A 57,428-nucleotide genomic window follows, 5' to 3' on the forward strand; every position below is an offset into this window, starting at 1 on the left:
TAAGATGAGTTACAGCGTTTTTGTGCTTTTTACGGGCATTGGACCTACTCAAGCACCGCCATTCATCCCCCACCTAAGAGGTGGGAGTCTTCTGGCGGGAAAAGATAAAAAAGACCTCTTTCCGAAAGAGAAAGAGGTTTGATAGCTAGTTCTTTATCTCTCGGAAGAATCCGCAGGAATTGGCACCGTCGTTATCGGTTGCCGGGCTTCATAGGGCCAGTCCCTCCACCACTCTGGATAAATGTCGTTCTAAAGTTGTCTTAATTCTTAGTTTATCATGGATAAGCTATTTGTCAAGGTCTATCTTAAGGACATTGACAAAACTATACTAAAAGCGTAGTATTTAGACAACAATCTAAAGAGGGGGTATCATCTATGATTCAATGGAAAAAGAAATTTTTACCGCTTGCCTTATTAGCCGTATTGGCTGTCGGCCTTGCCGGTTGCGGCGGTCAGGGGGATAATGGCCAGAGTGCCGGTAGCAGCGACAAGGAAATCAAGATCGGAGCCACAGCGGGTCCTCATGCTGAAGTCGTCGAAGCCGTGGCTAAGGAAGCAGAAAAACAGGGGATTCACATCAAAGTCGTCGAATTTTCCGACTACATTACGCCGGACAAGGCCCTGGCTGATGGAGATATTGACTTGGTCAGCTACCAGCATAAGCCATTCCTGGATAATTTCAATAAGCAGAATGGTACGGATTTAGTACCTATTGGCAACACGATCCTCATGCGCATGGGGATTTACAGCGATAAATATAAGAGTGTCGACGCTTTGCCCGACGGAGCTGTCATTGCTATCCCAAATGACCCGACTAACGGCGGCCGCGGCTTGGCGCTCCTTCAGCGCGCAGGGCTGCTGAAACTTAAAGAGGGCGTAGGATTCAAGGCTACGCCGGCTGATGTCGTCGATAATCCCAAGCATTTCCAGTTCAAGGAAATCGAAGCAGCCCAGCTGCCGCGCAGCCTCGGTGATGTCGATGCCGCTGTCATCACCATGAATTACGTCATGAGCGCCGGCCTCAATGTCAAAGAACAGGGCATCTTCCTGGAACCGAAAGACGAACCGCTGGCTGTCATGGTTCTGGCCGTCAAAGCTAAGGACAAGGACAATCCGACATACAAGAAGATTGCTGAAATCTTCCATTCCGATGCCGTCAAGAAATTCATTGCCGACAAGTACAACGGTACGATTGAACCAGCTGAATAAGCGGTGTAAGGCTTGACAATGAGCGCCTGACAAGTATATAATAAAGCAAAATCTAAATGGATTTGTCGATGAACGAAACGAGTATATCCGATGTGGCAGTTCCAGCGAGCCGATGGCAGTGGGAGTTCGGCACGGACCGGCGGATAGAATGGATTCGGGAGATGCGGCCTGAACGGTGACCAGTAGGGTACGACGGTGTATTTCCACCGCTATCAAAGAAACGTGTATCGCTTATGCCGTACATGTAGAGCTGGACTCACTGAGTCAATCTGGGTGGCACCGCGGAAGAAACCAAACCTTTCGTCCCTGTATAGGGACGGAAGGTTTTTTTGTTGTCTTCAGACAGAAGGGGAGAGAAAGATGCTGGAAATGAAAGATGTCAGTTTCAACTATGGCAATGGCGTGCCCGTGTTGGAACATATCAATGTAGAAATCGGTGAGGGTGAATTCATCGGTCTCGGCGGACGCAACGGCTGTGGTAAGACGACGGTGACGCGCCTGCTCATGGGATTGGAAAAGCCCGTATCTGGGGAAATCCTCTATGACGGAAAAGTCATCAACGACGACGATGCGTCTGTACGCAGCCATTTCATAGGCTACGTCTTCCAGCGGCCGGAAAGGCAGATGTTCCGGCCGACAGTCCGCGAAGAAGTGGCCTACGGGCCGCAGCAGCTGGGCATGAGCCGCGATGAAATCCGCCAGGCCGTCGACGAAGCCTTAGCTGCGACGGAACTGACGGAACTTTCGGAAGCTTATCCGCCTAACTTGAACCGCGGGGAAAAGCAGCGCGTCGCCATCGCTTCGGCCATCGCCATGCATACGAAATACATCGTCCTCGACGAACCGACGAGCGGCCAGGATAGTGAAGACAAGGACCAGCTCATGGCCTTGCTGACGGACCTCAATAAAAAGGGGATGACTATCCTCATCATCAGCCATGATATGGATATCTTTGCCGAATACTGTCAGCGCGTCCTGGTCATCGGCAATCATACGAAAGCCTTTGATGGGACGCCGCAGGAATTGTTCACGCAGCGCGACGATTTATATGACCTGGGATTGAGCCGGCCCGACGCCGTCACTTTGTCCATGGCAGTCCCGGATTTTCCTTACTGTAAGTCGATGAAAGAATTTACAGCAGCCATGCTGGAACGGATGGGAGGTACCCGCAAATGATGAAGAACCTGGTTCCTGTTACGAAATTGATCGGCACCTTTGCCTTTTCTTTCTGGGCCCTGGTCATGCATACGACCTTGCCCTTAGTGATTTTAGTCATTATCGAACTCATTCTCTTAGGCTTATGCGGCAGCTTGGCGCGCAATATCAAGGCCGTCTTCAGCCTGGCCGTCTTTGCCGTTTTCCTGGCTGTCGTCCAGCTCCTGGGCGGCGGATCGTTAGAATCGGCTTATGTGACGGGCCTGCGCATGCTGGCCATGACGATTGTCTTCATCATCTTGTTGACGACGACGCGCCTGCAGGATTTGACGGCGGCCCTGGTAAAGCAGATCAAGATTCCTTATGAATATGCCTTCATGTTCACGGCGGCTTTGCGCTTCGTGCCGGATTTCATCGCTGAAAGCAAGGCCGTCCAGGAAGCTCAGGCCTGCCGGGGGTTGTCGACGAAGGGCAATGTCTTTAAGAAAGTCATCAATTATATGAGCGTCGTCCAGCCGCTGATGCTCAAATCGTTAGGCCGGTCGGAAACGATGGCCCTCAGCCTGGAACTGCGCGGCTTCGGCAGCAATGAACACAGCTTCATGAGCAATGTCCGTCCGAAAGGCCGGGATTATGTGGGCATCGTCATCATGCTGGCTTTGAGCTGCTTTGTCGTCTACTTGCGCTTGCAAGGTTTGGTTTAGGAGGGGAACACGATGAAAACTGTGGCAGATATTTCCAAATTAGAATTCCATCATCGCCAAGGCGGCCAGTTCCGCTGGATTACCATTACGACGCTCATGTTGGCCATCGGTACGATTTTACACCTCGTCTCGCCGAGCGTCGGTGGCGTTACACCGAACTGGACCATCGCCACTTATTGCGTTGCCATTTGTCTGACCAAGCCGAGCTACAAGCAGGCGCTGGGCATCGGCTTAGTCGCCGCTTTAGTCAACGTCCTGACCTCGAAGTCGGGCTTCCCTTACGGCAACCTCATCAGTGAACCCCTCGGCGCCCTGACTTGTACGTTCATCGTCAAGAACCTGGCCTTCATCAAGTTCAAAGGCCATTCGTGCCTGCCCGTCCTGACCGGTTTTGCAGCGACCTGCATGAGCGGCGGCGCTTTCGTCACGATACTGAAGTTCGTCATGAATTTGCCGACGGTCGTCTATGTTACGGCCATGCTGCCCCTGGTCGTCGTCATCGGTGCCTTGAATGCCGTTGTCACACCGCTCATGTATTTCCCGGCCCTGCGCCTCTTCGTTTCCCGGGGCATCCTCGATTCCCTGGAAGAACAGGAAGTCACGTCGGACCACAGCATGTATGATTTGAAGCCGACCCAGGATGGCCTCATTTCCATGGAACATTTGTCGTACATCTATAATAAGCAGAAGACACCCGTCCTGGATGATGTCACCATGACCGTAAATAAAGGTGACTTCCTGGTCATTACCGGTGAAAGCGGCAGCGGCAAGAGCTCCCTGTGCATGGCCATGACCGGTGCCATCCCGCATTATTTCGGCGGCGTCATGAAAGGGATGGTCTATGTCGACGGCCAGGCGACGACACAGACGACCATTTCCCAGTTGGCGACCCGCGTCGGCGCCATGCTCGATGACTACGACAGCCAGCTTGTTGCCATGACCGTCGAAGAAGAAATCGCCTTCAGCCTGGAAAACCAAGGCGTTGCACCGGATAAAATAGGCCAGGCCATTACGGAAGCCCTGGAAAAGGTCAACATGACGCCGTACCGCCACCGCCAGGTCACCAAACTGTCCGGCGGTCAGCGCCAGCGTCTGGTCATCGCCGACGTCCTGGCGACTAATCCGGATATCCTCGTCTTCGACGAACCGACGTCGGCCCTGGACCCGGAAGGAACCCATGAATTCTATGAATTGATTCACGATTTGAACGTCAAATACGGCCATACCATCGTCGTCATCGAACATACGCTGGAAGCGGCCCTGCCCTATGCCAACCGGCTGGTCCTCATCGACCACGGCCACATCCTCAGCGATGCCGATGTGGAAACGACGCTGCGCTATATGTATGACCATAATATTTGTACCAGTGCCATCCCGAAAATCTTCGCCTGCCAGATGGACCTGGAAAAAGCCGGCTGCCATTTCGATGCCCCGTGGCTGTCGACGGACGTTGCCGTAGCGGCTGTCCAGAAAGCCGTCCAGCCGTGAAACTCCTATGCTTGGGCGATAGTCTGACGTATGGTTTTGCCGTCCAGCCTGACCAAAGCTGGACGGCCCTGGTCTCGGCTAAAAGTCTGATTCATATCGACAACGAAGGTCAATGCGGCGATACGACGACGGGCATGGTCTATCGCCTCCATCAGTTCGACCTCAGCCGGTATGACGCCTTCTTCGTCATGGGCGGATCCAACGACATTCTCCTCGACGGGGACTTGGAGAATATCTGCCGGAATATACGGAATATCGTCACGACGTTCAAGGCCCAGGGAAAACCAGTATATCTGGGCATCCCGCCGCTGACTACGATGGAGAGTGCCATGTACGGTTGGCAGAACGCCAGAGACGTAGAAAAACACAATGACCAACTGCGTCAGTATCGGCAATGGCTCCTTTCGTATGGCAAAGAAACGGGCTGTCATATCATCGACTTCTATGAAGCCCTGTTCAATGCCAAACGGCGGACTGGCCGTAACCTCTACGCCGACGGCGTCCATCCCAATGCCGAAGGCTACGCCGTCTTGGCCCGGGAAGTACTGAAAGTGATGGGGGGTTAGTGGCTCGTGATTCGTGGTTCGTAGCTCGTAGGGGCCGCCCAAAGGGCGGCCCGCCTGATTCACTAAAAAAGCACTGTCTTTATGACAGTGCTTTTTATGAACTATAGGGGCGCGCATGTGGCGCTCCTACAATGTGGGCTACGAACCACCAGCCACTAGCCACTAGCCACTAGCCACTGATTTACGGGATTCCCACAACGGGCCGCCCTTTGGGACGGCCCCTACAGTGACATCACAGATGTCGTTAATGCCCGGCTGTAGGCTGGACAGTGGCCTTTGCATCGAGGAGAACGTCTTTTTTGGTGGCGCCATTGACTTTATATTTCAAGGTCAGGACCAGGACGCCGGCGCAGAACATGAAGGCGGCCATGAGATAGTAGCCCATGTCGAAGCTGCCCGTTTCAGCCTGGACCCAGGCCATCATGTTCGGTCCGAACATGCCGCCCAGGTTGCCGCAGGAGTTGATGAGGGCGATGGAGCCGGCAGCGGCCGGGCCGGAAAGGAAGGTCGTCGGGATGGTCCACCATACGCCCATGGAAGCATGGATGCCGATAGCCGACAAGCAGATGAGGAACAGGGCGACGCCCATGTTGTGAGCGAACGGCGACAAGCCGAGGCCGATAGCACCGACGGTGAGGGCGCCGAAGACGTGCCATACTTTATCGCCTGTAACTGTAGCCGTATGGCCGATGACCAGCTGGACGACGAGGGCTGCCATCATGGGGATAGCGATAGCTCCGCCGATGAGCGACGTGGACCAGCCGGAGAGGTTCTTGAGGACGGTCGGCATCCAGAAGTAGAAGCCCCAGAAACCGACGACCCAGAGGAAGTAGATGAGGCAGAGCTTTAAGACTTTAGCATCTGTAAAAGCCTGGAAGACCGTGTATTTCTTGACGCTTTGCATCTTGGCCTGTTCTTCCTGGTACATAGTGGTCAAGTATTCTTTTTCAGCATCCGTCAGCCAGCTGGCCTGGTCGGGACGGTCTTTAACGGCAAAGAAGAAATAGAAAGCGAAACAGAGGGCCGGGATGGATTCCAGGATGAACAATTCCTGCCAACCTAAGAGGCCGAAGAAGGAATGTTCCAGGAGAACGCCGGCAATCGGTGCGCCGATGATGGTCGAAAGGAGCAGGGACGTCAACATGAGTGACGTAGCCCGGGCCCGTTCAGAGGCTGTGAACCAGCGGGGGAACAGGAGGGAGTAGATGACCGGGTAGAGGCTGGCTTCCGATGCGCCTAATAGGAAGCGGCACAGGTAGAACTGCCATTCCGTCGTGACGAAGGCCATGCACAGACTGACGGCGCCCCAAGTGAACATGATGCGGGAAATCCATTTCGAGGCCGAGAACTTAGCGGCGAACAGGGAACCCGGGATTTCCAGGAGCAAGTAGCCGGCGAAAAAGATGCCAGCGCCGAAACCGTAGACTTCCGGCGACAACCAGGACAGGGTCTGGGTCATGGTCAGTTTGGCGTAGGAAATATTGACGCGGTCGATGCAGGCTATAATCGAGACGAGAAAGACCGGTAAAATGATGCGAAGATCTCTCCGTCGTTTCAGACTGTCGAAATTGATGTTTTCCATGATGAATTCCTCCTATTATGAGTCATATAGTCATAAGATAAACATGAAATAAAAAAAACTCCCGTCCACAAGGGACGGAAGTTTATATCCGCGGTACCACCCAATATTCCTCACCAAAAAAGCAAGGCACTTTTCAACGTACTATCATACGCGTTTCCTGTAACGTGGATCAGACGGTGCAGTTTACTCATTTCAACTGCAATTCTCAGAGATGATTTTCCATTTTCCTTCCACCACCGGCTTTCACCATACCCGGCTCGCTGTGCGCTTCCGCAAAAATGTACTCTTTCTCGTCATCGAATGTCAAAATATAAAATCGATGTTTAACTTACGGTCCTTATCATAGACCCTGTGCATCAATTTGTCAATAGTCTATTCTAAAATTTCCTATCTGAAAGCCTCTCCTCATAGGAGAGGTGGCCCGAAAGGGCCGGAGAGGTTTGACCTCTCAGTCAGCTGCGCTGACAGCTCCAGCAAGGCTCTCCGTTTTGGCAACCGTCCTGTCTTTCTCTCCGGTCAGTCCCTGACGGGCCAAAAAGGGCCTATCAAGGGAGCCACTAACCACTAACAACTTAAAAAGCGCTGTCGCACGAAAGTTTCTGCCATCATGCGAGGCCCCCCCCTTTTGCTTAAATGTTTGAGGCGATGGCTTTTAAATTTTGTCCCATCTACATCAAACTTTCAACTTCAAACTTCAAACTCAAAAAGGGCTTGTCGTCGTGCGACAAGCCCTTTTTATCATGGTGGAGATGAGGAGAGTCGAACTCCTGTCCGTAAATGCCGCCCCATGAACTTCTCCGAGCGCAGACCTTGTTAGGATCTTAAACCGTTTTCGTACAAGGACAAACTAGACGATTCCAGCCTGTGAGTTTCCCGACACGACTACCAGGCAGAGCCATGTGGTATCCCGCTAAGTGACGTCTGCGAGCTGCCCGCAGGATTAGCAGCAGGAGACGTTAGCCGCACTTAGGCAGCTAAAGCAAAATTGTTTTCTTTTGCGTTTAATTTAAAAGGTTCACCGATTTACGGGCAGATGAAACCCCGGCTCGCTATTCATGATACAACCATCCACGTCGAAACCTTTACATCCCCATGGATAGAATCTCCCTTTACAGGGATTCAAAATAAGTATAGCACATATTTTACCGTTTGCCAATGAAGTTTATGGTATAATATGCGTAGGGGCCGCCCAAAGGGCGGCCCGCAGTTCGCAGGCCGCAGACCGCAGTTCGCCGGTCGTGGTGATTTATGGTTTACAAGCAACCTCTCCGGCCCTTCAGGCCACCTCTCCTAGCAGGAGAGGCTTAACTATACGAAAGGATGTCTTCATTTTGTTATTATATATCATTAAATGGCTTTATGCCTGGATCCTGCCGATGGGTGGCATTGTCCTGGCTTTGATTCTCTTATTGTATTATATGTTTCGCAGACACAGTCCCGGCCGCTGGGCGCTGGCTGTCGTTACGGCTGTCTTTTATCTTTTGTCCATCGAGCCCGTATCGAACGGCCTCATCCATCCCTTGGAAACGGCTTATGACCAGCCGCAGGGGACGGCTGTCGCTGGCGATGTCATCGTCCTCCTCGGCGGCGGATCCCGGGCCGGCGTCCCCGATTTCGACGGTACCGGCCAGGTCGGCAGCGCCGCAGCCAACCGTTTCCTCATGGCCCTGCGCCTGCAAAAGGCTAAGGATCTGCCCATCCTCTTATCGGGCGGGACCATCCTCGAAGGCGACGCCAATGAATCGGAAATCGAAAAGCGGATGCTCCTCTCCCTGGGCGTGCCGGAAAATAAGATCTTCATGGACGACAAGAGCCGCAACACGGCAGAAAATGCCGCTTTTTCCAAGCAAATCTGCGAGCACCAGGGCTGGACGAAGCCCATCCTGGTCACCAGTGCCTTCCACATGCCCCGGTCTGTCCGCTTCTTTACGCGTGAAGGCCTCGATGTGACGCCGTATCCCTGTGATTACCATACGAGCGCTGTGACGAACTGGTCCGGGTACTCCGTCGTACCCCAGTCTTTTTACTTATTTAACTCCTGTCTGGCCATCAAAGAATACGTCGGCATCGCCGCCGCTTCTTTGCGGATACAATAAATTGGGACATAAAACGTCCATGGTATTGCAAAATCGTACCCGATGTGGCATACTTACAGTGTAAGTAGTAAGGCCCTCAGGTTCTTAGAATTATGTAAAAAGGTTATTTTGTTTTCAAAAGGAGTGTATCGACAATGATTAAAGTTGGTATTAATGGTTTCGGTCGTATTGGTCGTTTTGTTTTCCGCGCTGCACAGACTCGTGATGACATCGAAATCGTAGGCATCAACGACCTTTGCCCGGTTGACTACATGGCATACATGCTCAAATACGACACCATGCACGGCCAGTTCGACGGCACGATCGAAGCTGACGTCGAAAACAGCCAGCTCATCGTTAACGGCAAAAAAATCCGCGTAACGGCTGAAATGGATCCGGCCAACCTCAAATGGGACGAAGTCGGTGCTGAATATGTCGTTGAATCGACAGGCCGTTTCCTCACCATGGACCTCGCTGAAAAACACCTCGCAGCTGGTGCAAAATACGTTGTACTCTCCGCTCCTTCCAAACAGGGTGCTGACGGCCGTCAGGCAGACATGTTCGTTTGCGGCGTTAACACCGATACATACAAAGGCCAGCAGATCGTTTCCAACGCATCTTGCACGACGAACTGCCTCGCTCCGATCGCTAAAGTCCTCAACGATGCTTTCGGCATCAAAGAAGGCCTCATGACGACGGTTCACTCCACAACGGCTACGCAGAAAACCGTTGACGGCCCGTCCATGAAAGATTGGCGCGGCGGCCGTGCAGCTGCTGGCAACATCATTCCGTCCTCGACGGGTGCTGCAAAAGCTGTCGGCAAAGTCATTCCGGAATTGAACGGCAAATTGACCGGCATGTCCATGCGTGTACCGACCCTCGACGTTTCCGTCGTCGACCTCACGGTCAACCTCGCTAAACCGGCTACATACGATGAAATCTGCGCAGCTATGAAGAAAGCTTCTGAAGGCGAACTCAAAGGCATCCTCGGCTACACTGACGAAGCTGTCGTTTCCTCCGACTTCCTCGGCTGCCCGCTCACGTCCATCTTCGACGCTAAAGCTGGTATCGCTTTGACGGACACCTTCGTAAAAGTCGTTTCCTGGTACGACAACGAAATCGGCTACTCCAACAAAGTCCTCAACCTCATTGCTGTCATGAACGATTACAACAGCAAACACTAATTTGTAGCGACGCATTTCCCAACGGGTAAACAGCCTCCCGTTACAAATCAGATTGAACCCTAAAGGGGCCGTCGCATGGCGGCCCCTTTTTATTACTCATCGATTACAAAAGGAGTCAAAAACTGTAATGACGAAAAAGAAACCTGTAATGCTGGTCATCATGGATGGTTTTGGCTGCAGCCATATCGAAAAAGATAACGCCGTAGCCCAGGCAGACCTCAAGGTCTTGCCGAAACTTTGGAAAGAATATCCTCATTCGTATCTCGGCGCATCGGGCGAAGACGTCGGTCTGCCTGACGGCCAGATTGGCAACTCTGAAGTGGGCCATCTTAATATCGGTGCGGGACGTATTGTGTACCAGGCGCTGACAAAAATCACCAAGGACATCAAAGACGGCGCTTTCTTCCAGAAACCGGCTCTCGTCGGTGCTATGGAAAACGTCAAGGAAAAGGATTCGGCCCTCCATCTGCTGGGCCTCGTCTCTCCTGGCGGCGTCCACAGCAGCGAACAGCATCTCTATGGTCTTTTGGAAATGGCCAAGCGCAATGGCTTGAAAAAAGTCTACATCCACGCCTTCCTCGACGGCCGCGACGTACTGCCCCGCAGCGCTGGCGAATACCTCAAGGAACTGGAAGATAAGTGCGTTGAACTCGGCGTCGGCGAAATCGCTACCATCAGCGGCCGTTATTATGCCATGGACCGCGATAAACGCTGGGAACGCGTTGAAAAGGCTTATGATGCCGTCGCCCTCGGTGAAGGACCGCAGGAACCGGATGCTCAGACCTGCCTGGAACATTCCTATGCGGCTGACATTTCCGACGAATTCGTCATTCCCACTGTCATCCATAAACATCCCGTCCAGGATGGCGACAGTGTCATCTTCTTCAACTTCCGCCCTGACCGGGCCCGCCAGTTGACGACGGCTTTCGTCGTTCCCGATTTCGACGGCTTCCCGCGTCCGAAGAAGCTGGATACGTACTTTGCGACCATGACCCGTTATGAAGATGACCTTCCGGTACACGTCGTCTACGATAAGGAACGGATTCCGGATACCTTAGGCGAAGTCCTGGCTAAGGCCGGCAAGACGCAGCTGCGCATTGCCGAAACGGAAAAATACGCTCACGTCACGTATTTCTTCAATGGCGGCGAAGAAGAACCGAATCCCGGTGAAGACCGCATCCTCGTACCGTCGCCGAAAGTTGCGACGTATGACTTGCAGCCGGAAATGAACGCGCCCATTGTCACGGAAAAAGTCATCGAACAGATCAAGGCCGATAAATATGATATGATCATGCTCAATTTCGCCAACGCCGATATGGTCGGCCATACAGGCGTCTTTGAAGCGGCTGTCAAAGCTGTCGAAACGGTCGACACCTGCGTCGGCAAAATCGTTGAAGCCTTGAAACCCGTCCAGGGCCAGCTCCTGATCATCGCCGACCATGGCAATGCGGAACAGATGGCCGATCCCGATACGGGCTGCCCTTACACGGCTCATACGACGAACCATGTACCGTGCATCCTGGTCAGTGAAGAACATAAAGGGGATCACCTGCACGACGGCATCCTGGCCGACGTCGCCCCGACCATGCTGACTTTGGCCGGTATGGACATTCCTGCCGATATGACCGGCAAATGCCTGCTGGACCAGTGATTATACTCTGTTGTTCTATCGCATCGTGAAGGGAGAGAGTAAGATGGAACAAGATACATTGAGTATCTTTCAAAAAATAGCTCCCGATGTCATGGGGACAATCAAAGAACGCTATCTGCTGCTGCGGCATATCGCCGACGCCGAGCCCGTCGGCCGGCGGACCCTGGCAGGTCTTTCGGGCCTGTCGGAACGCGTCGTCCGGTCTCACGTCGACGTCTTGCGGCGCAGTGGCATCGTGCGCTTTACGACGCTGGGCATTGCCATGGAACCGGAAGGCAAACGGCTCATGCCGGATCTCCTGGAGTGTTTCCTGCGCCTGAATAATTTGGACGACATGCAGCGCCAGATCCGCCAGAAGCTGGGCCTGAAAAATGTCTATATCGTCCCCGGTGACAGCGATAACGATAAGACCGCCAAGGAAGAACTGGGCCGCCGGGGTGCGCTGCTCCTGAACGACCTTTTCGGCAGCGTAGATACGGTCGCTATCAGCGGCGGGTCGACGATGGCTGAAGTGGCCCGCATGCTTCCGGAATGTCTGGCCAACGTGACTATCTTGCCGGCCCGCGGAAGCATGGGCAACCATGTCGAAGTCCAGGCCAACTACATCGCCGCCAACATTGCGGCCAAGACCCACAGTTCGTACCGCATGATCCATATCCCGGAAGGCCTCAGTGATTCGGCGCTGCAGATGATGCTCCAAGCCGACCGCCAGACCCAGGAAAATGTGGCCATGACGGCCCGGGCCCAGGTCGTCATCTTCGGCATCGGCCGGGCGGACCGCATGGCCCGCAAGCGGGGCATGACGACGCTCCAGCGCGATGCCCTGCACAGCCTCGGCGCCTGTGGCGAATCGCTGGGCTGCTATTGCGGCCTCGATGGCAAGATTTTATATGGTACGAATAATGTAGGGATTTCATTGCGAGAAATCAAATTTCATCCGCACGTCATCGCCGTAGCCGGTGGCGCCAGCAAGGCCGAAGCCATTGTAGGCGTCATGCGGGCCTGCCATACGGGTACGCTGGTCACGGACGAAGGCGCGGCTGAAAAAATCATACAAATGCTTTAATTGGAGGAGGAACCTTTCATGAAAAAAACGATTACTGATGTAAATGTCGAAAACAAACGCGTTTTTGTCCGCGCTGACTTCAACGTCCCCCTTGATGAAAACTGCAACATTACAGACGATACGCGTATCCAGAAGACGCTGCCGACCATTAAATACTTGCTCGACCATAAAGCAGCCGTCATCCTGGCCAGCCATCTCGGCCGCCCGAAGGGACAGGTCGTCGAAAAGTATTCGTTGAAACCCGTTGCCAAACGCTTGTCGGAACTCCTCGGCCTTGATGTCAAATTCGCTCCGGATTGCGTCGGTGCAGAAACGAAAGCCATGGCTGACGCCCTCAAACCGGGTGAAGTCCTGCTCCTGGAAAATCTCCGTTTCCATAAAGAAGAAGAAAAAAACGGCGAAGATTTCGCCCGCCAGCTCGCTTCTCTGGCTGAAGTCGGCATCAACGACGCTTTCGGCTGCTGCCACCGCGCTCATGCTTCGGTCGCAGGCATTACGAAATTCCTGCCCATGGCAGCCGGCTTCCTGCTGGAAAAAGAAATCCGCTTCATCGGCGGGGCTGTCGACAACCCGGCTCATCCTTTCGCAGCCATCATCGGCGGGGCTAAAGTTTCCGACAAGATCGAAGTCATTTCCAACCTCCTGCCTAAAGTCGACCTCATGATCATCGGCGGCGGCATGGCCAATACCTTCCTGGCTGCCCAGGGCTATGGCATCGGCAAATCCCTGGTCGAAGCCGACAAAATCGATTTGGCCAAACAGCTCATCAACCAGGCTAAAGAACAGGGAACGAAACTGCTCCTGCCGGTTGATGTCACGGTCGCTGCTGAATTTAAGAACGACGCCGACCACAAAGTCGTTTCCGTCGATGCTGTCCCGGCTGACTGGATGATCCTCGACGTCGGCACGAAGACGCAGGAACTCTTCGCTAAAGAACTGGCCCCGATGAAACTCATCGTCTGGAACGGGCCGATGGGCGTATTTGAAATGGAAAACTATGCTAAAGGCACAGAAGCTGTCGCTAAAGCTGTCGCTGATTCCGAAGCTGTTTCCATCGTCGGCGGCGGTGACTCCGTTTCGGCTGTCAACAAGACCGGCCTGGCCGACAAGATCAGCCACATCTCCACGGGCGGCGGTGCTTCCCTGGAATATCTCGAAGGCAAACAGCTCCCGGGTGTCGTATCCCTGAGCGATAAATAATCATTCACCTTTAAAGGAGGAAACTCATTATGCGTAAAACCATCATTGCCGGCAACTGGAAAATGAACCACCTCGGTGCCGACGCTAAAGAAACCATCCAGGGCCTCGTCGCCAAAGTTCCGCAGGACGTAAAACCGGAAGTCATCATCGCTCCGGTCTTCCCGTACCTTTCCATGGCCGTTGAAATGACCAAAGGCACGCCGATCCATGTCGCTGCCCAGAACATGCATTGGGAAGAAAAAGGCGCTTTCACCGGTGAAGTTTCGCCGGCCATGCTCGTCGACATCGGCGTCACCCATGTCATCCTCGGTCATTCCGAACGCCGTACGTATTTCAATGAAACCGATGAAACGGTCAACAAGAAGACCAAAGCAGCTCTGGCTCATAACCTGACGCCCATCGTTTGCTGCGGCGAAACGCTGGAACAGCGCGAACAGGGCATCATGCAGTCCTGGATCGAAGGCCAGATCGAAAAAGCCCTGGAAGGCCTGAAGGCAGAAGACGTCAAGAAAGTCGTCATCGCCTATGAACCGATTTGGGCTATCGGCACGGGCAAGACGGCCAGTGCTGCTCAGGCTGAAGAAGTCTGCGCCATCATCCGCAAGAAACTGGCTGCCCTCTATGATGCTGCTACGGCTGAAGACGTTTCCATCCTCTACGGCGGCAGCGTCAAAGGCGGCAACGTCGCTGAACTCACAGGCTCTGCCGACATCGACGGCGGTCTCGTAGGCGGTGCCAGCCTCAAAGCCGACGACTTCCTCGCCATCATCAATAACGCTGTTGTAAAATAGCTAGTGGCTAGTGGCTAGTGGCTAGTGGCTAGTGGCTAGTGGCTAGTGGCTAGTGGCTAGTGGCTAGTGGCTAGTGGCTAGTGGCTAGTGGTCGCCCCTACAGAAAAGGCGCTGTCTTCATGCGACAGCGCCTTTTGCTATATCTCCCTACATTTGTTACAATAAAGTCAATGAGAGGGAGGAGGAATTCGATGAAATATATTTTATATGTCCTTTCTTTTTTCTGCCTGCTCATCGGTGGCGGTGCTTGGTTCTTTTATAACCATCCTGTCGGTGTCATCGGCGTTATCCTGTCGCTATATATCTTGTATCGCCTGGAACGGCAGCCGCATAAGCTTTCTTTGAAGTGGCCCGGCAGCAAAGGCAAGGGGGCCAGCCGCGACCAGGCCGCTTTTGAAAAGGCTCTCAGCGATTTCAACCGCATGGAAGCGGAACGCAGGGGATTGACCGACTCGGATTTGTGCCGGACTGTCGCCAATATGCAGCATATTGCCCGTAATTTCCTCTATTATCTGCAACAGTATCCCGAACGGATCGGCCTGGCAGAACACTTCATCGATTATTACCAGGACCGGGCCGTCTTCATGGTCCGCAAATATAAGAAGCTCTCGGCGACGGGACTCAGGACGGATAAGGTCGTCCAGACACAGCAGAAACTCAAGACCTTGCTCAGCCAACTCGACCAGGCCTATGAAGAACAGTTCACCCAGGTCTTGGAAGCCGAGCTGGTGACTATCGATGGAGAAACGACAGTCATGGCTCAGAACCTGTCTGCCCAGGGCCTGTACAACCCGGAAGCCGCTGTACGGAGAAAGAAGCCATCGTCCCTGAAAGGTTCCCTGGCCCAGTGGAAACAGAAAGCTGCCGACCGCTTCGATGCCTATACAGACGGAACCTTTTCGTCGATTACGCCGGAACTGCGCCATAAAATCAACGAAGAACGGCTGATTACAGCGGTCCTGGCCTTCTTCCTGGGTTCCTTCGGCATCCATTACTTCTATTTGAAACGCCCCGTCCGCGGTGTCATCTACGCCCTGTTCTGCTGGACCCTCATCCCAGGATTCCTGGGCCTGCGCGAAGGTATCCGCTACTTCAGCATGACGACCGACGAATTTTACTACGCCGATTATTTGCATAAATATGGAGCTTAGAACAGATTACTTATGCTCATTAATTGTGCGCCTTCCCTTTGGGCGCGTTCTATGACGGGCTGGGTGTATCCGCCTTTACTGAAGAAAATCAGGTGTTTTTTTGTTACTTTTGGGAAGGCGGCTGTAGCCTGGACTAAATCATCATACTCTTCCATGGGCATAGGACGGTTCCGGTATTTACATTCGCAGAAGATTCCTTCTGTCTCTGTCTTATCGAGTGCGAGAATGTCGATATCATCCTGCTGTTTCAATAGGGGATTGGTGCCCCACCACTTGCCGATGACAGCGGGGATGAAGGGAAGAGTATGGGCCTTGGCCCGGCGCCAGAGGTATTCGGTGCAGATTTCTTCAAAGACAGGTCCCATATAGTCGGAAATGCCGTCCATGATTTCTTGGGCAGCTTTTTCTTCGCCTAAGAGGAAGTAATAATTTTTTTGTGAGAACGTATAGCGGTACCAAAAACGGTAGTAATGATCTGCAATCACGTAAATGCCTTTTTTACTCGTTTTAGGCTGGCCACAGGGGATGATTTTTTTTACCAGGCGGATGTTCTGTAATACTTGCAGATATTTCGTGCATTTGCTCCGGTCTTCGTGAATGCGGTCGGAGATGGTGGAAATCCTATTGGCTCCATTGGCGATAGCCTCGAGTATACTATTATAAATACCTGGTTCACGCAGTTCCATGCGCAAAAGGAGCTGCGGTTCGTCGTGAAGATAGGCATTTTCAGATAAAATGTGTTCGGCGATATTTCCGGTAATGTCTTGATATGGATTAAATGCCTTTAAATAGCGAGGGATTCCGCCGAGGATGCCATAGGCCAATAATTTTTCTTCTTGTGAATAATTCGGGAAAAACTCAGCACTTTCCAGATAATCAAAAGGCTTTACTTCTAGATGTGCAGTAATCCGCCCATATAAAGGGCTTTTGTATCCCATGACTTCGTTAATCATAAAGCTGACACTGGAGCCGCAGAGGATGAGAAAGATGTTTTTATTTTGCCAGCTGTGGTCGATAGCATGCTGGAAAATACTTTTTATCGAAGGATTTTGGGAGGCTAAAAAGGGAAATTCGTCAATGATGAGGACTGTTCGTTTATCGTTGCGGCTTTGTTTTTCGATAAAAGCCAAGGCTTTTTCCCAATTCGGGAAAGGTGCTAAATAATCACCGGTATAATGTTCCTGAACAGTTTGAGAAAAATCTTCCAAATTTAGGACGTCGTTCTTTTCCTGGGCCGGGAAAAAGATACAATCGTGAGATTGAGCAAATTTTTGCAAAATCGTCGTCTTTCCCACACGGCGGCGGCCATACATGATTAAAAATTGAAAAGAAGGAGAACTATATAATTTTTCTAAAAGCGCTAATTCCTGTTTTCTGCCAATCATGAGAAAAACCTCCATAAATAAAGTGAAACACGAGTATAATACTCATAAGTATTATACTCGTGTTTCACTTTATTTGCAATTATATAGGTTAATCGAATTTTCGAGGTATAATGAATTCATCGCGTAACTCCTTTGAGATGGTGTGTTGTAGCAGATTCATTATACTTTAAAGTATGGTTACGCGATATTTATTTGTTCAAAAAGTTGTGAACTGCTGTAAGAATCATAAAAACAAATAATTGACCTATATAAGAAGGGCTTGTCACATCAGAAAAGAACAAGTGACAAGCCCTTCTTATATAGAGAATTTGAGAGAGAAAGCGTATTTAGATTTCTACGTTGAAGTGTTTGAGAATCATTTTTTCGGCTTCGGCGTTCCACAATCCTTTGTGGGCTTTGCAGCATTTGTCCAGTTCCAGGAAGAACGGATCTTTTTCACCGAGTTTGGCGAAGTCTTCGATGGCGGTCATAGGCATATCGAACTGGGTGTAGGCTAATTTTTTGCCGCCCGGGATTTTCGGCAGGTTGAGTGTCGTTTCAGCGATGCTGTCGATGCCGCCGACGTGGGTGATCATGACAGCCGGGTCGATGATGCCTTTGGCAGCCAGGGTGTTGGCTTCGATGAGGTCATCGTTGTTGCCGCCTGTCGTGCCCATGATGTGGGTGCTGGTGTAATGGCAGTCATAGAGGTTGATGTCAGCGCTGAAGTTTTTGTCCGTCGGGCCGGAGAAGAAGTTCATGCAGCCGTCGAAGGCCAGGAGTTTATTGCCCAATTCGGCGACGGCACGGATTGGTGTGTAGACGAAGACGTCGTCATAGCCATGGCCATCGGTGATTTTCATTAAGTCGTCATAAGCCGTATCCATGTTGGACGTGTTAACGTAGATGAGTTCGACACCGTGCTGGGCTGCGTATTCCGGCGAGACGACTTCTTTAGCCCGGGCGATGCGGGCGTCGTTGATGTCGGTGACGACGATGCGCTTCGGTTTGTTTTCAAAGTTGATGCCGTAGCTGATGGCGCCCAGGCCCATGGGGCCGCAGCCGCCGAGGATGATGATGTTGCCGCCTTCTTTGGTGCCCATGGCGTGGTTGTAATTATGTTTGTTCGTGTGGTAGTTGGCGTGGTAGCCGCCGATGATGCAGCTCATAGGTTCACCCAGGGAGGCTTCGAAGAAACTTTCGCCGTCATAGGGCATGAGGGCGCCCAGTTCCATGACTTCATGCGGGAAGATGCAGTACGTGCAGTCGCCGCCGAAGAATTCGTAAGAATAACCCGGAGAAGCCAGGCTGCCTTTATAGTTCAGGGCCGGCTGCTGGGCGAAGCGCATGCCCGGCTTGAACTGGTCCTGCCATTTCTTGCCGACCTTGACGATGACGCCGGCGAATTCGTGACCTGTGATGATGGGGTGCGTATCCATGTTCTGGGGAGCCCGTTTATGTTTCTTGCCCTGTTCGACGAGTTTGTACGTCGACATGCAGATGCTGTCGGTAATGATTTTGGCTAAGATTTCGTCGTCTTTGATTTCCGGGAGTTCAAATTCTTCCAGACGTAAATCGCGGGTACCATACATTCTGACTGCTTTTGTTTTCATGATAGAATCCTCCTAAGTGATTGTTCCATAATATATGTATTAATAGATTAGGTGACTATTCTGCTTCGATGTTGGCGAAGGTATCGTAAATCTGATCGACAGAGCTTTTCAGGATTTCGTCGACTTCATCTTCATCGGAACAGGTGACGGCGATATTGCTGAGTATATCGATGTGTTCGTCACCGACACCGGCGATACCGATGACCAGTTTGACTGTTTCACCGCCCCAATCGGTTCCCTGGGGGAAGGTCATGATGACTAAGCCCGATTTCTTGACTTCGCATTTGCCTTCTTCGATACCGTGAGGGATGGCGACGGCGTTGCCGATGGCCGTATTGAAGACTTTTTCTTTGTCCAGCATGGCCTGGGTGTATTTTTCTGTCGTATAGCCATCATCGTAGAAAATCTTGCCGATTTCTTTGATGACGTCTTCTTTGGCTTTAGACTGGCAATTGAGGATGATATTTTTCTTCTGCAAAATCGTGTTCATGGTATATATCTCCTTTATTTACTTTGACGGGCAGCGACTAATTCATCGACGAGCATGCCGTATTCAGGGGCTGCCATAAAGTTTGTAATTGTAATCAAGCGGGCTTGGGGAGCACTGGCTTTCGCTCGTTCAGCCAAATCCTGGTGACAGACGACGAGCTGGGCGTCTGCTGGGATTTCTGAAACGGAAGCGTGACTGACGGTGATGTCGGTCAGGCCGGCTTTCTTGAATTTCTTCTGCAAGACGGCGGCTCCCATGGCACTGGAACCCATACCGGCATCGCAGGCGAAGACGACGTTGGTGATGCACTTCAAATCGGCCTGGGCCGGAGCGGCGGCTGCCGGAGACGTGCCTTTCGATTCAGCCTTCATGTCCTGCATCTTCTGCTGGGCTTCTTCCAGGGATTCGCTGGATTTGGCAGCGGACATCTTGATGATCGGCGAGGCGATGATGAAGGAGACGGCAGCAGCAATGACGATGCTCAGGATGACTGAGAGGGTCGAACCCTTCGGCGCCATGGCCAGATAGGAAATGAGGCTGCCCGGGGCCGGCGGACCCGAAAGACCGAGGTCGAAAATCATGTTGTAGAACAGGGCTGCGACACTGCCGCTGATGGTTGCCAGCAGGAGAGCCGGGTTCATGAGGATGTAGGGGAAGGAAATTTCGTGGATACCGCCGAGAAGGTGGATGATCAGGGCGCCGGGAGCGGACTGACGGGTCATGGTGTCTTTCGAGAAGAGCCAGTAAGCCAGGAGAACGCCTGTGCCGGGGCCGGGATTGGTTTCAATCATGTAGAAGATGGACTTGCCCGTTTCGGCGACTTGTTCGGCGCCGAGGGGAGTGAAGATGCCGTGGTTGATGGCGTTGTTCAAGAAGAGGACTTTAGCCGGTTCTACGAAGACACCGATGAGCGGGAAGATACCGGCCTGGAGCAGGATCTGGACGCCGGCCGTCAGGAAGGACAAGATGATGCCCATGACCGGGCCGATGAGGTAGAAGCCGAGGATGGCCATGACCATGCCCAGGATGCCGACGGAGAAGTTGTTGATGAGCATTTCGAAGCCCGGCTTGATGCGGCCGTCGACAGCGGCGTCAAATTTCTTGATGACCAGGCCGGCCAGGGGCCCCATGACCATGGCACCCATGAACATGGTGTAGGTCGTGCCGCAGATGACGCCGACCGTGGCAATGGCACCCATGATGGCGCCGCGCAGGCCGCCGACGATTTTGCCGCCCTGGAAGGCGATGAGCAGGGGCAGGACGTAGGTCAGGAAAGGTCCGACCATTTTTGCCAGCTGTTCGTTAGGCAGCCAGCCGCTGGGGATGAATAAGGCCGTAATCAGGCCCCAGGCGATGAAGGCGCCGATGTTTGGCATGACCATACCGCTGAGGAAACGGCCGAAGGATTGGACTTTTGCTTTCATGATGATTCCTCCTAAAATCTTTGGAATGAATACGTGGGACACGAGCAGTACCTGACACTCCGGATTGCACTGCGCTGCTCTCTTGATGGCTACAGTATAACTTGTGTACATATCAAAAGCAATTAAAAGTAATTTAACTTTGTCCTTTTGGAAGATGACAGGACTTGGGAAATGAGGTTTTTACAGGCTTTATCCCTACTGGCAATAACACGGTTTGTGGTATAATGAAGATGAAAAATCATGAAAAGAAGGTGTTGACATGGGGGCAAAAGCCGTGATCATCGATCACGAACCGCTAATGGCGGCGCAGTTGAAGAAGCTGTTACAGCGTGGGGATCCGTCTATCGAGGTAAAATCAATATGTTATGAAGGGGAACAAGCCATGGCTTGTCTGGCGGCTCATCAGCCGGATATCGTCTTTCTGACGCTGGAAATGCCGCGGGTCAGCGGCATGACCATTGCCAGACAGATTGAAGCGGCCAAGGGCCCTCATCCAGCCGTCGTCTTCGTCACGGGCAAGCGCGATTTTATTTCCCAAGCGCTGCGGCTCAATGTCCTCGATTATCTGGTCAAACCGGTTACAGAGGAGGAAGTGCGGCGGGTCGTCGAGAAATTCCGCGCTGTCTATATAAAAAAAGAAGCTCCTTTGCAGGAAGGAGCTTCCGAAACAGCTGTTGACAGCAGCCGACCCAGTTATGCCCGGCGTTTTTCCGTCGATGAAGGCGACAAGATCAAACTCATTTCGACGGAAGATATCCGCCTGGTCTATGCAGAGAAACGAAAAGTTTTTCTCGTTACCTTGTCGGGCAAGACGTATCCCAGCCATCTCAGTCTGGTCCAGTTTGAAAAGCGTCTGCCTGAAGAGGTGTTCTTTCGCTGTCACCGCAATTATATCGTCAACATCGATGAGGTTCAGCAAATCGAACCGTGGTTCAATCATCAATACGTCCTCATCGTCAAAGGGATGGAAGACCAGCCCGTGCCCATCGGCCGGTCGTATGTCAAGAAACTCCGGCAGTACGTCGACTTATAGACTCAGGGCAGACTCGAAATAGGTCTTGAGGATCCGCTGCAGGTGGCAGCGGATTTTTTCTGGGTCGTGCCCGAGGATGGCCTGGTAAAAAGCGTCATCGCTGACTAGGGAACTGCTGATGAAACCCAGCACGTCCGTATGGACCTGGCGATATTCGTCTTCGGGCATGATGAGCAGCAGGACAGTGGCAATGCCTTTGAAATAGTCGTCCTCAAAGGCTGGGCCGTCGGGGACGCACGTATAGAATAAGGATTGACGGATGGTTTGGGTACGGCAATGAAGCAAAGCAAAGCCCTGGTCTGGGAAAATCTGGCTGTTCAAGCATTCGCGGCGGATGATGGCGTCGAATAAGAGGGCCGTATCCTCTTCGCCTTTCGTTGCGGCTGCGGCCAGCGTATGGACGACTTGGGCAAAGGTAGACGAGGCGGGGACGGTGAATTGCTGATAGTGACGCAGAAGACCGGCCATTTCCCGGGCCAGGAGATGTGTCCGGTCCAGGGCGGATAAAAAAGTTTCTCCTGAAGGCGTGACCAGGTCCGGCGCTTTGCGGATGTGGGAATATGTATCAATTTTACCCAGGATATGTTGAAGTTCCGAACCCGTGATAAGGGGGGATGTACGCAGGACGTCGGCTCCAGGAATCTGCAGGGGCAGGGTGCTGATGAAGAAATCTGTCTCTTGCAACACCGATTCTGTCAAGCCGTCCTTGCCATATGTATGGAGCTCGACATAGCTGGGCAGTTTGTTTTGAAGACGGGTCATCATCAGGCGGGCCAGGCCGAAACCGCTGGCGCAGACGATGCCGATGATGACTTTGCGGGTAAAGACTTTCTTGCCTTTGAGGCGCTCCAGGGCTGCGCCGAAATGGATAGTCAAATAGCCTATTTCTTCTTCGGAAACCGTTGTATCCAAGGCCTCTGCCAAGATGGTGGCAGCGCGGCGGGATTTTTGGAAAACCGAGGCATATTCCTGTCTGATATCGTCCAGCAGGGGATTGATGATATTCAGATGGTGTTTCAAGCGCACGATAGTCGGCTGTAAATGGACGAACAGGCCGCGGATGAATTCATCATCACAGCGCAAATCATAGGCATACTGCGGGTCGAAGGCTTCAATCATCTTATCGATGATGACGAGAAGGGCTGGTTCGTCCAGTCCGCCCGGACCCTGCCATGGACTGCCGTTATAGCGGATTTTGGCGCCCTTGATGTGCAGGAGCAGATAAGATATTTCGATGGATGGCATGGGCAGCTGAAATTCCTCTTCCATGCCTTTCAAGATGCGTCGTGCCAAGGTACTGTCTTCATCATCCGGGATGGCTGGCGGGACAGCAGGTTCTTCCTGCAATTGTCCGCTGGCCACGCGTTCGATGGCGATGGCAATATGGATGACCAGACCGATTTTGGCGGCATCTGTGAAGTGGGCGATTTTTTCTTCGTGAAGTTTCTGGAGAACCGTATAGACTCGCTGAATCGTATGGCTGTTGAGCAATTTATAGATGCCTTTATCCGTCACATTCATGACGGCCTTGGTCAAGGCTTCCTGGCCATCATGGAGGTCTTTGAAATCTTCGGCAGACGTCGTTTCGCTGATGAAGCGGCGCATGGCTTCGCGGTAGTCTTTTTCACTGCCCGTAAGGACGACGCCGTAGCCTTGCTTCTTCAAAACGGATAAATTATTTTTTTGCAGCCATGGGGCCAGTGCTTCCAGGTCTGAAGCAGCTGTGGCTTCACTGACACCGAGGAGCTGGCTGTAATAGAAGAGTTTCTTCGGTGTCCGGTCGCGCAGGATTTCAAAGAGCAAGTAACGGCGGCGATTCTGCTTATCGGTAAAGTCCATAGCCGATGCCGTTTGCAGGGAAGCGGCCAGTCGTTCTTTTTCTTTCTCAGGCCCGATGAGCATGAGGCCGGCCTTTTTCTTGCGCTGTAATTGCAGGCCATAAGAAGCCAGTGCGCCTGTTGTCCCGTCGAGTTCACGCTGGACCGTCCGCTTGCTGATACCCAGGTCATCGGCCAGGGTTTGCTCCGATACAAAGTCCGTTTCCGATAGCAGGCGCTGTAAAATCTGTTGCATACGAGGTGTAAAATCCATGCTATCACCTCCGTCATCCATGGTATTCCTGTATGTCTTTGCTTTACAGTATAGCTCAGGCTGTGGAAGGCTGCAATTTAAAGTATTTTAATTTTGTCGTCATAAAAAGTGACAGCATTTTTAGAATGCATCGATTGCAGGATGAGGGAGAAAAAATGCCTCATTGTTATAGAATAATGACAGGCCATATGATATAATTTTAAGTAAGGCCTTGTAAAGAATCAGAAACAATCGTGTAAATTTTGATAAAGGCTTATTCCTATCTTTTATTTAAGGAGATCGATGACTATGGCATTTCACTTAAAGCCCAAGGAAGAAAAGTTTTTTTCCCTATTGGACCAACATGCGACATTGAGCTATGAAGCGGCTGAGTTACTGAGCCAGGCTATTAACGGTGAAGTCGCGAAAGAAACGGCATTAGAAAAAATCGACGCTCTGGCCGACCAGGCCGATGCGCTGGTCATGGAAACGATGAAGCGCCTCCAGAAGACCTTCATTACGCCTATGGACCGTGAAGATATCCAGCAGCTGATCGATCAGCTCGATGCAGCTGTCGACAACATCAGTGAAATCATGGATAAAATGTGTATGTACCAAGTCGGCGAAGCTACGGATGGCGCTAAGCAGATGGCGACCATTACGGCGAAAGCCATGAAAGAAATCCGCAAATCCATCGGCTACATGAAGGACCTCAAGAAGAATTACCTCAAAGTCGAAGCGCGGAGCAAGAAAGTCTTGAAATTGGAACAGGACTGCGATGATTTGTACCATGAAGAAATGGCGAACTTGTTCAAGAACTGCAAGGACCCCATTGAAATCATCAAGTGGAAGGAAATCCTCCAGTCTGTCGAAGACGTCACCGATGATTGTGAAGATTTAGTCGTTACGTTCAGAAGGGTTGTATTGAAGTATGCCTGAGCATTGGTTAATTTGGGCCATCGTTTTGTTGGCCGTTCTCTTTGATTATATTAATGGCTTCCACGATACGGCCAATGCCATCGCGACGAGCGTATCGACGCGGGCCATTACACCGCGCCACGCCATCATGATGGCAGCGTGCCTCAATTTCGCCGGGGCCATGATCAGCACCGGCGTCGCTAAGACCATTGGCGGCGACCTGGTCCTCAATCCGGCTGAAATCAGCTTGGAAGTCATCGTAGCCGCCCTCATCGGCTCGATTATCTGGAATGTCCTTACCTGGTATTACCGCATACCGAGCAGTTCGTCCCATTCCCTGATCGGTGGTGTCATCGGCGCCGTCTGCATCAGCGTCGGACCGGCAGCCCTCGATATGGGCGGTATCGGCAAAATCATCTTGTCTCTGATCCTGTCGCCTGTCGTCGCCTTGGCTACCGGGTATTTCGTCATGATCGGTATCCTCTGGATTGTCCGCAAGTATTCGCCGCTGGCCCTGAACCGGCAGTTCCGCAAGATGCAGCTCTTGTCGGCCAGCCTGATGGCTTTTTCTCACGGTTCCAATGATGCCCAGAAGGCCATGGGGATCATCGCCCTGGCTCTCTTGTCCGGCGGTTATATTGAAACTATGGAAATCCCGATTTGGGTCAAGATGGCCTGCGCTACGTCCATGGCTTTAGGGACTTCGGCCGGCGGCTGGCGTATCATCTCTACGATGGGGACGAAGATCTTCAAGATGGAATCGATCAATGGCTTTGCGGCGGATTTGAACTCGTCCATCGTCATCTTTACGGCCACCTTCCTTCATCTGCCGGTCAGTACGACCCACGTCGTATCGGGCTCCATCATGGGTATCGGTTCAGCTGAACGCGTCCGCGCCGTCCATTGGGGCGTCGCCCGCAGTATGCTCGTCGCCTGGGTCGTTACGATTCCCATCAGTGCCGTCATGTCGGCTATCATTTTCAAAATTATCGATTTTCTTTAAGACTATTTTGGTAACTAACCCCTTAAAAGGTCCTGTCATCGTGCGGCAGGACCTTTTTTGCATCCGTCAGTAGAATGAAAGAGGGCGGCATACTAAAGAAAGTATATTATTAATATACTTTAGGACATTGAAGATACAGAATTAAAACTATACTTTTTTTGTCTTTTATTGTATAATACAAGATATAGACAACAAGGGGGTAGAAATATGAGATTGAATCAGGCTACGGACTATGCCTTCCGCATGGTCCTCTATTTGGCGTCTCTCCCGGAAGGTACGAAGATTACCGGCGCGGCGCTGGCAGAAAAACAGAATATACCAGAACGTTTTTTATTGAAAATCATGCGCAGCCTCACCAAGGCTGGCATCATGAAGTCCTATCGCGGTGTCGAAGGCGGTTTTGCCTTACAGCGGGCGCCCAAGGACATCACTCTTTTTGATATCATCGACGCCGTCGAAGGGCAGACAGAATTACAGCGCTGTCTCCACGACATCGGCTCGTGCAGCCGCGGCTGCAGCGGCATGTGTTCTATTTATGCCGCCTTTGCCGACATCCAGCGCGACCTGGCAGCCCGTTTGAAGTCCATCGACTTTGAAACCCTGGCCAAACAGGAAGCCAATCTCCGCATGGTCCACGAAGCAGAAGCGCAGCTGACGGCCAAAAAAGAAGCGGCAGAAAAATAAGTCTGTAGTTTGAAGGGCTTGTCACCGACGACAAGCCCTTTTTTTTATGCCCAAAATATTGTAAAATAAGGATACCTATTTAATTTTTATTCTCTTTGTGTGGAGTGAAGCCCTATGTACCTACCCTTTCAAGGTTTCATCAGCAGCTTCCGGCTGTTGGATATATTGGATATTCTGCTCGTTGCTTTTGTACTCTATAAATTATTCATCCTCATCCGCAATACGCGGGCTGTCGCCTTGATCAAGGGACTGCTGGTCTTGGGCGTAGTCACTGTCGTCAGTAAGATTTTGGACCTGCACGTCATCAACTGGATGCTGCAGCAGGGGATGACGGTCATCCTCGTCGCCTTGCCTGTCGTCTTCCAGCCAGAGTTGAGGCGGGCCCTGGAACAGATTGGCCGGGGCCGTTTCTTCCGATCCGGCCAGGTCATCAGTATGGAAGAACTGGAACGGCTCATCGACGAAATCGTCGCTATCAGTGAATCCTTATCGAAGACCCATACAGGGGCGCTCATCGTCTTTGAACGCGAAGTCGGCCTCAACGATTATATCGACACGGGCATTGCCATCGACGGCCTGGTGTCGCGGGAACTGCTGGGAAATATATTCATCCCCAATACCCCGCTCCATGACGGGGCCGTCATCATCCGCGAGAACCGCATCATGGCTGCCGGCTGTCTGCTGCCGCTGACGTCGGACCGGTCCTTGTCGACGGAACTGGGGACGCGCCACCGGGCGGCCATCGGCATCAGCGAACTAGCCGATGCCGTCGTCGTCGTCGTCAGCGAAGAAACGGGTTCCATTTCCTATACCTATGGCGGTCATATTTATCGCCACCTCGATGGCAATGCTTTGCGCAATGTCCTGAAGACGTTCCTGAACCGGACGCCTCAGGGCTTGGCCAATATTTTTAAATGGAGGCCTTAGCTTATGAACAAGCTTGATAAAAAATGGCAGCTCAAGATCGTCTGCCTTCTCTTGGCTATCGTCTTATGGTTCGTCATCATCAACGAACAGAACCCGCTCAGTGAAGGCAGTTATACCGTGCCGATTACCGTAGAGAACCTCGATTCCCAATACATTACGTCTAATGTGCCCAAGACGGTCTATGTCCGCTTGTCGGGCCCGCGCAATACGATCATCAACGTCGGCCCGTCGGATATCAAGGCCTATATCGATTTGTCCAATGTCCAGGAAGGGGAAGTGGAAGTACCGGTCCACGTCGAAATACCCGGTGGGACGGAGCTGAAGAAACAGAGCATGACGTCGACGAAAATCACTGTCGATGTCTATACGGTCAAAGAATTTAAATTGACGCCGCATGTCGTCGGCAAGCTGGACGATAAGGATTTCATCAGCGATCTGAAAATCGTACCGGAAAAAGTCGTCGTCAGCGGGGCACGCCGCCTCATTCAGCAAGTCAACCAGGCTGTCGTCGATATCCCTGTCAATCAGCGCAATGGCGACTTTGCGATTATGGCGCCGATTCACTTGTACCAGGCCGATGGGACGCCGGTAGAAGGGCTGGAAATGACTCCCTGGCAGAGCAATGTCAAAGTGACCATAGCCCACAATGCGATTACCAAGACCGTTCCCTTGAACTTGAACGTCCAGGGGGAAACGGCGTGGAAGACCGTTTCCGTCCAGCCGACGGCTGTCGTCGTCAAAGGGGAAGCGGATACGCTGAAGAATATCGATACCATCGACTTGCCCGATATCGATATCGAGAATATGACGGAAGAAAAGACGTGGAAAGTCCTCATTCCGCCGATAGATGGCGTCGTCATGGACCCTGATGAAGTCGACGCTACACTGAGTATCAAGAAAGAAAAGTAGGAAGGGAGATTATTGTGCTTAGAGTATTGAATATCCGCACGGCTGTCCCTATGCAGAAGCCTTTGGCAGCTTTAGTGGCTAAAAAGCTTCGATGCAGCCGCAGCGATATTTCCGGCCTTACCATTGTCCGCCGGTCCATTGATGCCCGGCGGAAGCCGCGGATTTATTTCGTCTTCACTGTCGACGTTTCTTTTGCCGACGAAGACCGGGTGTGGAAACGCTGCCGGGATAATAAGGATGTCCGTCGTCTGACCGAGACGCCAGCGCCGGAAATCCATCCCGGTACACAGCCGATGGCGCACCGGCCTATCGTCATCGGGACCGGCCCATCCGGCCTGGCAGCTGCCTTGGCCCTGGCGGAACACGGCTACGCGCCTATCGTCTTTGAACGGGGCTGCGATGTCGATACCCGGACGAAAGATGTAGAAACTTTTTGGCGTGGCGGTCCTTTCAAGGCCTCGTCGAATGTCCAGTTCGGCGAAGGTGGGGCCGGGACCTTTTCGGATGGCAAATTGACGACCCGCGTCAATCATCCGCTGCTGCGGCGCATCTTGCAGACTTTTGTCGATGCCGGCGCACCGGAGGATATCCTGTATGCCTATAATCCCCATGTCGGGACCGATGTCCTGCGCCGCGTAGTCAAGAATATGCGTCATACCATCGAAGCCCGGGGCGGGGAAGTCCATTTTTCCAGCTGCGTCACGGCCATCCATCGCGACGATGAAGGCCGCATTACTTCTGTGACCGTCAATGACAGCGATGAATATCCGGCCGAGCTGGTCGTCATGGGTATCGGCCATAGTGCCCGCGATACGTATTACATGCTCCACGACCAGGGCGTTACCCTGGAAAAGAAGCCCTTTGCCGTCGGCGTGCGTATCGAACATTCCCAGGATGTCATCGACCGGGCCCAGTATGGCTGCCCGGCAGCAGATCTCGGCCTGGAACCGGCGGACTACGCCTTGGTCTACCACAGTCCGGAAGGGCGGTCGTGCTATTCTTTCTGCATGTGTCCCGGTGGCGTCGTCGTCGGGGCGGCTTCGGAAGAAGGGCGGGTCGTCACCAACGGCATGAGCCTGTACCGGCGCGACAGCGGTATCGCCAACAGTGCTGTCGTCGTCAATGTCACGGCTGATGACATGGGCGGGGATAGTCCCCTGGCAGGTATCGAGTTCCAGCGCCGATATGAAGAACTGGCGTATAAAGCGGGCGGCAGCTGTTATTATGCTCCGGCTCAGACCGTCGGCTCTTTCTTGAAACGGCCTGGGGCACCTCAGGAAGGACCAGTTCATTCCTATCGTCCCGGCGTGACCTGGACGGACCTGCATGACGTCCTGCCCGGCTTCGTCACGACGACCTTGGAACAGGCCCTGCCTTATTTCGGACGGCGGATCCATGGTTTTGACGATGATGCCGTAGTCATGACCGGCGTCGAAACCCGGACCAGTGCGCCTGTACGCATCGTCCGCGGCGAAGACCGCATGGCCCTGGGGGCGGCTGGCCTCTATCCCATTGGCGAAGGGGCCGGGTATGCCGGTGGCATTATGAGTGCTTTTTTGGATGGCCTGGAAACGGCGATTGAAATCATCCGTAAATATCAACCTTTGGAGGTAAAGTAAATGGCTAGATTGTTTGGAACTGATGGAGTACGAGGTATTGCCAATGATTCGTTGACACCGGAATTGGCATATCATTTGGGCAGAGCAGCTGCCTACATTTTTGGGCAGAACAAAGAACACCCGACCTTTCTCATCGGCCGGGATACCCGCCGTTCCGGCACCATGCTGGCAGATATCCTGGCCGCCGGTATCGCTTCAGCCGGTGGGGACTGCTACATGGTAGGCGTCATTCCGACTCCGGCCATTGCCTACCTGACGCGGACCCATCATATGGACGCAGGCGTCATGATTTCGGCCTCGCATAATCCTTTTGAATACAACGGCATCAAGTTCTTCGATGGCTTTGGCTATAAATTGCCGGACGAAACGGAAGATAAAATCGAAGAATGTATGCTCAAAGATGAACGGGCAGCTCTCCAGAGCCGTCCGACCGGGGCTGCTATCGGCACGATTTCGACGTGGACTGATTTACAGCAGGAATATGCTGATTTCATCTGCAAATCGACAGATATCGACTTGTCGGGCTTGAAAGTCGTCCATGACGGGGCCAATGGCTCGGCGTCAGTATTGGGACCGGAAATCCTCAAGCGCCTCGGTGCAGAAGTCATTGCTATCCATCATGAACCGAATGGCGTCAACATCAATGAAAAATGCGGGTCCACCCATTTGGAAAGCTTGAAGGAAACGGTTCTCAAATACGGGGCTGATGTCGGCATTGCCAATGACGGTGACGCTGACCGCTGCCTGGCTGTCGACGAAAAGGGCCAGGAAATGGATGGCGACCAGATCATGCTCCTCTGCGCCATGAAACTGAAAGCCGAAGGCCGGCTCAAACAGGATACCGTCGTCGGTACGGTCATGAGCAATATCGGTTTCCATAAAGCGTTGAAAGAAATGGGCTGCAAGACGGAAATCACGGCTGTCGGCGACCGCTATGTCCTGGAAAAGATGCGTAAAGACGGCTATTCCCTGGGTGGCGAACAGTCGGGCCATATCATCTTCCTCGACTACAATACGACCGGTGACGGCCTGCTCACGGCGGTCCAGCTGCTGAGCATCATGAAACAGCAGAATAAGCCGCTGTCGGAATTGGCCGGGCTCATGACACGCTACCCGCAGATTTTGAAAAATGTTCGCGTTCAGACGAAATCCGGCTGGGAAGACAATAACCTCATCATGGCAGCCATTTCGGCTGGCGAAGAAGAATTGGGCGATGAAGGCCGCATCCTCGTCCGTCCGTCCGGGACAGAACCCCTCATCCGTGTCATGGCGGAAGGACCGGACCTGGACCAGCTCGAACGCATCGTCGATGACATCGCCGTCGTCGTCGAACACGAAATGGGGCCTTCCAAATAGGTATTGACAAAACCTTGCAAATATATTAAAGTGTGGGAATGGAGTTCAGCGAACTTCATTCCTGCTTTTTTTGCAGGCGTCTGGAAATCCTTGACGATATAATGGATAGCGCTAGTGCCTGGTCCGCCAGGCAGACGAGGTAGAGAAGTATCGAACAGTCAGCGGATGTCTCTCGGCAGCTTCAGCCGTTATATGACGGAAAAACACGGCGGTAACGTCGTCGACAAGTTCGTCATGGGAAGGAACATTTTCATATCAGGAGGATATAACTATGTGTGGTATTGTAGGTTACATCGGAGACAGAGAAGCAGCAGATTTTTTGATGGATGGTCTGGCAAAGCTGGAATACCGCGGTTATGATTCGGCCGGTATCGCCGTCTATCATGACGGCGCCATTGCTGTCCGCAAAAAGGCAGGCCGTCTGGTCAACCTGGCTGAAGCCGTAAAGGCTCATCCTGTCGTCGGCACGGTCGGCATCGGCCATACCCGTTGGGCAACTCATGGCGGTCCGTCGGATGTCAACGCCCATCCCCATACGGATGAAAAAGGCGATTTCGCCATCGTCCACAACGGCATCATCGAAAACTACATGGAATTGAAGGAAGAACTCCTCAAGAAAGGGTATCACTTCAAGTCGGAAACGGATACGGAAGTCGTCGCCCACTTGTGCGCCGACATGTACGACGGGGATTTCACCAGCACGGTCCGCAAAGTCCTGAGCCGTCTGCGCGGTTCTTATTCGTTGGTCTTCATGTGCAAATTTGAACCGGATAAGATCATTTGCAGCAAGAAGGATAATCCTCTCATCGTCGGTCTCGGCCAGGGCGAAAACTACATCGCCTCGGATATCCCGGCCATCCTTAGCTATACCCGCAAGACGTATATCATGAATGATGGAGAAATCGCCATCGTCATGAAAGATAATGTCTGGGTCACGGACCTCGAAGGCAAACCCATTTCCAAGAAAGTCTTTGAAGTCAACTGGGATGCCGAAGCGGCTGAAAAAGGCGGCTTCGAACACTTCATGCTCAAGGAAATCTATGAACAGCCGAAGGCCATCAAAGATACCATGAGCTGCCGCATCACGAAAGACGGCAAACATGTCCACTTCGAAGAACTGAACTGGACGCCGGAAGATGTCAACTCTATCGGCAAGATCCTGATCACGGCTTGCGGTACGGCCTACCATGCCGGGCTCCTGGCCAAGTACTTCATTGAAAAACTGGCCCGCATCCCTGTCGAAGTCGATATCGCTTCGGAATACCGTTATCGCGATCCTTTGACGGACAGCAAGACCCTTTGCATCGTCGTCAGCCAGTCTGGTGAAACCATCGACACCTTGGCAGCCCTGAAGGAAGCCAAACGCCGTGGCGCCCGTTCCCTGGCCATTACCAACGTCGTCGGCTCGTCCATTTCCCGTGAAGCCGACCAGGTCGCTTATACCTGGGCTGGCCCGGAAATCGCCGTCGCTTCGACCAAAGCCTATACGACACAGCTGGTCACGCTCCTGCTCCTGTCTCTGTACATGGGCCGCTTGAACGGGAATTTGTCGGTTGAACGGGAAGAAAAGATTTTAGCCGATTTGACGAAACTGCCGGATCAGTGCCAGGGTGTTTTCGACCAGGTCGATACGATCAAAGGCCTCTGCGATGCCTTCAAGAATAAAGAAGACGTCTTCTTCATCGGCCGTTCCATGGACTACGGCCTGGCTATGGAAGGGGCCTTGAAACTGAAGGAAATCTCCTATATTCATGCAGAATCCTATGCCGGCGGTGAATTGAAACACGGCACCTTGTCGCTGATCGAAGCCGGTGTCCCGGTCATCGCTTTGGCTACGCAGGTAGAAGTCGAAGAAAAGATGATCAGCAACATCAAGGAAGTCAAAGCCCGTGATGCCTATGTCGTCGGCGTCGTCCAGGAAGGCGATACGGAAGTCGGCAAGACTGTCGATGCCTTGATCAAGGTCCCGGCATCGGACGATTTCGTCATTCCCATCCTGGCCATCATCCCCTTGCAGCTGCTGGCCTACTACATCGCCGTCAGCCGCGGCAACGACGTAGATAAACCGCGTAACCTGGCCAAAAGCGTTACCGTAGAATAATCGTTAGTTTGAGGTTTGATGTATGATGTTTGAGGTGATGGCCTTTAAATTTTGTCCCATCCACATCAAACATCAAACTTTCAACTTCAAACTAAAAAAGCGCTGTCTTCATGCGACAGCGCTTTTTTATACTATTTCTTCAAATTCGGCGTGCAATCGATGATGATGCTGCCCGGTTGTTTCATAACTGTGAAATTTCCCTTTGTCGAAGACAGGGCTTTTTCCAAAGTCTTGCTGTGCCATTTTTCGACGCCCATCTGGGAACCGCCGACCTCTTTCGACGAAGCCGACTGTTTCTGAGCATCTTCCGGCAGAAGGTCACTGATGTTGACGTTTTCACCATCTTTGACTTTGATGGTTACCGTCACGGCCCGGCCGTTCTGGAAGACGACTTGGTAGCGGCCATTGTGGAAGACGCGGATCGTGTCGCCCTGAGAATAGGGGTGGCCCCATTCGTTTTCCCAATCGGCCTGGGTATCGCCGATGGTGGGCAGGTTGGCGACCGGTGTTTCTTTGGTATCGGTCTGGCTCTTCGTGTCTTGGCCCTGCTTGGTTTCTCCCGGCTGTTGCTGCTGGGTCTGGGTCTGCTGTTTCTGCGGCTGCGAATTGGTCGGCGATGCCGGCGTACATCCGGCAGCCACCAGGGTGAAGAGCAGAAGGACAAGGGTAAGATAACGTTTCATAAGTAGACCTCCTTAGCGGCGCCGGCGGTTGTCCCCGCCCTTATGGCGCTGTTTATGGCGTTTTTCTTTCGTTGTCTGGTAAGTGCTGGCCGGCAGTTTGTCCCGATACGTCTTTTTCCGCTTCGGCGGTTTGCTGCTGGCCTTGACTTTGACTTGTCCCGTCAGGGTATATTTCGTGATCGTCGCATGGATGTTGTGTTCGATGCGGCGGACCCAATTTTCATCGGCTGCCGTGGCAAACATGATGGACAGGCCTTCATTGCCGGCACGGCCGGTGCGGCCGATGCGGTGGATGTAGTAGTCGACGTCATGGGGGACATCGAAGTTGAAGACATGCGTGATCCCTTCGATGTCGATGCCGCGGGCTGCGATATCCGTGGCGACCAGGATCTGCGTCTTGGCTTTGGCAAAGTCACGCAGGACCTGATTGCGGCGGCCCTGAGACATATCGCCGTGGAGTTCACCGATGTTGAAGCCCTTGGCGATGAGTTTGCCTGCCAGGAGGGAGGTCCGTTCCTTAGTGTTGCAGAAGACGATGGCCAGATAGGGATTCATTTCTGTCAGCATCTGGCAGAGTTTCGGCAGTTTCTGTTCTTCTGTCATCATGTAGATGCGCTGTTCGATATTTTCCAGGGCAATCGTCTGGCCTTCGAGGATATTGAGGACCAGCGGGCTCTGCATGTGCTTTTTGGCCAGGCCTTTGATCTTGTCCGGGACCGTAGCCGAGAAGAAGAGGAGCTGCCGCCGTTTCGGCGTCAGGCCGATGAGGGTATCGACATCTTCTAAGAAACCGGCCTGCAGCATCTGGTCCGCTTCGTCGACGATGACCCGGCGGACGCCGCTCAGGTCGAGGGAATTGCGGCGGCAGTGGTCGAGCAGGCGGCCCGGCGTACCGATGATGACGTGAGGATGGCGGTGCAGTTTCTGGAGCTGGTTCTCAATGGTCTTGCCGCCGATGAGGCTGAGGACGTCGACGCCCAGTTCCGGTGCCAGGGTATCGGCGACGTCGGCAATCTGGCGGGCCAGTTCCCGCGTCGGCGCCATGACCAGGACTTGTTCGGCGTGGATATCTGTCTTGACCTGCTGCAGTGACGGCAGGAGAAAGGCAAAGGTCTTGCCCGTACCGGTCTGGGCCTGGGCCAGGATGTCCCGGCCTTTGAACAAGGGGGGGATGGCCTGTGCCTGGACGGCCGTGGGTTCATTGATGCCCTGCTTGTGCAGGAGTTCACAAATCTTCGGCGTAATGCCGAGTGATTCAAAATTCTTTGTCATGTATGTCCCTTTCTATGCGAACTAAAATTACTTCTTATTATTTCTATTTTACACAAAAGCCAGGGCTTGCGCAAACTTTTCTTTCCTTTTGGGATATGGTATACTAAAGTGATTTCGTTTGCGTTGTTTTAGGAGGTCTTGCAGAAAATGAGTTGGTGGCGCGATATTTTGCGGCAAAGTGTCTTCATGTGTTTCTTTATCATTCCCATCCCGATCGGAGCCTATACCATCCACAGCGGGTCCAGTGCCGTCGTGGCCATGGTCAGTTATGTCTTTTTGTCCCTGGTCATCCCCGTCGCCTACGTGGGCTGCCAGGATGCGTCTTTTGGCCCTCAGGGCGGGCGGATCCGCCGCTGGGTCATGGCCCTCATGTGGTTCATCGTCTTTGCGGCTATCGGGGCTTTTACGGCTTTCATGGGCGTCTATTGGAAGGCAGCTCCTTTCTGGGAATGGCCGACCATTGGCCGCGACGTCGTCTTCATCGCCGGCATGTATGGGGAAATCAGTCTGACCATGCTCCTTGCCTTTGTCGTCTCCCAGCTCTTGCCAGGCCGAAAGGAAGTAAAATAATGGATCATTTACAAAAACAGAAGTGGCATGACCGGCTGCTGGCCATCGTCTGGGCGGCCTGCGGTATCCTGCCATTGCCTTTCGGGGCCTTTGCTTCAGATAAGCCATATATCGCCTCAGCGTCGATTCTGGCCTTTTTTATCTTGTCCTTTGCTGTTCCCTTGTGGCTGGGTCATCGCCGCCGTCGTGCGGGCAGAGACGATGATTATGCTTCGGCTGGGGCGACCCTCTATGGCGGGGCTGTCGTCCTGCTCATTGCCGTCGGCTTGCTCAACGGTTTGACCGGCTGGGACTGCTGGCATGATTATCCTGTCCGCGTCGGCTTATTCGCCTTGTGGATGCTTTTGACCATCGGTGCCCAGTACCTGGCTGCCAGGGCCGTCGATTTCTGGCTGCAGCGCCGCCGGAAATACTGGTATTCCCAATTCCTGGACCCTATCATCTACAGCCTGCCTCTGCCGTGTGCTATCCTGGGTATGTTCCTCTTTCCGACTGTCAGCGACTCTTCGGTGACGCAGAGCCTGGTCGTCGGCGTCATGGCCATCATGGGCTTCTGCTTCATCGGCATGAGTATCTTCGTCATCGCCACCTTCGCGCTTTATTTCTTCCCGTACAAACGCTATGGTTATAGCCGCAAGGAGCGCCTGGTCCATATCGTGGCCATCGTCGTCATGGTCCTCATGTGGGCCCTGGTCCAGCATATCCTCTTCGATAGCCAGATCCACGTCTTTACGTATATCTTCAAGGCCATGCCGATTCTCCAGAACAATCCCCTGGTCTTCATCACACCCTTCGTCGTAGCGGCATTGACCATCATAGGCTGCGTAGCCCTGCGCAACGTCGTCATCGCGGCGTTTAAGGCTTGATCGTTCATCGTAGGCCGTTCGTCGTTCATCGAGGTATCTGGTGGCTGTGTGAATTTTCGTCAAACAAACCACGCCCAACGGACCACAAAAAAACCTGCCGCTTTCGCGACAGGTTTTTTCTATTCATTTTATTTCTACAATGGTCTGCTTCATGATGGTGAAGCGGATGACGTATACCAGCCATCCCAGGAAGGCGGCGAAGCAGCCGCTGAGGAAGGTCGTGGCATCGGTAGTAGTCAATGCATATACGCAGTAGATAATGGATACGCCTGCCAGGAATATCGACGTATTTCTGTTACAGACTTCATTGGGGATATGTTCCTTGGTGAGGATCGTCGTCAGGGCCCCGGCACAGAGCATGTAGGGGATGACGTTGGTGACGACGGCCAGGTTGGCCAGGAGTTCGAACTGGGCAGCCAGGGTCGGGCTGATGGTCATGAGGGCCAGGAGGCTCTGCATGCAGAGGATGCACAGCATGCCTTTGACCGGTACGTCAGCACTGGTGACTTTGGCAAAAATCTTGGGGAACAGGCCGCGCTGGGCGCTGGTCTTGAAGACGCGGGCCAAGGTGAACTGCCAGGACAAGAGGGAACCGGCACAGGAGAATACCATGAGGCCCATGACGGCTTTGCCAGCCGTATCGCCGAGCATGTACGAGAAGGCCAGGCCGAAGGGAGCGCTCGATGCCAGGATTTCCGCATTGGGGACGATGCCGGCGATGACATTCGTCGAGGCGACGTAGATGATGGCGACGCCGAGGGTGCTGACGAAGGTGGCAATCGGAACGGATTTCTTCGGGTTTTCAACGGCATCCATGTTGACCGCTGCCGATTCGAGTCCCAAGAAGGACCACAACGTCAGGGCGATGGAATTGCCGACGGCATCGCTGAGTCCCAAATCATTGGGGTTCCACGAAGCCAGCCACGTAGCCGGGCTGAACCAATGCCAGCCGATGATGGAAATGCCCAGGACCGGGATGATGGCACCCCAGATGGTAATGGCGCTGAGCTTGCCGGAATAACGGGAGCCGCTGAAATTGAGGGCTGCCGCGATCCACAATAAAGCGATCGTATATAAACACGTCTGCAACGGCGTAAAGGTTGTCTCAAGGAAACCGGCGCCGTAACCCACAGCCGTAATGGCAATGGCGACGTTTGCAATTACGATGGAAACAGAGTAGGCGTAATTAGCCATAAAATGTCCTACACGCCCGAAAGCGTATTCGGAGTAACCGCCCATACCGCCTGGCTTCGTCGTGAACATGCCACATCGGGCAAAAGCCATGGCCAGGGCTAAAGAGCCTAGTGAGGTAATAATCCAGGAAATAATCGAGATCGTACCGACTTCGGCGAGCTTGGTCGGCAGCATGATGATACCGGCGCCAAGCATGTTGGCAGCAGTGACAAAGGTCAACTGTACCACAGACATTTTACGACATGTAGTTTTCATTATCAGTCCTTCTTTCGTGTTGATGCGTATAAGCATGACTTGAGTTTTTTAGCAAATTAATTCTATCATTTTTGCCGGGAAAATTAAATACTTTTTGAAAAAACGTTATATGTATTTGGGCCACTTTTCACGCTCTATATTCCAAATGGGAATAGAGTTTAGTGGTTCGTAGCTCGTGTTTCGTGGCTAAATTTAAAACCATCCGCTAGCTACTAACAACTAGCTACTAACAACTAAAAAAAGGTCTTGTCGCACTGCGACAAGACCTTTTTTACATGAGAGATGAAATTAGTCGATGTTTTCTACGACGCAAGCCGTACCCTGGCCGCCACCGATGCACAGTGTAGCCAAGCCGTATTTGCCGCCGACTTCTTTCAAGCCATAGAGCAAGGTTACGAGGATACGAGCGCCCGATGCACCAATCGGATGGCCGAGGGCGATAGCACCGCCATGGATGTTGACTTTATCCATATCGAAGCCGAGTTCACGGCAGCAGTATACAGCCTGAGCTGCGAAAGCTTCGTTAGCTTCGACGAGGTCGAGGTCTTTGACTTCGAGGCCAGCTTTAGCCAATGCTTTACGGGAAGAAGGAACAGGGCCGGTACCCATGATGGACGGATCGACGCCAGCGGAAGCATAGCTTACGACTTTAGCCATCGGTTTGAGGCCGAGTTCTTTCGCTTTATCAGCGGACATAACTACGAATGCAGCTGCGCCGTCGTTGATGCCGGAAGCGTTACCAGCAGTAACTGTGCCGCCTTTTTTGAAGGCCGGTTTCAATTTAGCAAGGCCTTCCATGGTCGTGCCTTCACGCGGGAATTCGTCTGTATCGATGACGACGTCCTGTTTTTTCTGATGAACCGTTACCGGAACGATCTGAGATTTGAATGCGCCGCTCTTGATAGCTTCGCAAGCTTTGACCTGAGAACGGACACCGAGTGCATCCTGGTCTTCACGAGTGATGCCGAAGCGTTCAGCAACGTTTTCAGCCGTGATGCCCATATGATAATCGTTGAATGCATCCCAGAGGCCATCTTTGATCATGGTATCGACGAGGACACCGTTGCCCATACGATAGCCATAACGAGCTTTAGGAACAGCGAAAGGAGCCATGGACATGTTTTCCATGCCGCCTGCTACGATGACGTCAGCGTCGCCGGCTTTAATCATCTGAGCTGCCAAGGATACGCAGCGGAGACCGGAACCGCAGACTTTGTTGACCGTAAGAGCCGGTACTTCGATAGGCATGCCAGCTTTGATCATAGCCTGACGAGCCGGGTTCTGGCCCTGAGCAGCCTGAAGGACGTTGCCCATTACGACTTCATCGACGTCTTTACCTTCGATGCCAGCACGTTTGAGAGCTTCTTTAATGACAACAGCGCCGAGTTCTACAGCCGGTGTGTTTTTGAAACCGCCACCGAATTTACCAATTGCTGTACGGCAAGCGCTTACGATAACTACTTCTTTCATTGGAATCACTCCTTGGATAATTTTTTACGTATGAAATAGGTGCCGGCGAATCAGTATGAGAGGATACACCGGGCGAAAGTATCATAATAAAAATGATACTTTGATATTGCTATCATACACCTTTTTTAAGGAAATGTACAGAGCACGTTCAAAAAATTACGTACTCCATACATCTCCCTTACTTATGGCTAGGGAATAGGGAATTTTTGAATTACAGACGTTCTACGATGATAGCCGTGCCCTGGCCGCCGCCGATGCAGAGGGAAGCCAGACCATATTTACCGTTGATTTCCGGTTCAGCCAATGCGTAGAGCAAGGTGACGACGATACGAGCGCCGGAGCAGCCAATCGGATGGCCGAGGGCGATAGCGCCGCCGTGGATGTTGACTTTGTCCATGTTGAGGCCGAGTTCGCGGACGCAGTATACGGACTGAGCTGCGAAAGCTTCATTCAATTCGATGAGGTCCATCTGGTCGACGTTCATGCCGGTCTTCTTCATGACTTTGCGGACTGCCGGAACAGGGCCAGTACCCATGATTGCCGGTTCAACACCAGCCGAAGCCCAGTCGATGATGCGAGCCAGCGGTTTGATGCCGAGTTCTTTAGCTTTTTCAGCGGACATTACGACAACAGCAGCTGCGCCGTCGTTGATGCCGGAAGCGTTACCAGCGGTAACTGTGCCGTCTTTGATGAAGGCCGGACGGAGTTTAGCCAGTGTTTCCATGGTGCAGTTCGGACGGATGAATTCGTCTTTGTCGACGATGACATCGCCTTTTCTCTTATGAACCGTTACCGGGACGATCTGGCTGTCGAATTTGCCTTCCTGCTGAGCTTTGTAAGCCAACTGTTCGGAACGGCAAGCCAGTTTATCCTGATCTTCACGGGTTACATTGAAGCGAGCGGCAACGTTTTCAGCCGTTACGCCCATGTGGTAGTTGTTTTCCGTGCAGAACAGGCCATCGCGCATGAGCAAGTCTTCGAGGACGCCGTTGCCCATACGATAACCGCGGCGGCCTTTAGCGATGGAGTAGGGGGCGTTGGACATGGATTCCATACCACCGGCTACGATGATGTCAGCATCGCCGAGTTTGATCTGCTGGGAAGCGAGGGAAATGGCACGCATACCGGAACCGCAAAGTTTATTTAATGTGAAAGCAGGAACTTCCTGAGGAATACCCGAATGAAGGGCTACCTGACGGGCCGTGTTTTCACCGCAGCCAGCCTGGAGTACGTGGCCCATGATGACTTCGTCGATCTGGTCGACAGGAATACCTGCGCGTTTGATTGCTTCAGTAACAGCAGCTACACCGAGGTCTACCGCGGTGACGTCTGCGAACTGGCCATTGAAACTGCCGATGGCCGTACGGCAAGCACTTACGATAACAGCATCTCTCATTAGAAAAACCATCCTTTCGTGATGTGAAACAAAGTATAGAATAATATAGTATATAAGACTTAGTTGACGGAGCCGCCGCTTACGCAGCTCCTTGGGGGTTACGCTGAAATGAAGAACTTGAGTTCTAAATTTCACAATCTCCATGCCTATATAGTACATTTTTTCACAAGGAAATGCAAGAGGAAAATGAATTTTCCCTATGCTAGATAATCATGATAAAGAAAGGGTCAGATGAGAAAAGAATAAAGAGAACGAATAATTTGGTATACGTATGGTTGGCGGCTAGCCGCTCGTAGAGCCGTCCTGGTCCAGGCGGCCCGTTATAGGAATCCCATAAAAAACGCAGGTCCGCTGTTTGCAGGCCGCGGCGGCGATGATGCTGTAGGGACGCCACGTGGGGCGCCCGTTATGACTTTGGGGGATTCTCTCGGCAAACGGAGTGGGAAATCGCACATTTCCTAGGCGGGCCGCCCTTTGGGACGGCCCCTACGAACCCCTAGCCACTAGCCCCTAACCACTAAAAAAGGGCTTGCCGCGATGCGGCAAGCCCTTTTCCTATTCCTTTTAAAGAAGATGAGCGATGAAACTGTACGAAAGTAAAGCGCCCATGGAGATGATGATTTTTGCGTCTGCACTTAAATTCATAGTTCTTACCTCTTTTCTTCTTTAATATATTGCGAAACTTAATAATTTTAAATATGTATCAGATATTGAATCCGGAAATCGGAACTCTTTATCTATAAATATAATATCATATGCGTAAATAAAATCAATAGCCAGAAAATGCAACGACTTGACACCTGTATTACCACAATGCAAATATAGGTATTTGAACAGTATAAAAACAGGAAAATGGCCGAAAAATCCTTTTAAATAGAATAAACAAAAGCAAAGGACAAGAAGTGTAAAAGTGAATAAAATAGATATTTATTCAAAACAGAAAAATATTAAATTTTACGTTAAAATAAAGTATAAACTTAAAAATAGAAAAATGGTGACTGACAGGCACTAGCGACAGGGCGGGAAATGCCTTATAATGGATACAATATCCTTTGATGCCGTGACGTCGTTACGGCTGTCATCAGTAAGTGAAATTATTATATAAATGTTTTATATAGTGGGAGGAGTATCATGGGATTTTTTGATGCCTTTTTTAAAGAACACCAGAGAACGAAGAGCGAGGAAATCTATGACAAGGCCTTGCAGATTTTCAATTCGCCGGAATTACAGAATCAGGCCCTGTCAGGCAAACTGGCCGACAAGGTGACGCATGGCGAAGATTGTGACATCATTCCAGGTTCATATGGTCGTTTTGGCCACGATAGGACCAATCCAATTCCCGTCAATGGACCGAGTGGAGAATTTGTCTACTTATCGCGCCTGCGCCTGCGCCGGACCGGATCGATGGTCTTTTTCCACAAAGCCGGCAGCGTCGACGGCATCGATGTCTTTGAACTGACCAACGTCAGCGGCAAGTTCGTCGACCGCCTGTATGTCGACATGTACCATCCCCGCTGTTCCCGCCGCTATCCGGAAGGCTATACGCTGGAAAAGGAAGCTGTCTTTCCCCGCGACAGACCATCGTTTGGATTATTCCGGAACGATGGTTTTTTTTTCAACAGAAGGAGGGGAGACCATGACGGAAAGTGAAAGGCAGCTCCAGGCGATGGCCCTGTCGATTCAGGCAGCCCGTCAGCAGGCCGGATGCAAGGTACCTGTTGCGGCACCGCCAGCAGCGGCTGATGCGATTCCCAATCTCGGCGGCGAAGCCCGGTCAGGCGACTGCCTGGTCAGTATGCTGGCCAGCGGCAGCAAGGGCAATGCGGCCTATATCCGTTGTGGGAAGACGAATATCCTCATCGACGCCGGCATCAGCTGTCGCCGTATCGAACAGGGATTGAAGCGCTATGACTGCACCTTGAGCGACCTCGACGCGGTCTTCATCACCCATGAACATTCGGACCACGTCAACGGCTTGGCGACGCTTCTCAAGCGGACGGCCATGCCCGTCTATACGACGGCCGAGACCTGGCAGGCCATGGGCCGGAAAGTAGAAGGCTTCCAGGACCGTTTCGTCCGGCTGACGCGGCGCGTAGGACTGAAAGACATCCAGGTCATCCCCTTTGCCATCTCCCACGATGCGGCCCGGCCCGTCGGTTATACTATCTGCCACGGCGATTCGAAGATTACCTTGGCGACGGACTTAGGCTGTGTCAGCCCCGACGTCGCAGCCGCTGCGGCTTATGCGGATATCCTCATCTTAGAAGCCAATCACGATGAGCAGATGGTCCGCAACGGTCCGTATCCGTATCCGCTCCAGCAGCGCATCCTTGGCCGCTGGGGGCATCTGTCCAACAAGACGGCAGCCGCTTTTCTGGCCGGTCTGCCGACGAAAGGCGTCATGCGGGTCCTCCTGGCCCACCGCAGCGAAAAGAACAATACGCCGTCCCTGGCGCTGCACACGATGCGTACAGTCTTATCCCAGGCCGGCCGGGTCATCGGCCAGGATATCTTATTACGGCTGGCCTGCCAGAAGGGCAGTGTCCGCTTCCAGGAAGGGAGTCATGAACTATGATGCAACGCAAACATATCATCACGGCAGCTGCTGCCGTCGTCCTCATCGCTGTCGGCGTCTTCGGCGGCTTCAAGATCCACGATGCCTTTTTTACGCCGAGCGGCACTTATAACGGAACCGTGAACCAGCTCCAGGAACCGTCGAAATCGGATTCCATCTCGGATGCCCGAAATACGGCTGTCGTCCAGGCTGCCAAGAAGGTCAGCCCGGCCGTCGTCGGCATTACGACTAAAGTCTATAACCGCGATATGTTCAACCGGAAAGTCCTGGTCGGTGAAGGCGTCGGTTCCGGCGTCATCTTCGACAAGGCCGGCTATATCGTAACCAATAACCACGTCGTCGGTACGGCCAAGACGGTCATCGTCTCCCTGGCCGATGGCCAGAGTACGGAAGGGACCGTCGTCGGCCGCGATGAAAAGACGGACTTAGCCGTCGTCAAGATCAAGATGGACAACCTGCCCGTCGCTGAATTTGGCGACAGCGATTCCCTGCAGGTCGGCGAACCGGCCATTGCCATCGGCAACCCGCTGGGCCTGGAATTTCAGGGGACCGTCACGGTCGGCGTCATCAGCTCTTTGAACCGGACTATCGGTGCCGAAGGGCAGAGCATGAAGCTCATCCAGACTGACGCTGCCATCAATCCGGGCAATTCCGGCGGCGCTCTCGTCGATGCTGACGGCAAGGTCATCGGCATCAACAGCGCCAAGATTTCTAAAGAAGGTGTCGAAGGCCTGGGCTTCGCCATTCCTATCAACGCAGCCCGCCCGATCCTGCAGGACCTCATCCAGAACGGCAAGGTCGTCCGCCCGTACCTCGGCTTATACGGCCTGGACCAGCAGATGGCTGCCCGCTTCGGCATGAGATTGAATGTACCTGGCATTTACGTCTATAAAGTCGCTGCCGGCGGACCTCTGGATCAGGCAGGACTCAGACACGGCGACGTCATCTTGAAACTCGATGGCACCGATGTCAAAGACTTCAGCGCCCTCCAGAGCGTCATGGACAAGCACAATGTCGGCGATTCTGTCAGCCTGGATTATACGCGCAACGGTTCGGACCACGAAGTCACCGTCGTCCTCCAGGAAAGTCCGCAGAATGATTCGTCAGACCAGGGGGATGGGACCAACTGATGAAGTATCACGTCATTACCATCGGCAAGATCAAAGAGAAATACCTCACCGCCGGCATCGACGAGTTTTTGAAGCGCCTGCGCCCGTATGGCCAGGTCGAAGTGACCGTCCTTCCTGAAGAGAAGATGCCTGAGAATCCGTCGCCGGCCCAGAAGGCCCAGGTCCTCGACAAAGAAGGGGAGAAGATGCTGCGCCACGTCCGCCAGGGCTCGCACCTCTTCGCCCTGGATGTACAGGGGAAACTCGTATCCTCTGAAGATCTGGCAGCGTCCTTTGCCAAACTGGCCCTGTACGGCTGCAGTGAAATCTCCTTCATCATCGGCGGCCCCTTCGGCCTGAGCGACCTCGTCCGCCGCAAAGCCGACAACTGCATTTCCTTTGGCCGTATTACCTTGACCCATCAGATGATACGCCTCCTCTTATTGGAACAAATCTACCGGGCCATCAAGATCGACCGGCACGAGCCGTATCACTTATAAAACAAAGCCCCTCCCGTGGAAGTTATGCCTATCCAGGGAGGGGCTTTTTCTTGACATCTCCCGGCTGCGGACGGTATAATAAATCTGAAACATGTGACTGACGGAAGTGGAGTTACCACGGGGAGCATGATTCATACGAGCCGACCGTCTGGGCGAAACGTTCCAGAAGTGTCGGTATTTTTTTATTTTTGCTTAACTATTCAGGAGGAATCACCATGAAAGAACTGCAATTAAAATACGGCTGCAACCCCAATCAGTCGTCGGCCCGGGTTTATATGAAAGACGGCAGCGACCTGCCCTTTACGGTCCTCAACGGCCGCCCCGGTTATATTAATTTGCTCGACGCCTTCAACAGCTATCAGCTGGTCAAAGAATTGAAAGAAGCAACGGGCCTTCCGGCTGCGGCTTCCTTCAAGCACGTCAGCCCGGCTGGGGCCGCCGTCGCCACGGAAATGAGTGATACCCTGAAAAAAATATACTGGGTCGACGATTTGAAATTGTCACCCCTGGCTTCGGCTTATGCTTGTGCCCGCGGTGCCGACCGCATGAGCTCTTATGGTGATTTCGTCGCCTTGTCCGACGTCTGCGACGTTGAAACGGCAACGCTCCTCAAACGGGAAGTTTCGGACGGCGTCATCGCTCCGGGCTACAGCGACGAAGCCCTGGCCATTTTGAAGACCAAGAAGAAGGGGAACTACTGCGTCCTCCAGATTAACCCGGACTACAAGCCGCGCTTAATCGAATCGAAGGAAGTCTACGGCGTCACTTTTGAACAAGAACGCAACGAAGCCAAGATCACGACGGACCTCTTTAAGAATATCCCGACGAAAAACAAGGATATCCCCGCCGATGCCCAGCGCGATTTGATGATCGCCCTCATCACCCTGAAATACACTCAGTCCAACTCGGTCTGCTACGTCAAAGACGGCATGACCATCGGCGTCGGCGCCGGTCAGCAGTCCCGCGTCCACTGCACGCGCCTGGCTGGTAACAAAGCCGATATCTGGTGGCTCCGCCAGAATCCGAAAGTCCTGAATCTGCCTTTCCGCGACGATGTCCGCCGCCCGAACCGCGACAACGCTATCGACGTCTACATCTCCGATGATTACGAAGATGTCCTGGCCGACGGCATCTGGCAGGATCTGTTCACGGAAAAACCGGAACCGCTCACACGGGAAGAAAAGAAAGCCTGGATTGCCCAGCTCCACGGCGTCGCCTTGGGCAGTGATGCTTTCTTCCCCTTTGGTGACAACATCGAACGGGCTCATCGCAGCGGTGTCGACTACATCGCCCAGGCCGGCGGCTCCATCCGCGATGACAATGTCATCGAAACGTGCGATAAATACAACATCGCCATGGCCATGACCGGCCTGCGCCTGTTCCATCATTAAGCATATCCCCCTTTCTGTCGGGAAAGGTCGTTTTCTTTTATATTCAATGTTTGGGGTTTGATGTTTGAAGTTTGATGTAATGGCTTTTAAATTTAAAATCATTTGCTAACTGCTAACCCCTAACTGCTAACTGCTTAAAAGGAGCTGTCGCGATGCGACGGCTCCTTTTTCCACCAATTCCAGGAGGGCCGCCCTTTGGGACGGCCCCTACGAGCCACGAACTACGAGCCACGAACCACGAAACAAGAGGTGATATCATGAAAACCTATACATCTGTCTGCCCTTATGACTGCCCCGATGCCTGCGGGCTTGTCGTTTCTGTCGACGACGGCCGCGTCGTGTCCGTCGCCGGCGATGGGGCCCATCCTTTTACGCGCGGGACGTTGTGCCCGAAGATGGCCCATTATGAACGGACCGTCCATTCGCCGCGCCGTCTGACGATGCCTTTGAAGCGGACCGGGCCCAAGGGAAGCGGCCAGTTTGCACCTATTTCCTGGGACCAAGCCCTGGCGGAGATTGCTGAAAGGTGGAAGGCGATTATTGCCGATTGTGGTGCCGAAGCCATCCTGCCTTATTCCTATGCCGGCACCATGGGCATTGTCCAGCATGATGTTCTGCACGGACTGTTTTACCGTCTGGGCGCTTCGGAACTGGACCGGACCATCTGCGCTCCGGCCAAAGGGCAGGGATTCAAGGATGTCATGGGCAGCACCATGCCGACGGCACCGCAGGAAGCTCAGGACAGCGACTGCATCTTCCTCTGGAGTCTCCACATGGTGGCGACGAATATCCATTTCCGCCACGATGTCGAAACGGCCCGGCGCAAAGGGGCCGTCGTCTGGTGTATTGATACGTACCGCCATAAGACGGCTGATTTAGCCGACCATTTCGTCGCCGTCCGCCCGGGGACCGATGGAGCCCTGGTCCTGGGCATGATGCATGTCCTCGACCGCGATGGACTGGCCGATGAAGCCTTTCTGGCGGCAAACGTCCTCGGCTGGGACGAACTGAAAGTTCAGGTCCTCCCCAAGTATACGCCGGAAGCCGTGCAGGCTATCACCGGCGTACCGGCTGCGACTGTCGTCGCCTTGGCCCAGGCCTACGGACAGGCCCGGGCGCCTTTCATCCGCCTCGGCAGCGGCCAGTCGCGCTATCGCAACGGCGCCATGACGACACGCCTCATCACCTGTCTGCCTGCCGTCGTCGGCGCCTGGGGCAAGAAAGGGGCCGGCCTGTTGACGTCGGCATCGGCGTCGAAAGCCTATGATAAAGAAATCGTCACCCATTCCGATTGGAAACAGCCAGGCAAGCGCATCGTCAACATGTGCTGCCTCGGCCAGGCCTTGACGGAAGATGATAGCATCCGCAGTCTCTTCGTCTATTCGTCGAACCCGGCCTGCACGGCGCCGGACCAGAACCAGGTCCTGAAAGGACTTTGCCGGGACGATTTATTCACCGTCGTCCATGAACGCTTCATGACCGATACGGCCCGCTATGCCGACCTCGTCCTGCCGGCGACGACGTCCCTGGAGCACGACGATGCTTATTATTCTTATGGCAACTATACGATTCAGTGCGGCTATGCGGCCATTCCGCCAGTCGGCCAGAGCCGCTCCAACTGGCGCATCGCCTGTGACCTGGCCCATGCCCTGGGAATCAAGGATGAGTTCTATAATCGCTCGGAAAGGGACCTCGTCGAAGCCCTGGCTGCATCGACGACGAAATGGCCCCTTCCGGTAGACCGGCAGCGGCTGCTCCAGGGATTGCCGACGCCGCTGCCCCTGCCGGACGATTATCAGACCCGCTTTGGAACGCCATCAGGGAAAATCGAAATCCGCAACGAAGCCCTGGCCCAGCCTTTGCCCGACTATATGCCTTTGGCTGAAGATGACGGCACCCTGGCTTTCGTCAACGGCCCGGATATGCGCATCCTCGATTCGTCCTTCAATGAACGGGACGAGCTGACGGCCGGCCACATCATGGACCTCTTCGTCCATCCCGATGATGCAGCCCGCTATGGACTGACAGAAGGGCAGACCGTGACCTTGGCCAATGAACGGGGCCAGGCCGATTTCACCGTCGTCATTTCCGACCGGACCGTACCAGGCCAGGTCGTCAGCGAAGGCGTCTGGTGGCGCGAATGGGTCAAAGGGCAGGGGGCTTCGGTCAACGTCCTCACGTCCCAGCGCCTGACCGATGAAGGTGCCGGCAGCACCTTCTACGACGTCCGGGTCTCCATCATCAAGTAGAGAGCACTGTTGCCACATCCGTAGAGGCGGGCTTGCCACGTGGGCGCCCGCCAGCAGCTGTGCGTTATTGGCTGTCTGGCGGATATGCCATCTGACAAGTAAAAATACTTGACAGATGGGTCGCTTTCCGTTATAATACCAAAGTACGCTGTTTGAAAGGCGGTGAAGCCATGCTTGAAGATGTAGTCCGCAAGGGACGGCTCCTCGATTTGTACGGGCCTTTGCTTACGGAAAAACAACGGCGCTGCATGGAAATGTATTTCGATATGGACTTGTCCCTTAGCGAAATCGGTGAAGAACTGCACATTTCCCGTCAAGGTGCCTATGACATGCTCAAGCGCGCGTCCCACTCGCTGGAAAATTACGAACAGCGCCTTCATCTGCTGGCCCGCTACGATGCGGTCCGGGATAAAATCGATGAAGTAGAGTGGCTTCTCGACCGGGAAGAACCGCAGACCCTTGAAAGAGCGAAACAGCTTTTGCATGAAATAGAGTTATAGAAGGAGGCCCCTTATGCCATTTGAAAGTCTGTCCGAACGATTCCAGGCGGCATTTAAAAAACTCCGCGGCAAAGGGAAGCTTTCTGAAGAGGATGTCAGCGAAGCGCTGAAAGAGATGCGCCGCGCCCTTCTGGAAGCGGACGTCAACTTTGCCGTCACCAAAGATTTCATCAAGAAAGTAAAAGAAAAGGCCGTCGGCGAAGAAGTTTTCGGCAGCCTCAACGCGTCGCAGACGGTCATCAAGATTGTCCGCGATGAACTGACGGAACTCCTCGGCGGGACACAGAGCCGGATCACCATCGCCCCCAAGCCACCGACCATCATCATGCTCGTCGGCCTCCAGGGCGCCGGCAAGACGACGACAGCTGCCAAACTGGCTAAGAAGCTGAAGTCCCAGGGCAAGAGCCCGCTCATGGTTGCAGCCGACGTCTACCGTCCGGCCGCTATCACGCAGTTGCAGGTCCTCGGCCAGGAACTGGACATGCCCGTCTACACTGAAGAGGGCAGCAAGGACCCTGTAGCCATCGCCCAACATGCGATACCCTATGCGACCAGCCATTTACGCGATGTCGTCATCATCGATACGGCCGGCCGTTTACATATTAATGAAACACTCATGGATGAACTCATCAATATCAAGAATGAAGTCCATCCCCATGAAATCCTGCTCGTCGTCGACGCCATGACCGGTCAGGATGCCGTTACGGCTGCATCGGCCTTCGATAAAGCTCTCGGCATCGACGGTATCATCATGACCAAGCTCGATGGCGATGCCCGCGGCGGTGCTGCCTTGTCCATCAAGGCCGTTACGGGCAAACCAATCAAGTTCATCGGCGTCAGCGAAAAGCTCGACGGTCTGGAAGAATTTCATCCGAACCGCTACGCGTCGCGTATCCTCGATTTAGGCGACGTCGAAACAATCATCGAAAAGGCCCAGGCAGCCTTCGATGAAGAGTCGATGGAAAACATGAAGAAGACCATGAAAAGTGGTACCTTTACCTTCGATGACTTCCTGTCCCAGCTCCATATGATCAAGAAGATGGGCAATATGGGCAGTCTCCTGAGCCTCATTCCGGGCATTGGGAAATACAAGAAAGAACTCGACAAAGTCGACATGGACGGCAAAGAATTTAAACGGATCGAAGCCATCATCACATCCATGACGGCCCAGGAACGGTCGAGTGCCAATCCGAAGATGCTCATCAAGGACAGCCGCAAGCGCCGCATCGCTAAAGGCAGCGGCACCCGCGTACAGGATGTCAACCGCCTCATCAAGCAGTTCGCAGAAATGCAGAAGATGATGAAGCAGGCCAAGAAAGCACAGAAGAATAAACGACGGGGTTTCATGCCGCGTCTGCCTTTTTAAATGGATTTCCCTTTTTTTGTGGAAATAAGATACTATATCAAGGAGGTGATTTTCAATGATTAAAATTCGTTTGGCTCGTTTAGGTGCTAAAAAGAAACCGATCTACCGTGTCGTCGTCGCTGATTCCCGCGATGCTCGTAACAACGGTCGCCCGGTCGCTACGTTGGGCATGTACGATCCGTCCAAAGACATGGACTCTCGTCTGACTGTCGATGCTGAAGCAGCTGTAGCATGGCTCGGCAAAGGCGCACAGCCTACAGATACGATCCGTTCTATCTTCAAAAAAGCTGGCATCATGGCTCAGTTTGAAGCATCCAAAAAGTAAGTGAGGCTGGATACTATGGAAGAATTGATTGCATGTATCGCCCGGTCCCTCGTCAAGAACCCGGATGCGGTTACAGTTACCAAGATTCAAAAAAAAGGCCTCGAAGTCTATCAGCTTCATGTCGCACCCGAAGATATGGGTAAAGTCATTGGCAAACAGGGTAAAATTGCGAAAGCATTGCGCCTTGTTGTCAAGGCTGCGGCAGTGAAGGCTAACAAGAAAGTATCAGTGGATATCGTATAGGAGGAACCATGGATCAGATTACATTGCGCGTTCCTGTCGCTGTCAAAGCAAAGGTGACGCAGGCCCTCAAGGATCGTATCCTCAAAGGTGCTGACCAGGCCCTGAGTGACATCGATCGGGAAATGCAGAACCTGGAATTCCAGGCTAAACGCATGATGACCGAACAGGCTAAAATCGATGCCCAGGGGTTGATTTCCTTGCGTGCTAAAGTAGAAGAACAGAAACAGCGTCTTGCTGCAGCAAAAGCAAAGGCACAGCACGACAGAGAAGAAGCTGAACAGTTGACAATCGGTTCCGAAATCAGACAAGGCACGCTCGAACAGACTGTCGTTGTCAAGGTCGGCGATGATTTAGAAAAATTGATGGGAACAGAAATCTTGCTTGAAGACGGCAAGATTGTTTCTATCCGCCAATAGAATACGATGGCTGAATTAGATCTTTTTACAATCGGTCAAATCGTTGCCCCGCACGGCGTGCGGGGTGATGTTCGTATTTATCCCGATACGGATTTTCCGAAACGATTCCTGAAAATGAAATACGGCTACATCAACGGCAAAAAATATGAAGTAGAATCTGCACGTCTTCATAAGCGGGTCGTCCTCATGAAATTTGTCGGCGTCGATGATCGCAACGCAGCGGAACTCTTGGTCAAGAAAGACCTGCAGGTCCCGCGCGAAGATTTAGTACCCCTGAAAAAAGGCCAGCACTATATCTACGACATCCTCGGCTCGGCCGTATATGACCTTCAGGGCCATGAACTGGGAAAACTTACAGACGTACTGCGCACGGGCAGCAACGACGTCTACGTCGTCACTGCCGATGACGGCAAGGAAACACTCCTGGCCGCCATTCCCGATGTCATCAAGTCCATTGATGAAGGCGAAAAGAAAATCGTCGTCGATCCGCCGGAGTGGGTGGACGAATGAGAATCGACATTATCTCACTCTTTCCGGAGTTCATCGAAGCTTTTTTTCAGCACAGCATCATCGGGCGGGCCCGGGCAGCCGGTCTGTTGGATCTGGATGTGACCAATCCACGTAATTTCACGTATGACCGCCATCACATGGTCGATGATACCATCTATGGCGGCGGCTGTGGGATGCTCATGAAAACAGCGCCCCTCTATGCCGCTGTCGAAGCCGTGCGGCGTCAAGTTCCGCGGCGGCGTATCATCTTCATGGGGCCCGCAGGGCAGACCTTTACGCAGGCCAAAGCACGCGAGCTGGCGACATACGACCAGCTTATTTTATTATGCGGCCATTACGAAGGCGTCGATTACCGCGTTGAGCAGGATTTGGCCGATGAAACTATTTCCGTCGGCGATTACGTCCTTACTGGCGGTGAACTGCCGGCTATGACCGTTACCGATGCCGTGGCCCGCATGATTCCCGGAGTCCTCGGCGCAGCTGCCGGGGCCGCTGACGATTCTTTCTATTCGTCGCTCCTGGAATATCCGCAGTACACTAAGCCTGCCGTCTTTCGCGGCATGGCCGTACCGGAAGTCCTGCGAAACGGCGATCACGCCAAAATCGATGCCTGGCGCCGGGAGGCGTCGCTAGCGCGGACCTTGGAATTACGGCCAGATCTTTTGCAGCACTGCGATTTGTCGCCAGCTGACCAAAAGATACTGGCAAAACTGAAAGGGGCGAAAAAAGGATGACTTCCCCTTTGTATGTAGGATTGGTTCATTATCCCATATATGATAAGAACTTTAACGTCATTGCCACGGCTATTACCAACTACGATTTGCACGACATTTCGCGGTCAGCCAAGACGTATGGCGTCAAGAAATATTTCATCATCCACCATATTCCGGGGCAGCTCGATATGGTGCATAAAATCATGGATTTTTGGGAAAGCCCGGTAGGCCGTAATTATAACGGCTACCGCACACAGGCTTCCGATATCGTCGACATCCGCCCGTCCATCGAAGCGGCTGTCGAAGCAGTCACCACCGCAGAAGGGAAGAAACCTTACGTCGTCACGACGGATGCGCGGACCTATGCCAATACCATTTCCTACAAGGATTTGCGGCACAAGCGGGAAGAAGACGATACGCCGATCCTCCTGCTCTTTGGCACGGGCTATGGCATGACCAAAGAAACGATGGAAAAATTTGATTTCATCCTGGAACCGATTTACGGCGCCGGGGAATATAATCACTTATCTGTCCGTTCGGCAGCAGCTATCATCTTAGATCGCCTGGCCGGCGAAGATTGGTGGAAATAAAGGGAGGCATTTGAATGTCTGGACATTCTAAATGGGCGAATATTAAACGTAAAAAAGGGAAAAACGACGCAATCCGTGGCAAGATCACGACCAAAATCGGCCGTGAAATCACGATTGCTGTCCGCATGGGCGGCCCGGACCCGGTCGGCAACATGCGTCTGAAACTGGCCCTTCAGAAAGCTAAGGAAAACAATATCCCGAAAGATAACATCAAACGGGCTATCCAGAAAGGTGCTGGCGCTACGGAAGGCCAGAACTATGAAGAAATCGTATACGAAGGCTATGGCCCGGCAGGCGTTGCCGTTACGGTCAACGTCCTCACGGATAACCGCAACCGCGCAGCCGCTGCTGTCCGTCACGAATTTTCCAAATCCGGCGGCAACCTCGGTGCTACGGGCTGTGTCAGCTGGATGTTCCACAACACGGGCATTTTCGTCGTCAACCGCGACCAGGCTGATGAAGACCAGATCATGGAAGTCGCTCTCGACGCCGGTGCCGATGACGTAAAAGTCTCCGATGAAGACTACGAAATCATCACGACGCCGGAAGCTTTCGATGCTGTCGAAAAAGCCCTGGCTGACAACAACATCGAAACGGAACACGCATCGATCACCATGGTTCCGGAAAACACGATTAAACTCACCGGTGAAGACGCTGAAAAAATGGAACGCTTCGTAGACGCTCTCGACGAACTCGACGACGTCCAGGACGTATACCACAACGCAGAACTTCCGGAAGAGGAAGAATAAAGAAAAAAGGGCTGCCGCCTGCACGGCAGCCCTTTTTTCGTGGTTCGTTTGGCGTTTGCCGTTTGACGTGATGGTTTAAACTTTGTAGGGGCCTCCATAGCCGGAGGCCCGCGTGAATCCTGTGGATAGCCTTACTCTGTATTTGCGTGGATTTTCGACAAACGATGAACGACCTACGACGAACGATTTTTTTCAAATGTTGTAATAACAACAGATTCCTCTTCATCTCCATGGTATACTACGTTCAGAAGTTGAGAGAAAGCTCACTCAGAGATAAGATAAAAGTTGTCCATATACTTTAGGAGGTAGTTACTATGTTGAAATCCGTTCTGAATAAATTTGCTGCTAATGAAAAAGTTACGTCTGACATGATCATGGGCGATATCCTGCGTATGCATCCAGAAGTCGTCGATACCCTCATCGGTCAGGGCATGCACTGCCTGGGCTGCCCGTCTTCCCAGCAGGAAAGCCTGGCAAACGCCTGCTTCGTCCATGGCCTCGACCCGGAAATTGTTACCAAAGCCGTCAACGTTGCCATTGAAGCAAACAAACAGTAAGAGACGATAAGAGGAGGAAACGACAATGAGCGCATTTTTAGGACCTATCCATTTTTGGCTTTACAATAAAATCCAGTTCCAGGAAAGCCTGATCGACGAACTCGTCCGCGTTGCCACAGCGCAGGGCTGGTCCGATGAAGACTTGGCTGATAAATACTGCAGCAAAGACCGCCGCAAACTCGATGAAGTCATCGATGAAGCGAACATCCACGGCTGGCTCCAGTCTCGCATCCACGACGCCGAAGGCCGCTATGCCGCTTTCGTCCTCGCCATTGCCGGCAATGATGATGCCCGCCTGGAAGCACTAAAAAAAGCCGCTTACGACTTCGGTGCCAGCCAGAACCTGAGCGCTGCTACGGCACCGGAAGCTTTCCACCGCCTGGACGACCTGCTCCTCGACGGTATGCCCTGTGACCAGGTCAACCGCGTCCGCGAAAGCGATGACAACCGTATCGCCTGGGACCGCACCATGGACCTGCACAGCGAATTCTGGCAGGGCCACGGCGACTGCTACTATGCCCTGCGCCAAGCCTTAGTCGACGGCCTGCTGGCTGCCACGGGTTACGCCTTCACCAGCCCGGCTGAAGGCCAGTATGAAATCGTAAAGAAATCTGCCTAAACGAAAGAGAGGGACCCTTATGTATTGCACGGAAGTCATGGTCAAACAACATGCCAATATTTCACGGATGCTGAAAGTCATCAAAGAATCGTGTTGCGCCATCTTGGAAGGCGCCGAAATCGACCAGCAGGAATTTGCGGAAATCCTCGATTTCATCCGCCGTTATGCCGATGGCCATCATCATCGCCGGGAAGAACTCGTCCTCTTTCCGGAAATGGTCGACCACCTGGAAGAAGTGGCGTCGATCATCATCAAGCACGGCATGCTCGTCGAACACGACCTCATCCGTGCCCACGTCCGGGCCCTCGACGAAGCATTGAAACTCTATGTCCAGGAACCGAAGACCGAATACAAACTCCAGATCCTGACCGAAGCCATGGCCTATGCCAACCGCTTGCAGCAGCACGTAGAAAAAGAAAACAACGTCGTCTACCCCTTAGCCGACCGCGGCCTGTCGGACGACATCAAAGCTAAAATCGACCAGACCGTCAAAGACATGGAAGCGGAAGAAGGCCCGGACTTCGCCAAAGGCTACATGGACCTCCTGGACCGCCTGGAAAAGAAATACAAAATCGCGTAGGGCGTCCTGTGGGGCGCCCGCCGGTCGCAGTTTGCAGGTCGCCGGCCGCTTCGGACGCAGATGCGGCGTTCCGCCGCGACAGACGCATGATTGTATTACGACCGAGTGTCATTCGTCATAAATTCCGGCTATACCCACGATTCACAGCGGGACGCCCTTTGGGCGTCCCCTACGGTATCGCATACAGGCGATGGAAATGAATGCAGCCCACAAAAAAAATACGGCCATCGGCCTGGTGCGTAGGGGCCGACCTGGTAAGACGGCCCACCTGAAACGATGGTGTACACGCTATTCATGACGGGTGATGTGTGAAAAAAAGCCCCATATCCCAGAATGGTCATACCCACGATTCACAGCGGGACGCCTTGATCAGGACGTCCCCTACGATATCGCATGCAGGCGATGGAAATGAATGTAGCCCACAAAAAAAATACGGCCATCGGCCTGGTGCGTAGGGGCCGACCTGGTAAGGCGGCCCGCCTGAAACGATGGTGTACACGCTATTCATGACGAGTGATGTGTGAAAAAAGCCCCATATCCCAGAATGGTCATACCCACGATTCACAGCGGGACGCCTTGATCAGGACGTCCCCTACGGTATCGCATACAGGCGATGGAAATGAATGCAGCCCACAAAAAAATACGGCCATCGGCCTGGTGCGTAGGGGCCGACCTGGTAAGGCGGCCCGCCTGAAACGATGGTGTACACGCTATTCATGACAGGTGATGCGTGAAAAAAGCCGCATATCCCAGAAGGGTCATACCCACGATTCACAGCGGGACGCCCTTTGGGCGTCCCCTACGATACAGTCCGCTGGAAGATGGCGGTGACGGTGGTTCCTTTATGGAGAGTGCTGTCCAATCCCAGTTTAGCGTTATTGGCTTTGGCGATATATTTAGCGATGGACAGGCCCAGGCCGGATCCGCCGGTGTCTTTGGTGCGGGATGAATCGACGCGATAGAAGCGTTCAAAAACCCGTTCCAGGTCTTTTTTCGGGATGCCGATGCCCGTATCACTGATGATGTAGCGGACGGTCTGGTCATCTGCCTGGCACGATAAGGTGACTGTACCGCCGGCTGGCGTATATTTCAGGGCATTGTCGATGAAGATGCGCAGCATCTGTTTGACACTGCCTGGTTCGGCTGTGATGAGGGCCTGGTCATTCTGGCTGAGCCGGATATGGTGTTCCTTATCGATGAGGCTGATTTCGCTGTATACTTCCTGCAAAAGGTCAGCCGTATTGATATCGGTAAAATGCTTGATCAGCGTGCCGTTATTGGAACGGGCGAAAAAAAGCAGGCGTTCGATGAGCTGTTTCATATAGTCTGTTTCCGATTTGATGGCTGCCAGGCTTTCGTTGAGGACTGCCGGGTCCTCTTTGCCCCAGCGGCACAGG

General features: G+C 52.9%; 53 protein-coding genes, 1 other RNA gene, 2 riboswitches and 1 other annotated feature (1 of these 57 running past the window's edge). Of the genes, 41 read left to right on the plus strand and 13 right to left on the minus strand.

Annotation, left to right across the window (positions count from 1 at the left end; translation table 11 throughout):
- Positions 1–150: 150 nt before the first annotated feature.
- Positions 151–244, minus strand: a riboswitch (SAM riboswitch).
- A 131-nt stretch (positions 245–375) separates the two neighbouring features.
- From NOS26_RS05780 to NOS26_RS05800, 5 genes are all read left to right on the plus strand, one after another.
- The gene (locus NOS26_RS05780; RefSeq protein ID WP_255917398.1) at positions 376–1,209 is read left to right on the plus strand and encodes a MetQ/NlpA family ABC transporter substrate-binding protein; all 834 of its coding nucleotides are present in this window, start codon (positions 376–378) and stop codon (positions 1,207–1,209) included.
- A 360-nt stretch (positions 1,210–1,569) separates the two neighbouring features.
- Positions 1,570–2,385, plus strand: a complete 816-nt coding sequence (locus tag NOS26_RS05785) for an energy-coupling factor ABC transporter ATP-binding protein (RefSeq protein ID WP_255917399.1) — start codon at positions 1,570–1,572, stop codon at positions 2,383–2,385.
- Entirely contained in the window at positions 2,385–3,068 is a 684-nt protein-coding gene (locus NOS26_RS05790; RefSeq protein WP_027895495.1) for an energy-coupling factor transporter transmembrane protein EcfT, read from the plus strand. Before NOS26_RS05785 ends, NOS26_RS05790 begins: the two co-directional genes overlap by 1 nt.
- Before the next feature lie 12 nt (positions 3,069–3,080).
- A complete protein-coding gene (locus NOS26_RS05795) occupies positions 3,081–4,556 on the plus strand; it encodes a tryptophan transporter (RefSeq protein ID WP_014015822.1) in 1,476 nt (491 codons plus the stop codon).
- Positions 4,553–5,122 (plus strand): GDSL-type esterase/lipase family protein, encoded by a 570-nt coding sequence (locus NOS26_RS05800; protein WP_014015823.1) that lies wholly within the window; start codon positions 4,553–4,555, stop codon positions 5,120–5,122. Before NOS26_RS05795 ends, NOS26_RS05800 begins: the two co-directional genes overlap by 4 nt.
- Before the next feature lie 244 nt (positions 5,123–5,366).
- Here NOS26_RS05800 and NOS26_RS05805 read toward each other — a convergent pair whose 3' ends face one another.
- Positions 5,367–6,704, minus strand: a complete 1,338-nt coding sequence (locus tag NOS26_RS05805) for an MFS transporter (RefSeq protein ID WP_014015824.1) — start codon at positions 6,702–6,704, stop codon at positions 5,367–5,369.
- Positions 6,705–6,771: 67 nt separating this feature from the next.
- Positions 6,772–7,010, minus strand: a binding site (T-box leader).
- Between the two features lie 435 nt (positions 7,011–7,445).
- Positions 7,446–7,796, minus strand: a transfer-messenger RNA (tmRNA) gene (ssrA, locus tag NOS26_RS05810).
- A gap of 239 nt (positions 7,797–8,035) precedes the next feature.
- Between ssrA and NOS26_RS05815 the strand changes: the two genes are divergently transcribed.
- From NOS26_RS05815 to NOS26_RS05845, 7 genes are all read left to right on the plus strand, one after another.
- On the plus strand, positions 8,036–8,800 hold the full coding sequence (locus NOS26_RS05815; RefSeq protein WP_014015825.1) for a YdcF family protein: 765 nt from the start codon (positions 8,036–8,038) through the stop codon (positions 8,798–8,800).
- A 134-nt stretch (positions 8,801–8,934) separates the two neighbouring features.
- Positions 8,935–9,963: a type I glyceraldehyde-3-phosphate dehydrogenase gene (gap, locus tag NOS26_RS05820; RefSeq protein ID WP_014015826.1), complete on the plus strand. Its 1,029-nt coding sequence runs from the start codon at positions 8,935–8,937 to the stop codon at positions 9,961–9,963.
- Positions 9,964–10,090: 127 nt separating this feature from the next.
- On the plus strand, positions 10,091–11,614 hold the full coding sequence (gpmI, locus tag NOS26_RS05825; protein WP_014015827.1) for a 2,3-bisphosphoglycerate-independent phosphoglycerate mutase: 1,524 nt from the start codon (positions 10,091–10,093) through the stop codon (positions 11,612–11,614).
- A gap of 43 nt (positions 11,615–11,657) precedes the next feature.
- Positions 11,658–12,680, plus strand: a complete 1,023-nt coding sequence (locus NOS26_RS05830; RefSeq protein ID WP_014015828.1) for a sugar-binding transcriptional regulator — start codon at positions 11,658–11,660, stop codon at positions 12,678–12,680.
- 18 nt (positions 12,681–12,698) lie between these two features.
- Positions 12,699–13,880, plus strand: a complete 1,182-nt coding sequence (gene pgk / locus NOS26_RS05835) for a phosphoglycerate kinase (protein ID WP_014015829.1) — start codon at positions 12,699–12,701, stop codon at positions 13,878–13,880.
- Between the two features lie 29 nt (positions 13,881–13,909).
- Positions 13,910–14,671, plus strand: a complete 762-nt coding sequence (gene tpiA, locus NOS26_RS05840; RefSeq protein WP_014015830.1) for a triose-phosphate isomerase — start codon at positions 13,910–13,912, stop codon at positions 14,669–14,671.
- Positions 14,672–14,862: 191 nt separating this feature from the next.
- Complete coding sequence (locus tag NOS26_RS05845) at positions 14,863–15,822, plus strand: 5-bromo-4-chloroindolyl phosphate hydrolysis family protein (RefSeq protein WP_014015831.1); 960 nt, start codon at positions 14,863–14,865, stop codon at positions 15,820–15,822.
- On the opposite strand, the gene NOS26_RS05850 is transcribed toward NOS26_RS05845, so the two are convergent.
- The 4 genes from NOS26_RS05850 to NOS26_RS05865 form a co-directional block, all read right to left on the minus strand.
- Positions 15,819–17,207: an ATP-binding protein gene (locus NOS26_RS05850; protein WP_014015832.1), complete on the minus strand. Its 1,389-nt coding sequence runs from the start codon at positions 17,205–17,207 to the stop codon at positions 15,819–15,821. The genes NOS26_RS05845 and NOS26_RS05850 overlap by 4 nt on opposite strands.
- A 326-nt stretch (positions 17,208–17,533) precedes the next feature.
- Positions 17,534–18,799: a zinc-binding dehydrogenase gene (locus tag NOS26_RS05855; RefSeq protein WP_014015833.1), complete on the minus strand. Its 1,266-nt coding sequence runs from the start codon at positions 18,797–18,799 to the stop codon at positions 17,534–17,536.
- 55 nt (positions 18,800–18,854) lie between these two features.
- The gene (locus NOS26_RS05860) at positions 18,855–19,289 is read right to left on the minus strand and encodes a PTS sugar transporter subunit IIA (RefSeq protein ID WP_014015834.1); all 435 of its coding nucleotides are present in this window, start codon (positions 19,287–19,289) and stop codon (positions 18,855–18,857) included.
- Between the two features lie 14 nt (positions 19,290–19,303).
- The gene (locus tag NOS26_RS05865) at positions 19,304–20,713 is read right to left on the minus strand and encodes a PTS mannitol transporter subunit IICB (protein ID WP_014015835.1); all 1,410 of its coding nucleotides are present in this window, start codon (positions 20,711–20,713) and stop codon (positions 19,304–19,306) included.
- 274 nt (positions 20,714–20,987) lie between these two features.
- Here NOS26_RS05865 and NOS26_RS05870 point away from each other — a divergent pair, with 274 nt between their 5' ends.
- Positions 20,988–21,746: a LytTR family DNA-binding domain-containing protein gene (locus NOS26_RS05870; RefSeq protein WP_232501492.1), complete on the plus strand. Its 759-nt coding sequence runs from the start codon at positions 20,988–20,990 to the stop codon at positions 21,744–21,746.
- Here the strand turns inward: NOS26_RS05870 and NOS26_RS05875 are convergent.
- Positions 21,741–23,819 (minus strand): BglG family transcription antiterminator, encoded by a 2,079-nt coding sequence (locus NOS26_RS05875; protein WP_255411270.1) that lies wholly within the window; start codon positions 23,817–23,819, stop codon positions 21,741–21,743. The two genes, NOS26_RS05870 and NOS26_RS05875, sit on opposite strands and share 6 nt — an antisense overlap.
- A gap of 306 nt (positions 23,820–24,125) precedes the next feature.
- On the opposite strand from NOS26_RS05875, the gene NOS26_RS05880 reads away from it, so the two are divergent.
- The 8 genes from NOS26_RS05880 to glmS all read left to right on the plus strand — a co-directional run bounded on the left by NOS26_RS05880 (position 24,126) and on the right by glmS (position 33,333).
- Complete coding sequence (locus NOS26_RS05880) at positions 24,126–24,755, plus strand: DUF47 domain-containing protein (RefSeq protein ID WP_014015838.1); 630 nt, start codon at positions 24,126–24,128, stop codon at positions 24,753–24,755.
- On the plus strand, positions 24,748–25,737 hold the full coding sequence (locus NOS26_RS05885; RefSeq protein WP_014015839.1) for an inorganic phosphate transporter: 990 nt from the start codon (positions 24,748–24,750) through the stop codon (positions 25,735–25,737). The genes NOS26_RS05880 and NOS26_RS05885 overlap by 8 nt, the downstream gene beginning before the upstream one ends.
- 207 nt (positions 25,738–25,944) lie before the next feature.
- The gene (locus NOS26_RS05890) at positions 25,945–26,421 is read left to right on the plus strand and encodes an Rrf2 family transcriptional regulator (protein WP_014015840.1); all 477 of its coding nucleotides are present in this window, start codon (positions 25,945–25,947) and stop codon (positions 26,419–26,421) included.
- A 114-nt stretch (positions 26,422–26,535) separates the two neighbouring features.
- Complete coding sequence (gene cdaA / locus NOS26_RS05895; protein ID WP_014015841.1) at positions 26,536–27,348, plus strand: diadenylate cyclase CdaA; 813 nt, start codon at positions 26,536–26,538, stop codon at positions 27,346–27,348.
- A gap of 3 nt (positions 27,349–27,351) precedes the next feature.
- A complete protein-coding gene (locus NOS26_RS05900) occupies positions 27,352–28,257 on the plus strand; it encodes a YbbR-like domain-containing protein (RefSeq protein WP_014015842.1) in 906 nt (301 codons plus the stop codon).
- Between the two features lie 14 nt (positions 28,258–28,271).
- Positions 28,272–29,876: an NAD(P)/FAD-dependent oxidoreductase gene (locus NOS26_RS05905; protein WP_014015843.1), complete on the plus strand. Its 1,605-nt coding sequence runs from the start codon at positions 28,272–28,274 to the stop codon at positions 29,874–29,876.
- On the plus strand, positions 29,877–31,232 hold the full coding sequence (glmM, locus tag NOS26_RS05910) for a phosphoglucosamine mutase (RefSeq protein WP_014015844.1): 1,356 nt from the start codon (positions 29,877–29,879) through the stop codon (positions 31,230–31,232).
- Positions 31,233–31,503: 271 nt separating this feature from the next.
- Positions 31,504–33,333, plus strand: a complete 1,830-nt coding sequence (gene glmS / locus NOS26_RS05915; RefSeq protein ID WP_014015845.1) for a glutamine--fructose-6-phosphate transaminase (isomerizing) — start codon at positions 31,504–31,506, stop codon at positions 33,331–33,333.
- Between the two features lie 131 nt (positions 33,334–33,464).
- Here glmS and NOS26_RS05920 read toward each other — a convergent pair whose 3' ends face one another.
- Both NOS26_RS05920 and NOS26_RS05925 read right to left on the minus strand, forming a co-directional pair.
- Positions 33,465–34,016: a hypothetical protein gene (locus NOS26_RS05920; protein ID WP_014015976.1), complete on the minus strand. Its 552-nt coding sequence runs from the start codon at positions 34,014–34,016 to the stop codon at positions 33,465–33,467.
- A gap of 12 nt (positions 34,017–34,028) precedes the next feature.
- The gene (locus NOS26_RS05925) at positions 34,029–35,288 is read right to left on the minus strand and encodes a DEAD/DEAH box helicase (protein ID WP_014015977.1); all 1,260 of its coding nucleotides are present in this window, start codon (positions 35,286–35,288) and stop codon (positions 34,029–34,031) included.
- 147 nt (positions 35,289–35,435) lie between these two features.
- Between NOS26_RS05925 and NOS26_RS05930 the strand changes: the two genes are divergently transcribed.
- Both NOS26_RS05930 and NOS26_RS05935 read left to right on the plus strand, forming a co-directional pair.
- A complete protein-coding gene (locus NOS26_RS05930; RefSeq protein ID WP_014015978.1) occupies positions 35,436–35,858 on the plus strand; it encodes a hypothetical protein in 423 nt (140 codons plus the stop codon).
- The gene (locus NOS26_RS05935) at positions 35,858–36,724 is read left to right on the plus strand and encodes a hypothetical protein (RefSeq protein WP_255917400.1); all 867 of its coding nucleotides are present in this window, start codon (positions 35,858–35,860) and stop codon (positions 36,722–36,724) included. The genes NOS26_RS05930 and NOS26_RS05935 overlap by 1 nt, the downstream gene beginning before the upstream one ends.
- A gap of 123 nt (positions 36,725–36,847) precedes the next feature.
- Here the strand turns inward: NOS26_RS05935 and potE are convergent, their stop codons facing one another.
- From potE to NOS26_RS05950, 3 genes are all read right to left on the minus strand, one after another.
- Positions 36,848–38,173, minus strand: coding sequence for a putrescine-ornithine antiporter (gene potE / locus NOS26_RS05940; RefSeq protein ID WP_022498336.1), 1,326 nt, complete (start codon positions 38,171–38,173; stop codon positions 36,848–36,850).
- 288 nt (positions 38,174–38,461) lie between these two features.
- Positions 38,462–39,643: an acetyl-CoA C-acetyltransferase gene (locus NOS26_RS05945; RefSeq protein ID WP_014015981.1), complete on the minus strand. Its 1,182-nt coding sequence runs from the start codon at positions 39,641–39,643 to the stop codon at positions 38,462–38,464.
- A 211-nt stretch (positions 39,644–39,854) separates the two neighbouring features.
- Positions 39,855–41,039, minus strand: a complete 1,185-nt coding sequence (locus NOS26_RS05950) for an acetyl-CoA C-acetyltransferase (RefSeq protein WP_255917401.1) — start codon at positions 41,037–41,039, stop codon at positions 39,855–39,857.
- A 1,131-nt stretch (positions 41,040–42,170) separates the two neighbouring features.
- Between NOS26_RS05950 and NOS26_RS05955 the strand changes: the two genes are divergently transcribed.
- The 18 genes from NOS26_RS05955 (at position 42,171) to NOS26_RS06040 (ending at position 56,031) form a co-directional block, all read left to right on the plus strand.
- Entirely contained in the window at positions 42,171–42,689 is a 519-nt protein-coding gene (locus tag NOS26_RS05955) for a hypothetical protein (RefSeq protein ID WP_255917402.1), read from the plus strand.
- Positions 42,676–43,614, plus strand: a complete 939-nt coding sequence (locus tag NOS26_RS05960; RefSeq protein ID WP_054336284.1) for an MBL fold metallo-hydrolase — start codon at positions 42,676–42,678, stop codon at positions 43,612–43,614. The genes NOS26_RS05955 and NOS26_RS05960 overlap by 14 nt, the downstream gene beginning before the upstream one ends.
- Positions 43,611–44,744 (plus strand): S1C family serine protease, encoded by a 1,134-nt coding sequence (locus NOS26_RS05965; RefSeq protein WP_014015991.1) that lies wholly within the window; start codon positions 43,611–43,613, stop codon positions 44,742–44,744. The genes NOS26_RS05960 and NOS26_RS05965 overlap by 4 nt, the downstream gene beginning before the upstream one ends.
- A complete protein-coding gene (gene rlmH, locus NOS26_RS05970) occupies positions 44,744–45,223 on the plus strand; it encodes a 23S rRNA (pseudouridine(1915)-N(3))-methyltransferase RlmH (protein ID WP_014015992.1) in 480 nt (159 codons plus the stop codon). The genes NOS26_RS05965 and rlmH overlap by 1 nt, the downstream gene beginning before the upstream one ends.
- Positions 45,224–45,306: 83 nt before the next feature.
- Positions 45,307–45,384: riboswitch (ZMP/ZTP riboswitch) on the plus strand.
- Positions 45,385–45,438: 54 nt separating this feature from the next.
- Positions 45,439–46,614, plus strand: a complete 1,176-nt coding sequence (locus tag NOS26_RS05975; RefSeq protein WP_022497573.1) for a phosphoribosylaminoimidazolecarboxamide formyltransferase — start codon at positions 45,439–45,441, stop codon at positions 46,612–46,614.
- A 257-nt stretch (positions 46,615–46,871) separates the two neighbouring features.
- Entirely contained in the window at positions 46,872–48,863 is a 1,992-nt protein-coding gene (locus tag NOS26_RS05980) for a molybdopterin-dependent oxidoreductase (protein WP_255917403.1), read from the plus strand.
- Between the two features lie 170 nt (positions 48,864–49,033).
- The gene (gene ylxM / locus NOS26_RS05985) at positions 49,034–49,363 is read left to right on the plus strand and encodes a YlxM family DNA-binding protein (RefSeq protein WP_255917404.1); all 330 of its coding nucleotides are present in this window, start codon (positions 49,034–49,036) and stop codon (positions 49,361–49,363) included.
- Between the two features lie 13 nt (positions 49,364–49,376).
- Entirely contained in the window at positions 49,377–50,729 is a 1,353-nt protein-coding gene (gene ffh / locus NOS26_RS05990; RefSeq protein WP_014015996.1) for a signal recognition particle protein, read from the plus strand.
- A gap of 55 nt (positions 50,730–50,784) precedes the next feature.
- Positions 50,785–51,054 carry a 30S ribosomal protein S16 gene (gene rpsP / locus NOS26_RS05995; RefSeq protein WP_014015997.1) on the plus strand — a complete coding sequence of 90 codons (270 nt, stop codon included), beginning with the start codon at positions 50,785–50,787 and terminating at the stop codon, positions 51,052–51,054.
- Positions 51,055–51,069: 15 nt separating this feature from the next.
- Positions 51,070–51,297: a KH domain-containing protein gene (locus tag NOS26_RS06000; protein ID WP_014015998.1), complete on the plus strand. Its 228-nt coding sequence runs from the start codon at positions 51,070–51,072 to the stop codon at positions 51,295–51,297.
- A gap of 8 nt (positions 51,298–51,305) precedes the next feature.
- Positions 51,306–51,713: a YlqD family protein gene (locus tag NOS26_RS06005; RefSeq protein WP_014015999.1), complete on the plus strand. Its 408-nt coding sequence runs from the start codon at positions 51,306–51,308 to the stop codon at positions 51,711–51,713.
- A gap of 6 nt (positions 51,714–51,719) precedes the next feature.
- Positions 51,720–52,223, plus strand: coding sequence for a ribosome maturation factor RimM (gene rimM, locus NOS26_RS06010; RefSeq protein WP_014016000.1), 504 nt, complete (start codon positions 51,720–51,722; stop codon positions 52,221–52,223).
- On the plus strand, positions 52,220–52,957 hold the full coding sequence (gene trmD / locus NOS26_RS06015) for a tRNA (guanosine(37)-N1)-methyltransferase TrmD (RefSeq protein WP_022497506.1): 738 nt from the start codon (positions 52,220–52,222) through the stop codon (positions 52,955–52,957). Before rimM ends, trmD begins: the two co-directional genes overlap by 4 nt.
- Complete coding sequence (locus NOS26_RS06020) at positions 52,954–53,526, plus strand: RNA methyltransferase (RefSeq protein WP_255917405.1); 573 nt, start codon at positions 52,954–52,956, stop codon at positions 53,524–53,526. Before trmD ends, NOS26_RS06020 begins: the two co-directional genes overlap by 4 nt.
- Positions 53,527–53,540: 14 nt before the next feature.
- The gene (locus NOS26_RS06025; RefSeq protein ID WP_014016003.1) at positions 53,541–54,275 is read left to right on the plus strand and encodes a YebC/PmpR family DNA-binding transcriptional regulator; all 735 of its coding nucleotides are present in this window, start codon (positions 53,541–53,543) and stop codon (positions 54,273–54,275) included.
- A gap of 314 nt (positions 54,276–54,589) precedes the next feature.
- Positions 54,590–54,832, plus strand: coding sequence for a DUF1858 domain-containing protein (locus NOS26_RS06030; protein WP_014016004.1), 243 nt, complete (start codon positions 54,590–54,592; stop codon positions 54,830–54,832).
- Between the two features lie 25 nt (positions 54,833–54,857).
- Positions 54,858–55,451, plus strand: a complete 594-nt coding sequence (locus NOS26_RS06035) for a hypothetical protein (RefSeq protein ID WP_255917406.1) — start codon at positions 54,858–54,860, stop codon at positions 55,449–55,451.
- A gap of 19 nt (positions 55,452–55,470) precedes the next feature.
- Positions 55,471–56,031: a hemerythrin domain-containing protein gene (locus NOS26_RS06040; RefSeq protein ID WP_255917407.1), complete on the plus strand. Its 561-nt coding sequence runs from the start codon at positions 55,471–55,473 to the stop codon at positions 56,029–56,031.
- A 799-nt stretch (positions 56,032–56,830) separates the two neighbouring features.
- On the opposite strand, the gene NOS26_RS06045 is transcribed toward NOS26_RS06040, so the two are convergent.
- Positions 56,831–57,428 carry the final stretch of an ATP-binding protein gene (locus NOS26_RS06045; protein ID WP_014015848.1) on the minus strand. Its footprint extends 833 nt past the window's final position, so only the last 598 of its 1,431 coding nucleotides appear in the window; its start codon lies beyond the right edge, outside the window — the gene reads right to left on this strand; it ends in the stop codon at positions 56,831–56,833.

The sequence above is a fragment of the Megasphaera sp. SC8-1 genome (assembly GCF_024436295.1).
In the GTDB taxonomy this organism is placed as follows: domain Bacteria; phylum Bacillota; class Negativicutes; order Veillonellales; family Megasphaeraceae; genus Megasphaera; species Megasphaera elsdenii.

What these genes read in the sequence shown, in the direction of transcription:
- NOS26_RS05780 (WP_255917398.1), top strand. Translation starts at nt 376, where the DNA reads ATGATTCAATGGAAAAAGAAATTTTTACCGCTTGCCTTATTAGCCGTA.
- NOS26_RS05785 (WP_255917399.1), top strand. Translation starts at nt 1,570, where the DNA reads ATGCTGGAAATGAAAGATGTCAGTTTCAACTATGGCAATGGCGTGCCC.
- NOS26_RS05790 (WP_027895495.1), top strand. Translation starts at nt 2,385, where the DNA reads ATGAAGAACCTGGTTCCTGTTACGAAATTGATCGGCACCTTTGCCTTT.
- NOS26_RS05795 (WP_014015822.1), top strand. Translation starts at nt 3,081, where the DNA reads ATGAAAACTGTGGCAGATATTTCCAAATTAGAATTCCATCATCGCCAA.
- NOS26_RS05805 (WP_014015824.1), bottom strand. Translation starts at nt 6,704, where the DNA reads ATGGAAAACATCAATTTCGACAGTCTGAAACGACGGAGAGATCTTCGC.
- gap (WP_014015826.1), top strand. Translation starts at nt 8,935, where the DNA reads ATGATTAAAGTTGGTATTAATGGTTTCGGTCGTATTGGTCGTTTTGTT.
- gpmI (WP_014015827.1), top strand. Translation starts at nt 10,091, where the DNA reads ATGACGAAAAAGAAACCTGTAATGCTGGTCATCATGGATGGTTTTGGC.
- NOS26_RS05830 (WP_014015828.1), top strand. Translation starts at nt 11,658, where the DNA reads ATGGAACAAGATACATTGAGTATCTTTCAAAAAATAGCTCCCGATGTC.
- pgk (WP_014015829.1), top strand. Translation starts at nt 12,699, where the DNA reads ATGAAAAAAACGATTACTGATGTAAATGTCGAAAACAAACGCGTTTTT.
- tpiA (WP_014015830.1), top strand. Translation starts at nt 13,910, where the DNA reads ATGCGTAAAACCATCATTGCCGGCAACTGGAAAATGAACCACCTCGGT.
- NOS26_RS05845 (WP_014015831.1), top strand. Translation starts at nt 14,863, where the DNA reads ATGAAATATATTTTATATGTCCTTTCTTTTTTCTGCCTGCTCATCGGT.
- NOS26_RS05850 (WP_014015832.1), bottom strand. Translation starts at nt 17,207, where the DNA reads ATGATTGGCAGAAAACAGGAATTAGCGCTTTTAGAAAAATTATATAGT.
- NOS26_RS05855 (WP_014015833.1), bottom strand. Translation starts at nt 18,799, where the DNA reads ATGAAAACAAAAGCAGTCAGAATGTATGGTACCCGCGATTTACGTCTG.
- NOS26_RS05860 (WP_014015834.1), bottom strand. Translation starts at nt 19,289, where the DNA reads ATGAACACGATTTTGCAGAAGAAAAATATCATCCTCAATTGCCAGTCT.
- NOS26_RS05865 (WP_014015835.1), bottom strand. Translation starts at nt 20,713, where the DNA reads ATGAAAGCAAAAGTCCAATCCTTCGGCCGTTTCCTCAGCGGTATGGTC.
- NOS26_RS05875 (WP_255411270.1), bottom strand. Translation starts at nt 23,819, where the DNA reads ATGCAACAGATTTTACAGCGCCTGCTATCGGAAACGGACTTTGTATCG.
- NOS26_RS05880 (WP_014015838.1), top strand. Translation starts at nt 24,126, where the DNA reads ATGGCATTTCACTTAAAGCCCAAGGAAGAAAAGTTTTTTTCCCTATTG.
- NOS26_RS05885 (WP_014015839.1), top strand. Translation starts at nt 24,748, where the DNA reads ATGCCTGAGCATTGGTTAATTTGGGCCATCGTTTTGTTGGCCGTTCTC.
- NOS26_RS05890 (WP_014015840.1), top strand. Translation starts at nt 25,945, where the DNA reads ATGAGATTGAATCAGGCTACGGACTATGCCTTCCGCATGGTCCTCTAT.
- cdaA (WP_014015841.1), top strand. Translation starts at nt 26,536, where the DNA reads ATGTACCTACCCTTTCAAGGTTTCATCAGCAGCTTCCGGCTGTTGGAT.
- NOS26_RS05900 (WP_014015842.1), top strand. Translation starts at nt 27,352, where the DNA reads ATGAACAAGCTTGATAAAAAATGGCAGCTCAAGATCGTCTGCCTTCTC.
- glmM (WP_014015844.1), top strand. Translation starts at nt 29,877, where the DNA reads ATGGCTAGATTGTTTGGAACTGATGGAGTACGAGGTATTGCCAATGAT.
- glmS (WP_014015845.1), top strand. Translation starts at nt 31,504, where the DNA reads ATGTGTGGTATTGTAGGTTACATCGGAGACAGAGAAGCAGCAGATTTT.
- NOS26_RS05920 (WP_014015976.1), bottom strand. Translation starts at nt 34,016, where the DNA reads ATGAAACGTTATCTTACCCTTGTCCTTCTGCTCTTCACCCTGGTGGCT.
- NOS26_RS05925 (WP_014015977.1), bottom strand. Translation starts at nt 35,288, where the DNA reads ATGACAAAGAATTTTGAATCACTCGGCATTACGCCGAAGATTTGTGAA.
- NOS26_RS05930 (WP_014015978.1), top strand. Translation starts at nt 35,436, where the DNA reads ATGAGTTGGTGGCGCGATATTTTGCGGCAAAGTGTCTTCATGTGTTTC.
- NOS26_RS05935 (WP_255917400.1), top strand. Translation starts at nt 35,858, where the DNA reads ATGGATCATTTACAAAAACAGAAGTGGCATGACCGGCTGCTGGCCATC.
- potE (WP_022498336.1), bottom strand. Translation starts at nt 38,173, where the DNA reads ATGAAAACTACATGTCGTAAAATGTCTGTGGTACAGTTGACCTTTGTC.
- NOS26_RS05945 (WP_014015981.1), bottom strand. Translation starts at nt 39,643, where the DNA reads ATGAAAGAAGTAGTTATCGTAAGCGCTTGCCGTACAGCAATTGGTAAA.
- NOS26_RS05950 (WP_255917401.1), bottom strand. Translation starts at nt 41,039, where the DNA reads ATGAGAGATGCTGTTATCGTAAGTGCTTGCCGTACGGCCATCGGCAGT.
- NOS26_RS05955 (WP_255917402.1), top strand. Translation starts at nt 42,171, where the DNA reads ATGGGATTTTTTGATGCCTTTTTTAAAGAACACCAGAGAACGAAGAGC.
- NOS26_RS05960 (WP_054336284.1), top strand. Translation starts at nt 42,676, where the DNA reads ATGACGGAAAGTGAAAGGCAGCTCCAGGCGATGGCCCTGTCGATTCAG.
- NOS26_RS05965 (WP_014015991.1), top strand. Translation starts at nt 43,611, where the DNA reads ATGATGCAACGCAAACATATCATCACGGCAGCTGCTGCCGTCGTCCTC.
- rlmH (WP_014015992.1), top strand. Translation starts at nt 44,744, where the DNA reads ATGAAGTATCACGTCATTACCATCGGCAAGATCAAAGAGAAATACCTC.
- NOS26_RS05975 (WP_022497573.1), top strand. Translation starts at nt 45,439, where the DNA reads ATGAAAGAACTGCAATTAAAATACGGCTGCAACCCCAATCAGTCGTCG.
- NOS26_RS05980 (WP_255917403.1), top strand. Translation starts at nt 46,872, where the DNA reads ATGAAAACCTATACATCTGTCTGCCCTTATGACTGCCCCGATGCCTGC.
- ylxM (WP_255917404.1), top strand. Translation starts at nt 49,034, where the DNA reads ATGCTTGAAGATGTAGTCCGCAAGGGACGGCTCCTCGATTTGTACGGG.
- ffh (WP_014015996.1), top strand. Translation starts at nt 49,377, where the DNA reads ATGCCATTTGAAAGTCTGTCCGAACGATTCCAGGCGGCATTTAAAAAA.
- rpsP (WP_014015997.1), top strand. Translation starts at nt 50,785, where the DNA reads ATGATTAAAATTCGTTTGGCTCGTTTAGGTGCTAAAAAGAAACCGATC.
- NOS26_RS06000 (WP_014015998.1), top strand. Translation starts at nt 51,070, where the DNA reads ATGGAAGAATTGATTGCATGTATCGCCCGGTCCCTCGTCAAGAACCCG.
- NOS26_RS06005 (WP_014015999.1), top strand. Translation starts at nt 51,306, where the DNA reads ATGGATCAGATTACATTGCGCGTTCCTGTCGCTGTCAAAGCAAAGGTG.
- rimM (WP_014016000.1), top strand. Translation starts at nt 51,720, where the DNA reads ATGGCTGAATTAGATCTTTTTACAATCGGTCAAATCGTTGCCCCGCAC.
- trmD (WP_022497506.1), top strand. Translation starts at nt 52,220, where the DNA reads ATGAGAATCGACATTATCTCACTCTTTCCGGAGTTCATCGAAGCTTTT.
- NOS26_RS06020 (WP_255917405.1), top strand. Translation starts at nt 52,954, where the DNA reads ATGACTTCCCCTTTGTATGTAGGATTGGTTCATTATCCCATATATGAT.
- NOS26_RS06025 (WP_014016003.1), top strand. Translation starts at nt 53,541, where the DNA reads ATGTCTGGACATTCTAAATGGGCGAATATTAAACGTAAAAAAGGGAAA.
- NOS26_RS06030 (WP_014016004.1), top strand. Translation starts at nt 54,590, where the DNA reads ATGTTGAAATCCGTTCTGAATAAATTTGCTGCTAATGAAAAAGTTACG.
- NOS26_RS06035 (WP_255917406.1), top strand. Translation starts at nt 54,858, where the DNA reads ATGAGCGCATTTTTAGGACCTATCCATTTTTGGCTTTACAATAAAATC.
- NOS26_RS06040 (WP_255917407.1), top strand. Translation starts at nt 55,471, where the DNA reads ATGTATTGCACGGAAGTCATGGTCAAACAACATGCCAATATTTCACGG.